Below are 53,988 nucleotides of genomic sequence, written 5' to 3'. Positions count from 1 at the left end.
ACTGTATATTTTAGAGGCTGAAACCCCTTACTGGCTTGGATCGTCTCGAAAATTTAGATAATTAACAGCTTATCAGCAAGCCGTTGATTCAAATAATTTTCTACGGCGTTTACATCGTTCACACAACCCTTTAGACGCTCGTGTTCTTTAGGATAATCATTAATACCGACAAGAAGTGCATAGAGATTACGATTCATGTAGATTGCTCCTTTCTGATTCTGAAATTTTATGAAGTTGTTGTCTTGAGAATTGTTGACAGGAATTATTTCTGTTGTTGAGGTTTGTGGGTTAGAAATTTAAGATTCATTAACTTTGCCTTTCCAAACTTCACAAATGGTTTCCGCAGTAGCAGAGGAAATGGTTTTAATAATCAGGGCAGCTAAAATTGCGGCAATGGGATAAGCTAAGTGTAAGTTTGTGGCGAGAATAGGAGTTAAGGCTCCGGCTAACTTTCCTAAATTAGCTTTAAATCCTCCAGCAACTTTTCCTAAATTTTCTTGCAATAAAGATTGAAATTGTGTTTGAATTTCTTGATCGTCAAAGATGTCAGTACACATTAACTGATACGCTTTGACATTTAATTTTTGGAAAAGGCGATCACCTGCATTAATAATCTCTTCATCAAACCCGCCTCTAGGCGTTGCAATTAACGCCTCTTCTAAACTTTCTAAAGATGAAGCGGAACGAGAAGTTGATTCGTTGGCAAGTTCTTGCTCCTGAATGGCAAGTTGTGCCTTGAGGGTATCTTCATCGAGTTCTATTATTTTTTGGGCGAATTCATCACTAATCATTTAGTTTTCCTTTTATTTTCAAGAGGAAGTTCAAATTTGCTAAGGTGAAATTAAATTGACATTCAACCCTAGAAAATTAATGAGCAAAATTAATAAAACATAGATGGCATTAATGCTATCTAACGAGAAATGAAATGTACGAAAAACTGTCCATCTGGGATGCAGTTGTCTTTAATCATGCCGTAGGAATAATGTATAAATTTCCCCTTTTCATCGTTACCGTCGGGCTCATTGCGATCATAACCGTCCGCGAACCATTCCCCATAAGGATCGTGAACAATAAACCCTTGACTGTCATATCCAACTAATGCAATAATGTGTCCTCTTTTAGTAAAGTAGCCATGTACAACGGCTGGATTTCCATTGGCTAACCAGTCTTTTACCTGCTCAATTGTCGCTGTTGTTGTGAAGTGATCTTTGGCTCCATAGTCTCGAACAATTTTAGCCAGAGCATCGCCTGCCTGCCAATCTAATCCTTGATTTAAAGCGTAGTTATACAGTTCATCTTCAAACTGTCCTTCACTGTGTTTACGGGGTATTTTGAGATACTCTAAACACATTGCAATCGAGGTAACATTGCAGGAACCATCGGGGTCAATGGTGTTATCTTGCTGAGATTTGTAGGGAACAGGCAATTTAATATCGTCGCGTTTTGGATAAACTTTGGTATTGCCTTCTGAAACCTCGGCGTGTTCTCCAAAAACATACCAAGTCCAACCCTTTTCAATAGGAGTATCAGCTAAAGTGAATTTTAAATGACCGCGTTCCACCTCAAATGATGTAACTTTAAGAGTTGTACCAGTTTTTACCTCGTGTTTTTCTGTCGATAATAGCGTATCGGATTGTAAGGGTTTTGTTTTCAGGAGAGTATCTTTGATGACTCGAACTTGAATGAATGGAACACCTTCTCCACCTCTCGTTGCAAATTGATCAGATTCAAGCAATTCTTGAGCAGTTCGAGTTCCTAAAAATCCGGGTTCATAGCAGCGATTGAGCTTTTGAAAACGTTCCAATGCTGCAATAGACACATTACCAAAGACATCTTCTACTCGGGAGTGAAGAAATCCTTGATTAATCAAAATTTCCTGAATTTGTGAGCTTAATTCTTGATCTTGTTTAAGACGATAGAAGTCATATTTTAGCTCAGTTTCTATGAAATCCTTTAGATACATTTTTTGCCCTCAACTAAATGTTGTATAAAATTAGCCCGGTTAGATTTTGCTCTTAAAATCGTTAACTGTAAGTTGATTGAGAGTCAAAATCCTTCCCTAAATACAGCAGAAGGTCTGTTGGCCGCAAAGCATCTGCGAACACAAGACCTATTAATAGAATTAGGACAACAGGACTAGAAAAAGGATTAAGTACAGGAAGAATAGGAGCAGGCTATTTCAGCTTCGCTCCCTTCTATCTATCAATGGGTAAGGCTCAGGTTGAGTTATGCAGTTCAACCAAAAATTGTCTAAAAATTTTGAGAATGAAGCCTGTAAGCCAGCAAACAGCCACTTGTCACCACCAAAGCCAAAGCGAACGGAACTAGAGGAACCCAACCCCCCACAATTAATAAACCCAGAAATCACACGGGGTTTAAATTGTTCTAATTGGGTAATGAGTTGCTCTAAAGCGCGATCCGATAAAGAGGCTCCTCCTCTTTCTTGGGATGGTTGTGATCGCACATCGGCTTCTGTTACAATAACAATTAAAAGACGTGGATCGGGTTGTTCTTGGGGTCGCGATCGCATTAATAAATCAAAGACTTGTAATTCCCAAGACTGAAAAATCCCAAGCGATCACATACCTATAATTCCTGTTGTCATGGTGATCGCCGTTATAAACATTGCCCGCCAATTGCGCCAACTTGGAAAAATGGAATTAGAAATCGAACTAGAATTTTTAGCAGTTTTAAGCGAAACCAACGAGGATTCAGCCGGATTTTGAGAGACAACAGGCAACCAACTCGCACAGGGAAATTCACTTTCTAATCCTTGTAATCTTTCTCTAGCTTCTCGCACTGCAAAATCAAAAGATTCGCCCCTTTTGAATATTAATTCCTTGACTATTTCCCAGAATTGCTAAAACTTTTGTCTGTTTTTTTGAACCCTTCGTTAACTGTTTTACAGGCTCATATTCGGTAGCACTTAAACAGGCTACCCCATGAGGATAATCCTCAAATTTTGTCAGATGCAACAGCTTGATAAAAGATAAAATCTTCTTTAATGGTGGCATCCCTGAACGAGATTTGGATCGAGAAACCTTTACCCGTTGGCAATCTAAATCGTTTTAATTGGATGTAGTTATCATGGTTTCTAGATTGAACTTCTTGTCGCATTACTCCCCCATCCGTGAGCCAACTCAATTTAAGATTTGGGGGTAAATAAGTTTCTCCATCCGTTGGATGCAATTGCACTCGAATTCCAACTTTTTGTTCCGTTTCCAAGGCAAGACCCACTAATAGGATAACCGAAATTCCTTTCAGTTCCATTCCCAAGTCTATCAACTTCGCAGTTTTAACACGAAATTCATTCAATATCGAATCGGTTCTAAATTGATAAGCTAAAGTTTTGGGTTCTGATCCGAACAAAGCATCAAGGGATTGCCAACCCAATTCAAAAACGTTTTGTAGCCATAAACTTAAGTCATTCACTTTGATTGGGGTGAAAGAGTTTGAAACAACTGGATTGCTCGTTTCGCTGCACTTGCTCGATTCAGTTAAGAGCCTTTTTTGATAGAGTTGCTGCCGAATTGAATCATTCGTAATCAGTGCAGCCCAGTCTTCAAATTTGAGAACTAGTCTGGGAGAACAATTAGTGAATTGAGCCAATTGATCGAGGAATTTTTCGGTTTGTGCAGCTGACAGCTTGGGTAAGGGTTTAACTTGTAATTTTTGAGCCGAAAACAGTTCTCTAGCGACCCACATAATATTAAGATCTTCTACTAAATCCGCTTGCTCTAAAGCGTAGGTTCGATTTAAAAGATCATATTTTCCTTGGATCTTAAGTTTTTGATAGGTTGTGTATCCGTATACCCGCATCCAGTTATTTTCAAAACCAATCTGAATTGCCACATAATAGTCGGCTATCCAGTTGGGAATATCCACCCATTCTTGGGGAACCTGAAACTCTGAAACGTTGATTTTATCGCTAGGAATTAAAACGAATTGAGTGTCACCCAACGTTAACTTTGTGCCATTGACAATTTCCCAAAATGTGGGGAGATACTCTTGTGATGGCCAAACTTTGAGAGGGTCTTGAATATCAGGATCTGCTTTAACCCAAGCTGCAAAATTCTGGAGAGCGATAGAATTCATATAGGCATTCCAAAAAGATGCTGAATTAGAATAATTCTGGGTTTGCTGCCTAGCTTTTTCCTGTTCTTCAGGGGGTAACTCGATCCAGATTTGCTCAGGATAAATTGCGGTTAAATCATCAAAATTAAGCGTCATTTTTCCTCTGTTAGTGATCACTTCAAGGTACTTTCTCAAATTCGGTTGTCATTTGTTGACTCATTGGGGAATTGAGGCACACCTCTTCTCTAGTATTTATGGGTTTGAAACAAGGGAGATTATGCAGGTTTTATGGATAGGTTTTGGCAACCGAATTTTTACGCATTTATCCAGAATGGGAGCCAAAAAATCTCAAGCTAAGGATAGGTATAACCGCGTATTTATAATGAAATAATAGTACAATAGAATCACAATGATAAACCCACTAAAGATATAGATGAACCCAAAACCATTCTATCTGATTAAACTTGTTTTTACGGGGACTTTAGCGTTACTCAGTGTACTGAATTTTACCATCGGAGGACTCGCAGAACTCACTTCATCAAGCAGTAACAGTTCAGATCAGATACGAACGCGCTTTTAAGAACAAGACTCCGATGGTTCAAGCCGAGGAAGGCCAGAAAACCGAGAAAGAACGGGAAGTTGAGGCAATTTAAAGCTGTTTAGCATCTAAATTCTCTATTTAGAGATCGTGGAATTTTTGTAGTGCGAGCGTCCTCACTTGCTAGGCTATAGGGTTTAAATTCGTAATACCTTATAGCAGTCGAATCGGATTAAATTTACTCCGGCAAACTAGCAATGCCACGTTTCAAAGCAGTGATCGCAGCTTGAGTTCGATCATTGACTCCTAACTTACACAAAATATTATTAACATGAAATTTAACGGTACTTTCACGAATATGTAAAATCCCACTAATTTCGGCGTTACTTTTACCCGCAACAATCAAGCGAATCACGTCCAACTCCCGCTCGCTTAATTGGGGATTTACCATGCGTTCTGCTAGCTTTGCACCCACATCAGAGGGAATATATTTTTCCCCGGCAAAAACCGTGCGAATGGCGGCAAAAACCTGCTCCGGATCAGCATCTTTGAGCAAATAACCCCCGGCACCTGCCCGTAGTCCCCGATAGATGTCTTCCTCACTGTCATAGGTCGTCAGCACCACAATTCGAGCCATTGCAAACTCCGCCCGAATTGCCATAATCGCCGCCACTCCATCCAGGTGTGGCATCCGTAAATCCATCAGCGTCACGTCCGGTTGATACTGACGAAACAGTTGAACTGCTTCAAACCCATCACCCGCTTGTGCCACAACAGACAAATCCGCTTCCTGTTCCAAGAGTGCCACTAAACCCTGCCGCACGATCACATGATCATCTGCAATTAAAATGCGAATCGGATTGGACTTATTGCTCATTCCTCAAACCCAGATTCAAAAACAGCCGATTTGCCTCTATTTTGCCATCAAAACGGTTGAATCCAGACTGTAATTTCTGTCCCTTGTCCAATTGCACTCTCAATCGTCAGTTTTGCACCCATGCGATTAGCACGTTCTCTCATCCCCAGAAAACCAAAACCGTTACTCAAACAAAGACTCTGCGGATCAAATCCCTGTCCGTTATCTTTGACCTTAAGAATAAGTTGGGTCGCTTCATAAATTAACTCAATGTTAATTAGATTAGCATTGGCATATTTAAACGCATTCGTGAGTGCTTCTTGGGCAATTCGCAGGACGTTATTTTCGACTTCTGAAGCTAAAGGATAAGCTGCCCCGAAGACTTCAAATCGAATCTGTGTTTCAGTCTGGGATGACATCTGTTTTACGATTCGATTTAAAGCACTCGATAAATCACCCTCTTCTAACAATTTCGGACGCAAAGCTTCAACGGATCTTCGCGCTTCAGCCAGTCCATCTTTAGCGAGTTCGCGCACAGTTTTGATATGGAAAACTGCCTGTTCAGCATCTGTTGTTATCATTCGTTCGGCTGCTCCTAAATGTATGATAATTCCTGTAAAAGCTTGCGCCAAAGTATCATGAATTTCTCGCGCCATGCGGTTACGTTCTTGGAGAATATTTTGGTTGATGAGTTGTTTTGACAGCCTTTTCAGATGTAATTGATTTTCAACACGAACTAAAACTTCTTGAGCTTCAAACGGTTTGGTAATATAGTCTACGCCTCCCACTGAAAAAGCTTTCACTTTATCCAATATTTCGTCTAAGGCACTCATAAAAATTACAGGAATGTCCTGGGTTTTCTTAGAATTTTTTAACTGCTCACAAACGGCATAACCATCCATCTGCGGCATCATAATGTCGAGTAAAATTAAATCGGGCAGATTTGACTCGATAAATTTGAGAGCTAATTTTCCACTCGGTGCCAGATGAACTTTATATTGGGCATTGGATAACATTCCACTTAAAAGGTTGAGGTTATCGGGAGTATCGTCAATAATTAAAATTGTCTCTGGTTTGTTGACATTAAGATTAGTGTTCATGATTCATTCCTTAAGGAAGAGATTAAATTAAGCAAGTCTTCGTATTGAAAGTTTTTTATAGTCCCTTGGATTGCTTTTGCTAATAAGGGGTCAATATCCTGTATTTGGCTGATGACGCTTTGAATTTGTTCTAAATCCAAATTACTAATTGCTTTTTCGAGGGCGACTAATACCTCTGAAGGTAATGCAGCTAAGGCAGATTTTGTCAAGTAATCAACCTCATTTTTAGAGGAAATCGGTAGGATATTAACGTCTTCAAAAATGAATTGTACACCCAGATGTTTTTGCAGCATCTCTAAAATATTTTCTTCTCGAAAGGGTTTACGAACAAAGTCATCGCAACCACAGGAAAAGACAATGGCTTTCTCTTCTTCAAAGCTACTCGCTGTGATAACAATAATAGCTGTCGCTTGACCCTTTATTGTACTTTTAATGTGTTGAGTGGCTTCATATCCATCCATCACAGGCATTCGCATATCCATAAAGATTAAGTGGGGTGAAAGTTGCTCCCAAATGCTGATGGCTTCTTGTCCATTAATCGCTTCTAACAGTTCAAACCCAAAGGGAGAAAGCAGCTTAACTAACAGTTGACGATTGTCCCAGCGATCATCTACAATTAAAAGACGATACCGAGGTTGATGGAGTGCAAGAGCGATCGCACGTTTGCACGCTTGTTGGGGTTGAATCTTAAGGGTTTCTACAGCTTGCGCTTTAATATTAAACTTGAATAAAGTCCCTCGTCCCACCTGTGAAGTAACGGTAATTTCACCTCCCATCAATCGAATGAAAGAACGAGAAATTGCTAACCCTAACCCGGTTCCTTCTTTGGATTGTTGACCTGTTTGAGTTTGCACAAATGCTTCAAATAAAGTTTCTAATTCACGTGGGGAAATTCCCGCTCCTGTATCTTCCATTTCAAACTCGATTTGTGAAGAAAAAAGTTGAGCTTTGATCCGAAGGGAAACCCCACCAACTGAGGTAAATTTAATGGCATTAGAAATCAGATTAATTAAGGTTTGACGTAATTTAGTTTCATCGGTTCTGAGATACTGGGGAACTTCTGGACTGTGTTCGATGATGAACTGTAATCCTTTTGTTTCAATTTGACAGTGAAACATATTTTTCAGGTCATTTAACAAGCGATAAAAGTCAAAATTTGTCTCATTTAGAATAGTTCGTCCTGCCTCAAGTTTAGATAAATCTAAAACTTGGTTAATGAGGGTTAATAAGTGTTCTCCATTGCGGGAGATAATTCCTAAGTGTTCTTGAAGTTCTGAGGAGGGGGATAAAGAACGATTCATTAATTGAGAAAAACCCAGAATTGCATTGAGGGGAGTTCGCAATTCATGACTCATATTAGCGAGGAAAATACTTTTCGCTTGGTTGGCAGCTTGGGCAGCAGCTTCAGCACGTTTTCGTTCGATGATTTCCTTCTGTAATTCTTGGGTACGTTCAGCGACTTGTTGTTCTAACGTTCGGTTATAATCCGCTAACAGTTTTTCCGCTTGTTTGCGTTCGCTGATGTCTTGAAAGGTGGCGATCGCATAATTAATTTTACCCGTTTCATCAACAATTGGAGTGCTAGAAACTTCCAAGGAAATCACTTGATTATCTTGACGAAGCTCTAGGTCGTCAACTTGAACCCTTTCACCCGCTAAAGAACGCACAATTGGCATTTCATCTGTGGGGTATAACTGGTTTTTTCCAGCTTGATAAAGTTGATAAACTTCTGCTAATTTTTGACGATTTGCTTCAGGGATAATCTGGGTTCTACTGAGTCCCTGTGCGGTTTGATTTGCATAAGTAATTTGTCCAGTGGCGTCATGAACTGTAACTCCTATTGGCATCGCATCAATAAATTGAGTGAGTCGGTTTTCCCGTTCTTTGACTTTCGCATAAAGTTTAGCATTCGTAATAGCGATCGCTGCTTGTCCTGATAATAATTGCAAAATTTCTAACCGTTCAGGGGTAAATACTTGTGCAGTTAAACGATTTTCTAAATAAACAATAGCACTCAGTTGTCCTTGATTCATCAAAGGCGCACATAAAATAGATTTAGGTTGATGGGTTTGAATATAAGGATCATTTGTAAATTGTCCTGCACAAGTAGCATCATGAAGAACCACTTTTTCTTGAGTTCTGGCAACATAATCAACAATCGACTCAGCCAGTTTTTGACACCCTTGAACTGGAAGAGATTGTAAAACTTGCACGCCTTCAGAATTTAAAGCACATTCAGCTTCTATTAAAAGCTCTTCTTTATTTTTAAAAAGTAAATAGCCGTTTTGAGCACCAAGATTTTCTATTAAAAAATTCATTAATTTAGACAGTAACTTCTCAATAATAATTTCCCCAGAAATTACTTCGGAAGCTTTGATGATAGTGGTTATATCTAAAGAAGAAGTCGAATGCTTGCCAGTTGTTGAGACAGACGTTGAGATGTCTTGTTCACGTTCTTTATGAATTGTAAAGAACTGAGGGTATTGTGTCTCTAAATGCTGGGCTTTAGCGGTTGCGCCCCAAAGTTGATACAAGTAATGGGCTTCCTGCATATAGGATTTAGCAACAAGCTCTCTATTTTTCGATAAATAAAACTTAGCAGCCAGTTCACAAGCGATCGCCGCTTCATGAATATATTCGTTTTGTTTTGCACTAGAAATGGCACGATCATAATAATCCATCGCCAGTGTCTCTTTTCCTAAGACTCGACACCGTTCAGCTTCCACTAATAAATACTTTTGCAAGTTATTCACCCGAGCATGATGTGCCCATTTTTTCATCTTCTTCTGATTGCGAAGCACTTTCTGGAGCAAACGCTGACGCTCCAATTTCTTTGCATCCATCACCAATGCAAGGCGAACCAGGGAATCATAAAAATAAAAATGGGGAACCGTTAGAACAGCAGTGCCCCCATCGAAATACCCTTCAGTAAGTTCAGCATGAGCAGCGGCTTGCGAAGCTTGACCAAATAAAAAGCAAAGCATCATTTTGCTAAAGTACAGGTGAGCCAGTGCTTCGCAATCACATCGCTCCAGTAGCACAGGCAGCACCACCCGTTCGTCAAAAACCTGACCCACTAAAGAACAAGGATTTTCTCCTTGACCCCGCAAATTCAAAACCATCTGATGCCATCGCTCTTGGACTTCAACAACGAAGGTCTGCCCCATTTCACACATGGCTTGAGTATAGTTGCCCATCTCAGAGTCAAGTTGCGTCAATTCCAAGCCACTAAGAAAGGCGTAGCCACAGTAGTAGTAGGCGCAATTAGCCGCATATTCCCAATCTCCGGTTTCCAGTGCAACTGCATAGGCATCCAACAGAGGCTTTAAGATTTCCTTAACCGGTTCTACCCAATGGCGGATAAAAACCAGAACCACCATCTCTGTTCTCACTTGAACTGCCCTGTCATTGAAGTGGGAGCTTACCTCCAGGGCAAGCTGACCAAATTGATAGCCCAACTCAACGTCTCGCAACAAGCCACAGAGCATTCCACCGTAGCTACCATAAGCGCAAAAAGCAGATTCAGGAAGGTTACCCCACTTCAGGGATAGGCTCAGGTAATGAAAGATGATCAACAATAGTAATCTAGGTGTTGTGATATAGGCAGCTGTGCTAATTGCATAGAGGAGACGCATGACTGCTTTTGGGTAAGGATCGCTAGTTAAGGGCAGGTCAACAAACCTGGAAATCGGTCGTAATCCAATGGCTAATTTCGTCCGTAGTAATCCCCACCAAACATCACGCTGACTCGGCTTTTTGGGTAACCTAACTTTTAGCAATTTCAGCACACCTAATCCTGTATTAATCGCTTTAGTAAACTCGCCCTGAAAGATGTAAGTATTAATTTTTAATTGATACACTTTGACTTGATCGAGTACCGTTTTAGTATTTGATAAAACTTCTTGAATATATTGTTCTAATAAAGCCATATCTGTATTAACATAGGCAACTTCGGCAGCTTCTTCATAAAGTGAGAGGGTTAGAGAATATTGATGCTGCCAACTATTCGGGGCTAAGAGTTCGATTCCGGTTTGCAAATAATTGAGAGCGGGTTGATAGGCAGCCGAGAGTTTGGCTTTTTGACCCGCTTTGAGATTTAATTGAGCCAATTCATCTTTTTCAGACTGACTAGAAATCAGTGGCAGGCTGAAATTGAGTTGATTAACAACATCAAAGATTTTCTCCTCTTGTTGATCTAAAGTGGTTGTTTGTAATAGGAGTCTGCCAAGTTGCTGATGAATGATCGGTTTATCCGGTTCGGGGATAAGGCAATAGGCAGCTTGTTGAATTCGATCATGGGCAAATTTGTATTCGAGGGATTGAAATGGGAGAGTCGATAAAGGACGAGTCGTAAATTCTTGAGTTGCAATTGCTAATTCTATATCCACCATATTATTGATGGGAATCACTAAACCTTCGGCAACGGCTGGACGAAGTACATTAACCGTTTCTTTTAAAGGGTTTTGATTGATTAAATTCAGGAGGTTAACTTCAAACTGATTTCCAATACAGGCAGCAATTTTTAAGATTTCCTGGGTATCTTTGGGGAGCTTTTCAATTTTGTTAATCATTAGTTCGACGACGTTATCCGTGAAGCCTCGCTTTTGAATTTTTTCTAAATTCCACTGCCAACTTAAGGTTTGATAGTTAAAATCTAAGAGTTTCTCTGTATAAAGGGATTTGAGAAATTCATTCATAAAAAAGGGATTACCACCCGTTTTTATTTGTAATAATTGAGCTAAGGGTGTTGCTTGTTCCGCTTCACAATTGAGGGCTTCTGAAATGAGTTGAATCAAAGTTGGTAAGGTTAAGGGCGAAAGAAAAAGTTGCTTGACAATTGTTCCATTTTTTGTAATTTCATCTAATGTCGCTCTTAAGGGATGGGCAGTAGAAACTTCATTTGCTGATTTGCCAATTCCTGAATATCCGGCAATTAAAAACAGTTCGCTTTGCTCATTAACTCGTTCAAAAGCTGTTAAAAATGTTTCTATTTCTCGTTCTCTTCCATAGAGTTTTTGGGGAATTTTAAAGCGTTCACAAATATCTTGATGAGCTAAAGGAAATCTTGAGATAGTTTGCGTATTTTGGAGTTGATTTAAGCAGTTTTCTAAGTCCGCCTTGATTCCCCAAGAACTTTGATAGCGATCTTCAGCGTTTTTCGACATTAACTTTAGGATTAATTCTGACAAGATTTGAGGAATACCAGAATTAATTTCCGAAGGGCATAACGGCTGTTTAGCAATATGGCAATGAACTAATTCTAGGGGATCTGTACTACTAAAAGGGAGTTGATGGGTGAGAAGTTCATAAAAGGTGATTCCTAGAGAATAAAAATCGGTACGGTAATCTAAACTCCGATTCATTCTTCCCGTTTGTTCGGGGGACATATAGGGGAGAGTCCCTTCTAAAACATTAGGGTTTTTGAGGGTCGGGTTTTCCCGTGTTAATTTCGTAGAAATGCCAAAATCAATAATTCTTAACTGTCCGGTGGTGGGATTAAAAACAATATTAGAGGGATTAATATCTTTATGAATAATATTTTGATGATGAATTTGGGCTAAACTTTCAGTCGTTGCGATCGCAATTCTTAAAAACTCTTCTAAACTTAACGGTTTCTGCTTCATCAGAACTTTCAAAGATTCTCCTCCGAAATCTTCGATAAACATCACCAGAGTATTTTGATAAGGCTGTAAATGGTATGCTTTAATACATCCACTTAAATTTAAAGATTGAGTAATTTGATATTCGGTACGATAACGAGCAAGTTCTTGGGGCGTGGGATAATTTTCTTTAAGAATTTTAAGGATAATCGGTTCGTTATTGGACTGTTGGATAGCCCGATAAACGAGGGAATTGGCACTTTCGTAAATGCAAGTTTTGACTTCAACCCCAGCAATGGTAAGCATATTGAGACGGTTTCCCCGAAAAAGCACAGAACACTAAATCCGTCTTTAGGTAGATGCTTGTTTAACTCTGAAAGTTTACCTGTTTGTCACCAGGAATGACAAGCATTTGACCCATTCAAACGAACGTAGTATTAGTGTACTGATTCAGGTCAAGGTATGTCAGCAGTCGCAATTCGGAAGTCTTTATAAAACAATTATTGTTGAACAAGCACGGGTTCCCCTGTTGAGATCACCTGTTCAATAATCTCAGCAGCGCGGCGAGTTCCTCCACTGCGTTGAATGGCTTGTTGGAGTGCGATCGCTCTGGCTTTATAGGAGGGTTCTGTTAATACTTTCTGAATCGCACTTCGCAGTTTAGGGACACTCACTTGTTTTAAGGGAACCACTTCCCCAACGCCCGTCCACGCAATACGTGCAGCAACTCCTGGCTGATCATTTGCCACTGGAATTGCCACCATTGGCACGCCTTGACTCAAAGATTCTAACGTCGTATTCATTCCCGCATGAGTGATCGTTAAAGTCGCTTTTTGTAGGAGTTCTAATTGCGGCGCATAGCTAACAACAATTGGATTTCCAAGGAATTTGGGTAACGATTCAGGTGTCGTCGAACCGCCGAGAGAAATCACTAATTGAGCCTCTAATCCTTCACAAGCAGCAGCAATATTTTGAAAAACATCTAATAAACGATTTTGAATAAGTAGGTAGGCAGGAAGAAACCAAAGTATGTAAAGATAAATGAAGATGGAGAAGAAATCTACCGAGGTCATGAAAATATGGGTGCTCGTTTAAGGGTATTTCTGACTCGTGAGCAAGACAAAACCCTGTTCAACCTGAGAACAGCAGATGTACCACAGAAAGTTAAAGACCGAGCCGAAGTGATTCGCTTAAATTCACAGGGTTGGTACGTCGAAAAAATAGCAACTTATTTCAATTGGACGGCACAGACTGTCAGAGAAGTGTTGCACAAATGGGAAAAGTTGGGGCTAGAAGGGTTATGGGAAAAACCCGGTCGCGGGGGGAAAGCCAAGTGGAAAGAAGATGACTTAGTATTTTTAGAAGAATGTCTCAGAAAAGAGCCCCGGACATACAACTCTCAGCAATTAGCCCAAAAATTAGAACAAGAACGGTCGATTAAATTGAGTCCCGATAGATTAAGACGGGTGCTCAAAAAAAGGGGGTGAATTGGAAGCGAGCCAGAAAGAGCCACAAAGGAAAACAAGATCCGATAGTCCGTGCTCAGAAACAGGCAGATTTAGAGATGTTGGAATTATCGGCTGCGGCTGGAGAAATTGACTTAAAGTATTTAGATGAATCGGGTTTTTGTCTGTGGAGTGAACCGGGTTACACCTATTATTTTAGGGGGGAACAAAAACGTTTAGAACAAACACATCGTCGGGGTCGCAGATTAAGTATTATTGGGTTTTGGCAACAGCAAATCAGTTTTGTTTATGGCTTGGTGATTGGAGGTGTGAATCGCAAGTGTTATATCCAAATGATGGAACAAGAAGCAACAGAGGCTGAAAAAGCCGGACGGATGAGAGTTATTGTCCAAGATAATAGCCCGATACATCAATGCCATGAGGTGAAAAAACTCTGGCCAAAATGGGAAAGTATGGGTTTGTATATTTTCTGTTTACCTAAATATTGTTCCGAAATGAATCCGATTGAATTAGAGTGGCAACATCTCAAAAAAGATGAACTATCAGGACAAACATTTGAGGATGAATTAGACCTGGCTTATGCGGTAATTAATGGTATTCAAGCTAGAGCAGAAAGAGGAAACTACAGCACACAACGGATGAAATTTCACTCGGAGCAACAACAAAGTTAACTTTTCGTTACATACTTGTTGATTTTCTCGCCCACCTACTTAGTTCCCATTGAGGCATAAATTAAGGGTTTCCCATTCAACAGTTCAAAGGGAAAAGGGACAGGTTTACGACTAGCAGGATTATGAAAAGGGCCAGTGAAATGAAAATAGGGAGGTAAATTTGTTCTGGGAAACTCGAATTCCGCAGGTTGTTGACTAAGTTGAGCCAGTTTAGAGTAAGCATCATTGGGGTGAGAATACAAAGGCAAATTCCACTTTTGGCGATATTTAGCCATGACTTCTCGAATCGGTTTACCAACCACAGTGAGCAACCGATAACCGAGTTGATTGCGTAAACGTCCCTTCCAAGTTGGATTATATGGCCAGAACGTACAAAAGGGAGGGACATAAATATCTCTATTTAGTACCAACGCATTGCACAAGGTGATAAAAGGAATGTCCAAAAATTCTGCAACAGTTCCTCCTTCGGGTGAAGCTTGGTCTACTAGCAAAGCCTCTACACCTGAATTTTTGATCGCAGTTGGAGCCTCTTTTAGAATCATGTCAGCACCCTGAGCAATTGCGTTAATCGTATATCGAAAAGCCGCCAGTCCGCTCATTTTGCCTAATTGGGCTAAACCTTCTGCGATTGAGCCTAGAGGAATTTCATCTTTAGCTAATGGATGAAATTCTAAGCCACTTGCTAAAGTTTTAACTTGAGCATCAAGGAAACCAAAGACTGTCACTCGATGACCTCGACGAAGGAGTTCATAACCTAAAGTGGTCATAGGGTAAAGATGCCCGTCGGATGTGAAACAGATAATACCGAAGTGTGTCATGAGTTAAGCCTTTGAGTAACGTCTTGTATACAATATTTTGGGATAGGAGGAAGCAGGGATTATAGGAATAACGCTAACAACAATATTTTCTATTAAACTTGATAACTGCAATAGGTGAGATAGGCTTGGAGCTTAGAACATATTTGAGCACGGCTCCTTTGCACTTCTGGCAATAGTTTTAAGGAACGGGGAGTAATCAATTTCCTGTAATCTAAAGTTGCTTTTGCTTCTATTTTAAGAAAATTCAAAATCTTCAGTATAGTTAGCTCTGGAGTTTGACATAAATCCTCATACCGAATAGAAATGTAATCATCTATAGGTAATAATTTAATATGTTCTAAAAAATAACTTGTTGATAGAAGAGATTGTTGAGTCACTCGACGTAGCCCTAAATTGAACAAACCAGAATACAAAACTTGAAAAATAAAACGACGAATGGGCTGATCAAATATCTGCTTATACTCTTTATTAATTAACTGTATATAGGAACTTTTAACGGAAAGCATCAAGCGTACAGCTTTTAACTTAGAATTCATCACATAGAGAGGATGTCGGTGAATAAAAACAAATTTGGCTTTAGGAATAACACTTTTAATATATATAAAATTAGGAAAACACCAAGGATTTTTGAGTAATAGCGGTTTTTCCAAAGAGGAAATAAACTTAATTTTTTTACAGAGTTGTGTAAATAACTTAAGGTTTTCTGGGCTTAAGTAAGACTCATAGCCAGAATTTTTGAGAATAAATCCATACTCTTCAGGTAAATCGGGAGTCGCCTTGACTTCATCAAGAAGGCGATCACTGATTTGCAAAGAATTAAATAATTGTTCTAACTCTTGACGAGTTTGCTCCTGAGTCCCATTAATATAACCATCCAATAATTCATCATATTTGATAATTTGATAAGCATTGAGGTAATTAAAGCACTCAGTCGCTACTAAAATTTGATAGAGTGCTGTCGTTCCAGAGCGATGATCTCCCATAATAAAGATGGGGTTAAAATCGACTTTATCGAGCAAGTCAAGGTAAGGTTCATCTGGCATATTATTGATAGGTTTGGATTGCATATTTTTTGGCATTACATTTTTTAGGCTAGTTAAGACGAGCTAAGATGGCTGCTCGACTGAAACAGCTTATTTGGTAATATTCGCAATACGAGTCATATCACCAAAGTGAGCTATTATCCTTGAGCCGATCTTGTGACTTATTATTTTATCGGTAAGTCAGCCAGAAAGGACTCATTGATAGTTGAGTTTTAAGCTGACCGAAGGGTGGGCATCAAACCTGAACTTTTGGCTAGGTACACAACTGAACTCTTATCTAGTTACGAAAAGAAGAGTTGAGCGAATACAATAAGTTTCTTATAAAAGTTGAAACGGACAATGATCGAGCAATATTGATTAATGACCGAGGGATACGACTCTGGAAAAACAAAAAGCGAACAAGAGATGATTTCATTAAAGAACTTGGGATGGAGCAACTTTCAAGGCTATATTAGCTAAAATAAGGGAATTTTATGAATAAACGAGAAAATATCGTGCAAAAATTCTCAACTTTTCTCAGCTTTGGCGATATGCACTCCGGCACGCTACGCGATCGCCAATCCTTATGGCAAGCCGACGCACAATTAGAACGTCAGATGAAACGCCTCATGCAGTCAGATCCAGAGGCTAAAGCGGAATTTTGGGCGAGATCTTTTCTGAAAATCCTTAAGAATCTATCTCAAGATGGATGTCAAGAATTTAATAATTTTTCTAAAGAGAAACTCTGCGCTCACGGTAACTCTATCCCCGTCACCTGTTCCACAACTTTAGAAATCTCTCCTGCAATAACAGCCAGACATTTATCAGCTTACTTACAAGAAGCGTGTCTATGGGCCGCCCAAAAGAGTTATCGTAAATATAAGTTTCTCCGCTATAAATACCCCCTAGAAGAATATTTTCAGATCGCTTCTTCTTTTGCCCATCAGCCCGTCAAGCTCCTCAAAAGCTTTAACCTTGACCACCCTCGATCTAACATTGAAGGTTATGCTAAAACCGTCTTATTTCGCCTGATTCGAGATCAAATTTATCAACAGGATTTAGAAGCAAAAAGAGAAAAGTTTAGCGATTATGGTTTGTTAAGGCATTTGAGCAACAAGGAATTGACTGAAGCTTTATTAGATCACGGAATTCATCCATCTAAAATTGATTTATATCGTCTAGCTTGGCAATGTTTTAATGAAATCGTGTTACCTCAAATAAGTTTTAAAAATCTTAACGTAGAGGTTCCTAATTTAGAAAAATTCTGTCAAATCTCCGAGTTGTATAATCAACGATTAAATCAGCTAAATTTATTAGGAGAAGCAACGAACGAGGAGACGATTCAAGAGATGCTGAATCTGTGTATAAAAGTTGTTCGGAATTACCGCACAAAGCAGTTTATTCCCTTGGAAGAGTACGAGCATATCTCTGATCCAACTCCAGCACCTTTAGATATTGCGATTCAGCAGGAAGAAAGACGACAGGTGCAGTTAATAATTTCTAAGTTGTTTACGACTCTTCCCGCTCCCGGAAAAATTATGCTAATCCTTTGGCATGGTTTAGATTTAACTCAAAGCGAAATTGCGACAGTCATTAAGAGCCAGTATCCCGAATTACAAAAGCAGTATCAAGTAGCTCGGCATTTAGCCAGAGCTACTAAAAATATTTTAAAAGAGTTTGTAAATCACTGGAATCACGTTAATCCGACTTATCCGATTCAGGATGAACACGGTTTAGAAATCATCAAAGAAGCTTTAGATGAGTGTTTACAGGTGCATTGTCAACAGTTCGTCAATTCGATTCTACAAAAAGTTATTCATGAAATCAGTCTGACAGATCAATTACTACTGACTACACGAAAAACCAATAACAATCCATCAGTCAGGATTAATGAGCAGAAAATCTTAAGAAAAAAGGAGACTTTAATCAAGGCTTTTAATTCTAAATTAGAATCTGAGTTAAACTTAAGTCAAGATGCACTTCAACTCGTCAACAATAAAATATCTATAGCAATCCTAAATAGGTTGTAATATTGGAGCCTTGCTGTGCTTGTGTTTCAGGCTGATTGATCATCATGACTCATTGGAAATTAGGTAGTGATAAATATGTAGTGATAGCCAATATTAATGATTATAATTATCTTTTATTTTTGTGTCTATTCCCGAAGAATGGAGCGGGTGGAGAGGAGATCGCTTGATAGACGACGCGATCGCTAGTTGATGTCAACTAAAAAATCTTTTGGTCATAAAAACTCTGTCTTTTTCTAAAAAACTCGAAAATAATATCGGAGCTATGTGGAATTTTATTCACTGTTATAATTGAGATGCGATCGCATCTCAATTATAACATCACTACATATTTATCACTACCAAGCAATTTCATGAAATTGCTTGGTTAGGATCAGCTTTAAGGATTATTTTAGCTGAAAAAGAATAATTTTATGAACAAAAGTTTTTTGTAGCGTTTGAGAAAATTTTAGCGTCAATTCATCCAACTCCTGCATAAACGGTATTGAGTTCTACCCATTAGATCAACAGAAGGGTCACAACCTTTCTAGAAAAAACACTTGTCTATTCAAGGAAATCAATCATGAAAACGAATAATTCACTTGTTCAACCTGGATCAACACCGATCTCACAATTAACGATTAATGAGGCGGACAACGCAATAGATCAAGAATTAAACGATTCTGAACTAGATGAGATCGCAGGTGGTCTGTTTAATTTGCAAACTTACCTCAAGTTTCGGGGAATTGACCTAACCAGCACGCCAATTAAACTGATCCCGCTTAATTAAGCTATCGTTAAGCATTTCCCTAAATTCTGTCGTTTTATCCCCTTGGGAACCGCAGGATTTAGGGAAATATGAACTTCAGAAATAGGCTTTTTAGGAATCCCAGATTCTGATCACGTGATCCCACAAAAATTCATGAGGAGAAAATACAATGTCTAGTGCAACTCTCAATCAGTTTTATCAAGAATTTATGCCTGATCCGGCTTTGAAACAGCACTTTCAATCGGTCAAGAGCCGAGAAGAAATCGTCAATATGGGAGTTGATTTAAGCCAAGAAAAGGGCTACAATTTTATTTCGCAAAAAGTGGAAGGCTGCCTCAACGCCCATAGTTCTAACGGAGATAATGGTGAATTAAAAGATGAAGAATTAGAAGCCGTTTCAGGAGGTTTATTCTATTACGACTACAACGGTTCTTGGAGCCAAAGATGGCGATAGGAATACTAAGCACTTCTAGCCACTAGAGTGTTCTATAAATCGGGAAGACAAAGAGCATTTCTAACTGTTTCTTTGTCTCCCACCTGCTTAAAAAGGTAGGAATAGATAGCACACCTTAAATTTAAGGGTTTCATATTATAATTTCTATTCTAACTGTCGCGCTACTAATCGAGCAAATAGTCCGTTTTGATTCATCAATTCTTCAAACGTACCTACCTCTACTAATCGACCCGCTTCAATCACATAAATCCGATCCGCTTTACGAATGGTACTCAGACGGTGAGCAATTACAATTCTAGTCGCATTCAACTGATTTAAACTTTCAGAAACAATCGCTTGCGTGTGATGATCTAATGCACTTGTTGCTTCATCCAATAACACAATTTTAGGTTTCAAAACCAGCGCACGAGCAATTAATAAACGCTGTTTTTGTCCTCCCGAAAGATTCGTTCCACCCTCGCTAATAACCGTGTGCATTCCCATCGGCATTTGTTCAATATCAGCTGCTAACCCTGCCATTCGTGCAGATTCCCAAGCTTCATCTAAGGTAACTAATGCCCCACAGGTAATATTATCAAAGATTGAACCAGAGCTAATTCGACCGTTTTGTAAGACCACTCCTAACTGTCGTCGAACCGCTTGAACATTTAATTTCGCTAAATCTTGATTATTATAATAAATCATACCCCTTTCAGAAGTTTCAAAGCCTAATAATAGACGAAATAATGTTGATTTCCCACTTCCTGATGGGCCAACAATGGCAATAAATTCCCCTGGTTCCACCTGAATACTAACATCGTTGAGAATTAAAGGCTGATCTTCTCGATAACGAAAACTAACCTGATCTAAAACAATTTTACCCGTTAATTGACCGGGATCTAATTTTGTTAAATCAATTTCCGATTTCCCTTGTAAAATCGGTTTAGCACGTTCCCATAACGGCACAATCCCTAACACATCAGTTAGAGTATTACTTAAGTCAGTGACACCTGAAATAAAAATCCCAAATGCAGCATTAAATGCTAAAAATATACCCAGATTTAAACGACTATTGCCTATTAATAGAATTGCAAACCCAAAAATTAACATTGAACTGAGTAAAGGGAAGATTTCATTAAAAACGGAAATTCGATCATTAATGCGTTTAATATTGGCAGTGAATTGAATACGCTGACTATATTTTTTTGCCCAAACTGCAAACGCACGTTCTTCTGCTGCGGCAACTCGTAGTTTTGAGACTCCATTAATCAGTTCTACGGTCAGTCCGTTAATTGCTCCATCGGCAGTTTCTTGTCGTCGCTCTTGACGAATTAAAAGTGCGCTGGATACTCCTGTAATTATCACATTGATTAGGGTTAAACCGATTCCTAGTAAAGCCATTTGCCAACTATAAAACCACATTAATCCTAAATTTAACAGGGAAAATACTGCATTTAAAAGGGTACGTTGGGTTGCACCACTGATTAACTGACGAATTTGACTCACTGCCATTAATCGTGTTAATAGATCCCCTGATGAATAGTTGCGAAAAAAGGCGGGTTTTAACTTCAGTAACCGATCCCAAACCGCAGGTTGTAACGCGCTATCAGCCCCATTCTCGACTCGTAATGATAGAATAGCTTGGGCAAGACTAAAAGCCGATCTGCCAATTGTCGCGGCTACTAAAATCAATCCAATTTGTCCTAATAAAAGGCGATCGCTATCAGGAATGGCAGAATTAACTAAAATCGCTGTTGCTTGAGGTGTTACCATCCCTAATAGGGTGGCAAAAATTCCTAACATAATAATTGTAATTAGATTTTTTTCATAACCTTTGATGCCAAATTGAAATAATTCAACCCCATGATGAATAATCGGGGGTAACGGTCGATAAAATACAAAAAATTCTGGTGAAAGGGTTTGTGCAACGGCTTTTGTAACTCGTTTTTTAGTTCGTTTAATTGGATCAAATAAAATATAATAATTTCCAGGATTCGGTAATAATGCAACTGGCGTTTTATCGGAGGAAGTATATGCTAATAAAGGCCCATATTCCTGTTTCCACCAATCTCCGGTCAGTACAACTCGACGTGTCCGAAATTGAGAAGAATTTGCGATTGCATCTAACGGATCTTGAACCCGATTTAGGATTTCAGATTGAGCAGGAGGATGGATAGTAATTCCCATCGCTCGACCCACTGCACCAGAAGCAATGAGCAAGGGTGTTCCTTCTGCAAAACATTCAGTTTTGTGCGGCTCTAATACTCCTGTTAACGCTTCTAAAGCCGCTTCTCTGACTTGTCGATTTAGATGTTCGCGTTCCTGAAATCGTTGAAATTTTTCTTGTTTTTTCTGAATTTCTGCTAAGATTAAATAATCTAATAAAATATCATGAAATTGAGTCATTTTTGATAAGGAAATTTTGAAATTCTGGCAATCTAGAAAAAAATCCTGAATTCCTAACTCTTGCCAATGCTTTATCCAATTAGATAAAAGAGTAAAATTAGAGTGATCGCCTGCTTGAATTCGGGTGATAAAATCATTAATATTGAGAGAAGTTACTTCGGTTTCTTCCACTGAAATCGCCAGAAGTCCCCGTCTCTCTTTTGGAGTTGCACCGAATAAGGCTTCCCCAGCATGAACGCTAAACAAATATCGACGACTTCCCAAAGGTTCATTTCCTTCAAAAAGAGTTGTAAACACCGCTAAAGAACCGGATTTAACGAGCCATATTGTTTGCGGATTATCCAATAATAGGGGTTGATTCCCTTGAATTTTATTCAAATTAACCATTGCTTTTTCTCATCCTTCCATTGTGCGAATTAAACGAGCATAAGTGCCATCTTGCTGACATAATTGTTGATGAGTTCCCTGTTGCACAACCTTCCCGGCTTCGAGGACAATAATTTCATCACAATCCCGAATTGTACTTAAGCGATGAGCGATAATAATACAAGAACAACCCCGTCGTCGGAGGTTATGATCAATAATTAATTCTGTTTCTGCATCTAAGGCACTGGTGGCTTCATCTAACACTAAAATAGCCGGATTTCTGACTAACGCTCTGGCGATTTCTAAACGTTGTCGCTGTCCGCCACTGAGGTTTATTCCCCCTTCTTTTAAAACAGCATCATATCCCCCTGGAAGACTTAAGATCAGGTCGTGAATGGCTGCATCTATACAAGATTGGATTAAATCAATTTCCGGTACCGTTGCATCCCATAATGTTAGATTTTCCCGCACAGTTCCCGCAAACAAAAAGATATCTTGCTCTATCATTGCGAGGGAATTAGCAAGAATAGAACGGGGATAATGCGATCGCAAAACACCATCCAATAAAATTTGTCCTTCCCAATGGGTATAAAGTCCTGTTACTAGCTTCGCAAGGGTTGATTTTCCAGAACCACTCGCACCCACTAAGGCGACTTTTTGACCGGGTTTTAAACTGAAATTCAAATTTTCAATTAAAGGCAAATCTAAGTGATTATAACCAAAGCTAACATTACGAAATTCTACATATCCTTCAAGTTGAAATGAATCTTGATTAAGTCTAAAAAATTGAGAATTGTTTTCCCTTTCAACTTCTGAATCAACCGGATTTTGCAACACATCATCTAGTCGGTTTAAATCCGCTTCTAACTCCTGTAGGGTACTACCAAAGTTAACTAGATTATTAACAGGCATTAAAAATTGCTGGGTTAGATTTTGATAAGCAACTAACATCCCAATACTTAAGCTTCCATTCATGACTCGTAAACCCCCTACGATTAAAATACAGGTTGTGGCTAAAGCCGTTAAAAATGTAGGTAATATCGATAGAATTTGGGTGGGTAATACTAAGGCTTGTTGAGCATTAAGCATTTTTGCATAGTATCCAGCAAATTTAGAAAATAAATCGAATTCTAAACCACTCGCTTTAACAGTTTCAATGGCTTGAATTCCACCGACTGCAACACCAACGACTTTTCCCGTTTCTTGTGTCAGTCTAGTATTAATATCAACGCGACTACGGGATAAAAACTGCAAAGCGAAGAAGTTCAATGCTGCAAAAACAATCGCTATACTGGTCAATAATCTATCATAAAAAAACATAATAATAATATAGAATATCATCATAAAACTATCAATTACGGTTGTTGCAAGTTTTCCAGATAAAACATCTGCAACTTTATCGTTTAATTGAGTCCGGTTACTAATTTCTCCGGCAAACCTTTGGGCATAAAAGTCTACAGGTAAGCAGAGAATATGCCATAGAAACTGTCCTGACATAAAAACCGAAAGTTTCAGTAAAATTCGTTGCAGATAAAAGAGTTGAAATTGAGCAAGTAAACCTTGTGTAATGGCAGTTAATAACATTCCGAAAATCAAAGGGCGTAACCAATCAATGCGATTTTCAACCAGGATTTCATCCACAAAAATTTGGCTAAATGCAGGAATCGCTAAACGGGGGATTGTCAGGAATAATCCAGCTAATAAACTATATAAAACAGCCCCAATAGAAGATTTTAACCGAGAGCTTAAAGCCGTGAATATGCTTTGTTTTTTGCCAATTTTTTTAAATTCAGATCCAGGCTCAAGTCTTAAAACGACACCTGTGTAAGCTTGTCTAAATTCTTCTAGGGAAACGGTTCTTCTTCCTGAAGCAGGATCATTAAGAAAAACGCGATTTTTTCCAAATCCTTCTACAACCAAAAAATGATTAAAATTCCAAAATATTATATAGGGAGGAGGAACATCTTTTAGAAATTCAACATTTTTTTTGAAGCCTTTAGCATTTAATCCATATAATCGCGCTGCTTTTAAAATATTAGAAGCTTTACTGCCATCCCGTGAAATCCCACACTCGCGTCGCAGTTCAATTAAAGGGACAATACACCCATAATAACTCAGAATAATTCCTAAAGCCGCTGCACCACATTCCACCGCTTCCATTTGCAAAAGAATGGGAGTGCGAACTGGACGAAGTTGATGTTTTTGCAATAATTTAGAAATAAAAGCAATAGTCATTGATAATAATTTTTGATAGTTGGTTGTTGACTGATTACTGATAAATTCCTGTCCAGGATCTAAACATTGGGATCATATAAGAAATGGGTGCAGCTTGTCCAATTTTGACTCGAACTTGGGCGGTTGTTCCGGCAGAAATTTTTAAAGATGGCCCTTTTGAAGACGACCATTTATAACCACTAACATTACTTTGATCGGCTTCTAATTCAACAAAAACCTGTACAAGAGCAGCATGATTAGCAACACGTTCAGCAAGATTATTTGCCAAATTTTCGTTACCAATTAATACAGACATTTCTTGTTTAGTGACGGGGAAAGGTGAAACTTGCGTAACTTTCCCAATCATTCCACCGTAGCGCTCGCGCTTAACAACACTGGGGGTGACTTGTACGGTCATCCCAGGCTGAATTTGTTTACCATCTTTATCTGAAAAATAAACAACAGCAACCATTTTTTTATTTGGGTTTTCGGCTTCCAATGACCCTAACGGATTTCCTACATTAACAAATTGACCGGAAACTGAACTCAGTTCTAATACTCGACCTTCATATTGACTCATCACTTTGCTATCTTTTGCTAATTGCAGTTCTAGCTGGGCAACTTTCCGTTTAACCTCATCAATTTGATTGGTTTTATCAATCTCATTATCTAAATTTTCTTGAGCAAGTTTAGCTTTTCGAGTCTCAATCTCTTTAATTTTTGTTTTGATTTTGTCAATATTATTCAAGCTTTGCAGATATTCTCGTTCAGCATTCATTTTTTCAACTTGAACCTGTTGAATACTATTTTTGATTTCATTCACCTGATTAAGATTTTGTAATAATTCCCGTTCAGTATTCGTTTTTTGAACGTCGATTTCCTTCAATTGTGTTTCAATATCGGACACTTGGGTTTCAGCATCCAACAGTTCTCGCCTTGCTTGTAATAACACATCTTCACTAATTGCTTTATCGACTTCAAACAGATGACGACGGTTTTCATAGCGTTGTAGAAGTGCTTCTAACATCGAACTAATTTTTTCTTTTCGCTGGACTAAATTTTGACGTTTTTGCTCCAGTGCAGCGAGGGTTTGTTGGTGTAGCAAGGGTGCAATTTTTTCTCGTTCTAAGCTTTCTTCAAAACTGTGGCGTTTTTGCTCCAGTGCGACGAGAGTTTGCTGATGAAGGGTTGGCATAACGGATTCTCTGCGGAGACTTGCTTTCAGGTCTACCTGCTGCTGCTCAAGGGTTTTTAATTCGAGTTCGATTTGTTGTTTTCGTAGGCGATCGCTATTTTGATTTTGCCATTGAAGTTGTGCTAATTTAGCTTTTTCTTGCTCTAATTCTTGCTTGAGATTGGATTGGTCAATCGTGGCAATTTCCTGCCCTTTTTTAATCACATCTCCCGGCTCAACTTTAAGATGTAAAAGTTGACCTGCGCTGGGTGCTTGAAACTGCACAATATGGCGGGGTCGAATCAATACCCCTTGACCTGTAACATTCAGAGGAATCCGCCCAACTACGCTCCAAGTCCCCGCAACAATCAACAAAAAACCAATAGCACCCAGAGGCAACCAAGCTCTGGGGTTAACCACCTGCATCATTTGGTCGAGTCGCTCCGGTGAAGATAAGCGCTCAAGTACTTCTTGAGTGAACAGTTTATTTTCTTTGGTCTGCATCCGCTCGTCCTTTTAAATTGAAGAAAAATTGGTTCCTGAGTCTGTCCCTTCTATGTAATGGGTAAGGGGTTGGTGGATTTATGCAGTTCGTGAGCAAATTAATTCGTTAATAGGGCAGGTAAAGCGCTTGAACTCACAGAATTGCTATTCAGCCCGGTTAAGTTTCTTAGCTGGCAACAAAAGTTCTGTTCCAAACAAATCGTTTCTAAAGTTCCAAGCTTCTGTAAAGTTTTTTCCGGTTTTTAGGACATAACCTAACCCAATACTATTTGCAGAAATACCGTTATTTATGAGGTATTTAACAAAGTTAAAGGAACCTCTCCTTTCCAATCCCGTTAGGCACTGAGCCGAGATTTGTGTAAAAAAGTGCAAGATAAACCTCTAAAGCCTTATCCGGTCTAGGTTTCGAGTAAAGAAAGTGGTAGAGGAATAGCCTGTTCACAGGGTTGAGGAATATTCTTCCAATCCACCACATAATCCCCGTAGCACTTGATATGTCGGGTCAAGTAGGGACTCAGAGTTGCTGATAGTTCACGGCTAACGTGGACACCTTCAGCACTCAACTGCTACACAACCAAATAAATATCCACCGCATTCTGGAGAATCACCGCACTGGCTACCAAGTCGAGATACTTCACTCGCTTTTCTTGTTCGCTAGGGTCATTTTCCGTAATCACCCCATCCTTATGCTCTCAGTAAGGGAATACCAGTTGTTGCTACAACGTCCTTGAAGTTTTGTCCCTTGTGTTGGACTCCTGGGACTACACCTGATCCCCTGTGGACTAATTCTCGCGCTCAATTCTGCTGCTTGTGCGGCACTCAACTGGTTAGTCGGTGTCCGAGTTGCTCCGAACCCATATCTTCAATGAAGTTTCGCTTCTGCCCTTTTTGTGGCTGTTGTTATAAACCCCAAGCCAAGGCTATATAAGGCTTTCGCGATTTATCTTGCACTTTTTTACACGAATCTCGGCTCAATGCCTTTAGATAATTAACTCAAAAATTTACTCAATCTCAGATCTAACTTTCAAAATCTGAAAGGCAAATTTTTATTCGATGGAAATTTACAATAGAGATAACATAAGAGTCCGAAATTAAGCCGGATTTTTGTTAAGCGAATTGAACTTATATTTGTTATTAATCATCGACAATACAGCCTCGTACCCAGCCAAAAGTATAGGTTGTTTCCAAAACTAAAAGACAGTTTAAAACTCAACTTCAGAACAGGAATATTTTAGAATTCTACTCTTACGATTGAACCAGTTTGCATAAAAATGATTGCCACCTATCAAAGTTTTGAGTTTGAATAGCTCTTTTAAATTGCTTAGGCTGTAAAGCAATTGAATTTAGTTACCTAAAGTTTCTCACCTCACTTTTTGGGAATAAAGGTTAATTGTCATTCCTTAACACCGTTTACCTTTACCTGAGTAAGTTATGATTAGAGCTTCTTTGTACATTCCTCAAAAATTTAAGGCTCAAGTTCGATTTTTTGCTAATAAGAGCTTTAATATGCACCACTTTTGGTGGATTGTTATTTCGAGCGTTAACATTTTAGTTTTGTGTAGTGTCCATAATAAAATTCTGAATGCAACCCTAACAATGGGTAATCTTTGCCTTGCTGTTTTAGTTAGAAATGAAGTCATTTTACATTTCCTCTATAATTTTGCCGTTGAGTCATCTAAAGTTTTTGAGAAAACGAAATATTATATAAATACGAGCGTTCATTATATTGGTGGGGTTCATGCTTCAGCCGCAACTTGGAGTTTTATTTGGCTTTGTCTTGACTATGATCAGCAGTTTAAGAGTTCTAATAAAGGGATACTTTTAACAACGGCTTCTGTGTTAATAATCTTAATGCTAGTGATGATTTTAACAGCAATACCATTGTTTCGAGAATATTTTCACAATAGCTTTGAGAAAATTCACCGTTATGTAGGATGGAGTTGCCTTGCTATTCTAAATTTTTATCTGGTGCTGTCTTGGTTTATCTCTAATAACCAACGAATTTCTGTTAGTGACTTTTTTACTGATCCCATTTTTTTGATGCTTTGGTTAATAACAGGAAGTATCATATTACCTTGGGTGACTGTACAGCGCTTTGATAATTTTATAATCTGTTGTTCTTCTCCCAAGGTAGCTATCTTAACAATTCCAGGTGAAGCTAATCTTGGCACATTTGCACGCATTAGTACAGACTTTATTGAATGGCATTCATTTTCAGTAGCAGGAACAAGTTTTAACCCCCAAACGGGTCAATCCCAAATTCAGCTAATTATTGGCTCTGCTGGTGATTGGACTCGAAATTTAATTGAAAAAGTTCAGGCTGGCTCATTTCCTAAATATCTTTGGGTGCGGAGAGTTAAGCCACCGGGTTTCATGTTTTCAATTAATGCTTATTCACGAGTCGTCGTTGTGGCAACTGGAGCCGGAATTGCACCTGTTTTACTTTATCTTGAAAAAACAGATAAAGTCTACATTCTATGGATTGGAAACAATCATCAAACAACTTATGGTAAAAAAATTTGGTCATTAATTTCAAAACATCCTCATCTAAAAATATATGATACAGGAGTATTGGGCAGACCCAATGTAAGTGACTTAACGATTCAAGCTGCCAAAGAGTTTCGCGCTCAAGCTGTATTTTGTGTCTCTAATCGGGCGATTACTAAATCTGTTGTCAGTGCGTGTTTAGACAAAAAAATTCATGCCTATGGCGCAAGTTGGGATTCTTAGATGGGCTTACATATTTTATTTAACGAAGATTGCTCTGTGTTCTAGGGGAAAGTACAAATCTTTTAATACTGATTTTCCAACACTTTCTCATCAGGAACCAGTTGATATCCCTCTTCTGTCAGTCTCGGCGTAAATAGAAGGTTCGTGTCACCAGGTGCAGCCTTGTAAAGTTTTGTAAAAATGACCCATTTTGGGGGCGAAATTGATAAGAAATACAAATGATAACTTTGCCTAGTTTGTCTCCTTCTAGGCAAAGTACAATGAAAATATAAACCCCAGCATGAGGACTTGACCCATGCTATCTATCACTATCCAACATCCATTTTCGGCAAAGATATTTTCTCGAAATACTCCCCCATCAAAAAAATCATCTCAGAGGGAAAGAGAATATCTGCGGCCATCAGAAGTCAACGCCATGATTAGTGCCGCTCAAAAAGTAGGTCGTCATGGTGTTAGAGATGGAGCCATCATTTTATTGATGTTTCGTCACGGATTAAGAACTGCCGAATTAGTGGCTTTGAAATGGTCGCAAATAGATTTAGGAGGAGGTTATATAGAGATACATCGTGTCAAAAATGGTCATGACAGCATACATCCTCTGCGTTCTCCCGAATTAAGAGCTTTGCGTCAAATTCAAAGAGATTACCCCGATTCGAGTTACGTTTTCGTATCCGAACGCAAAGCACCTTTATCAACCCGTTCAATCCGTAATATCATAGCGAGATCTGGAGAAATTGCTCAAATCGCTTTTCCGGTTCATCCTCATCAACTACGTCATGCTTGTGGCTACTATTTAGCTGCCCAAGGTCATGATACCAGAGCAATTCAAGACTATTTAGGACATAAGAATATACACCACACAGTTCGTTATACTCAAATGTCACCGCAAAGATTTGAAAAGTTCTGGAGAGATTAAGCAACCAGTTGTTGTGTCAAACCAGCAATTCTCTCGTTGAGATCAATCTTAAATGTACCATAAGGATTTACATGACTGAAAATCAAAGGAGTAATTGCTCTTTTATCGACTTCAGTTAACTTATGCTGCCAATGCTCCTGCTCCAGTACACTCTGAATCATCAAAGTATTCACATAGACCAAACATATCTGCAAAAGATGCAAAGATAAAACCGATAACTCCTGACTTTCCAAGCGATTAGAAGCAAATTCTCCACCCTTGCCGTAGAAGATAAAATCATTAACCCCATTCCATCTTTCCACTACATTTAATCCTTCATTAACTTCTCGCCGTACCTCTGCTGAGTCAAGGTACTGACACAAGAAAATCGTTTTTATCACTCGACCCAATTCCAATAATGCCAGATAAGTAGGATGCTTAAAGGGATTTTTACTAAAACGTTTGAGAATTGACTCTGTTTCAGCCGTTCCCAACTTTAAAGCAGTAGTAAACTTCACCATTTGGTCATACTGTTGACGAATCAAATCCCAGTTAATAGGACGAGTTAGAATCGGTTGTAGATTAGGGTAAGCATCACTTTGTCCAACGTGAGGACGATATAACTTTTGTACTTTAATTCGTTTCAATCTGGGCATTAACTGAAATCCCAATAAGTGAGTAAAGGCAAACGCCACTTCACTTTGACCATGACTATCAACATAATTTTTCTGCACATTCATATTAGTACAGTGGCGTAAAACCCCTTCAATCATCGCCGCCACCTCACTACTAGAACAAGTTTTGAGTTGGGAATAAATACAGGTAGATTTCTTCTCGACGTGCCAATAAATCATGACTCCTCGACCCCCATAACGAAGATGATACTGGGTTAGAAGATTCTGATCCCATGCGCCAAAATGTTTGCTATCACTGGCACAGGTAGTAGTTCCTTCTCCCCAAATCTGAGGTAAGCGAATAGAGAAGATAGCATTAATAACATCACCAATTGCACTGCGTAACTGGTCTTTGTGAATATACCGACGCCGTACATAAAGTAAATCTTGATAGTTTTCGCCATTAATACCTGTATTAATTCTCTTTAATCCTGTATTAGTTCCCATGCCATAAAGACACAGTAATAATCGCTTTTGTAGTGTTTCTCGGTCTATAATCTCTCTCGTACCCATACTTGTGAAGTTATGGGTAAAATCTACTCTTAAATCCGTTTCCTTGAGAATGTCTAAAAGACTGGTATGCTCCCAAATTTTGTTAATTTCTCCCTTGAGTTGTTTCAGATTAATGGGTTCAGGTGCAGGGTCTATAGGGCTAAGTCTAATAAAACTTTGACCTTTCTTCCCGATAATAGTAACATCTGGGTTATTGGGCATTCCTTTATCTAATTTTTCTAGCCCCTGTACCATTTGTTCTTGTAAGTTTGAGATAAAGGTTTCTACATTTAATGGAAGGCTTAAAGCCTGATAGTAGACTTGACGGTGTTGTTCAAAATCCGTAGGTAAATCATGATCTGGATTACCATAACGAAATGCTCCTACTACCCAAATTTCTTTACAACTGAGTCTTTCTCTCAAAGCTTGTAAAACGCTAATTTCGTAGTTAATTCGATTAATTCTATCTTTGCCATCAGAATCTTTTTCTAAGAGAATTTCTTTCCAACCACTTTTGAGGACTCCATCAATTGGTATAGTTTCTCCATTGTCATAATATCGGGATTTACTTTGAGCATATTTTTTGAGTAGCTCTAATGCTTGAATTACAGGGCGATGAATGTCATTATTAGAACAAAATTCTAAGACTTCTAATAGTTGAGGAATTAGCCGTCGATAGTGACTCGCAAAAGAAGAACGCATTACGGTATGTACTCTTTGACGATAAGCTGTACCAGTTGCTTTATATTCAGCTACTAAATCTCTAAGAGTTTTTTGAGAAACTACAGGATATATAACTTTTTCAATAACTCCCGCAGGTTCAGCTACAGCTACTTCAGCAATGCGAAATAAAATATTAGTTTTTCCGGTTACTTCTTTAAAATCTGAGACTAATTCTTTGTTGATTCGCCTTTCGGCTCTTGTCCCAATTCGTTGAATAATTGATATTAGTAATTCGATGAGATTATCAGTAATTTCTTGAGCGCGTTGAACACAAAATGCTGCCATGAGAGTATAGCGAATTGCTGGGGGATGTTGTCGTAAAAGGTAAGGAGTTTCTGTAGCTGCCCGATAACGGTAGGTTTTAATTAGTTTGGGTGATATTCTTTCAAATAAGTCAAGGGATAAACCAATACTGCGAATCCGTTTGAGCTTTTCGATTTCAGTTAAGAAACTTTCTAAGCCCACTGGCCCTGGATCTGTTTTGAGAAAGGCAAACTCGGAAGTTCTTAGCTTCAGAGAATCCTGTTTGTCTTCTGTATTCTCCGAATGTTCTGTGGTTAAGAGAATATCAATTTCAGCCAGATTTTCCTCTGATAGTTTAGAAAATGTTTGATAGCAGAAGTCACTTTCATACTGACTGATAGCACTACGAATCAAGCGCTCAATTCTTCCTGATGTGGGCGGTTCGATTTGTAATTCTCTCCATCTTTGATAGACACTTTCAACGAGTGATTCCAACTTTTGGTCATGAGGTAATACTTCTTTAATGAGCCAGTCGCTCATTTCTACTGAATCTTGGACGGTAGCTACTCTAAAATTAAATAAACGACGAATTTCAACACGATAAACTTTTGCGGTTCGTCCTTGCCAATCATAATCTGAGTATAAGCTTTCAGGAATTTTGAGTTGATTTGCTATGTAAGAGATAATAATTTGGGGAATAGACGATTTTTCGTCAGGAAAGCAGGTAAAAATCTGGAAATGTTTTAAGAACAAAGCAAACCCAATCTGATTCCCGCCGACTTTGTTTCTGACTAATTCTAATTCTGTTGGCAGAAGTGTCCAGTTTTCAATTAGTTCTTCTGTATCCCAATTTGGCTTGACCATTCATCTTCTTCCCATCGTTTGAAAGCCTGAGTATTTCTCAAGCGAGTGTATGAGCCAAGATTGTTGCACTATGAGAAATTAATCAACCATGTATAGTTCAGGCTATTTGTCAAATGTTTAAAAAAAGGTATATTTGAAAAACTTATAGATTAGGGACAAAAAGGAAGCTAAGAGAGAAAAGTTATTCAGAGGCTGGAATCCTTATATATCAAGTATTATAGCCACAGGCTGCACCTGGTGACACGAACCTTCTATTTACGCCGTCTCCTAGAAGTAAAATTAGAAAATAAACCACATGGGTAGCTAGAAGGGGGATAGGGTAATGGATGTAGAATTACAGATTATCAAACATTTAGCCAGAGATGCACAACCAACAGTTTCAGTGATTGATGAATATTGTCAAGGTTATAAAGACCTATTCCCTGAAGTTAGAAGTTACGAATGTTTTAAATACTTACATCTAGGAATCATCTCACCAATTCCGAGAAAATCTTTACCGGAAATTGCTAAAATAGTAGGAATTAGGTCGCCGCAATCACTCCATCATTTTTTAGCCAATTCGCCTTGGTCAGCAAGGGAATTAAAGGAAAGAAGATTAGCTCGAACTCTAAAAGCATTGAAAGAAGAGAAGATTATAGTAATAATTGATGAAACAGGAGATAGGAGAAAGGGTAAAAAAACCGACTATGTAGCCCGACAATACTTGGGAAGTGTGGGCAAAATAGATCGGGGAATAGTATCAGTTAATGCTTACGGTGTTTATAAAAATATAACTTTTCCTTTAGTGTTTAGAGTATTTAAACCCAAAGGAACATTAAAAGAAGGAGATGTCTACAAAACTAAGATTGAAATCGCATCAGAAATCCTAACAGAGTTGGTTGAACTGGGATTTCAAATTGAATTGGTATTAGCAGATAGCCTTTATGGTGAAAGTAGTTCGTTTATCAGTACATTAGATAAATTTGGATTACCTTGGGTGCTGGCAATAAGAAGTAATCATGGAGTCTGGATGTCAAGCGAGGAGAAAGTTAGAGCAAACAAATGGTGTAAATTTGAGAGAGTTTTTAGCAATGGAGAATCAGAAACCCGATATATTAGAGAAATTATATTTGGAAAAAGAAGTCCGAGAACCTATTGGGAAATCACCACAGATCCAGAAACAATGCCAGAAGCCTCAACTTCATTTGTCATGACAAATTTAACAGAAAATAGGAACCAGATAAAAAAGACATTAGGTAATTTATACGGGTTAAGAACATGGGTGGAATATGGATTTCGACAATGTAAACAAGAACTGGGTTGGACTGACTATCGGTTGACGGATTTTCAAGATATAGAAAAATGGTGGGAAATCATTTTCTGTGTGTATTTAATGATTAGTTTCAACTCCGAAGTTTTCCGGTCTTTAAGTCAAGGAAGTCCCAGAGAATCGGAGAGCAAAAAAAACACCACAGATTGCTCGAATCACCAACAATGGAATCATAAAGAGGGATGGAAAAATGTTTTAAATAATTTGCGTTTAATAATTCAGCCTACTATTATATTGTGGTTGATTGCCCCGTGGTTAGATGTTTTTCCTGATCGTTATTTATTGCTTGGGTTTCATAAATTAATTCAGAATATTAATCAATTTCAATCTTATTTTCCCAATGGATAACTCTACTTTTTATTACTTGTTGGTTTCGGAGACTGACAGAAGAGGGATATAATCTCAGACTGGGATGTTGCTCTAACTGCCATTTAACTCCGGCTTGAGTTTTTGGGGGAGTTACCCCCAATCTGTAAAGAAACATGGGTTCTTCCTGCAGCACTGCCATTATTTCCGTAGTAATGGCACGAAAATGTACGCGCCCGACTAAAACCCATATAGAGTAATAGATTAAGACTCATTTTGCACCATTTTACACATATCTCGGTGCGATCGCCGTTAAAGTTGCAGTTCGAGTGGCATCACTGTCTTTGGGACTGCTATTGCAACCCACTCCATAATAAGGATCAGGATTACCGGGAGAAGTTAAACTAATTTCTGTATGACCAAAGCTGAGTAAGCTTGGAGCAAGATTTACAAAAAATGAATTAAACAGTGAAAAATGTTACAATTTTAGCTATTAATGTTAGGATGAAGAAGTTTCTTCATATATTATTTAAACTTCAGTTGTTTTTTACCTCTGGTTCTGATTTGCAGTAATAAGAAGATATACAGAGGAATAAACGCACTAAAGATGAAACGATTACCTAACATTTCCATCATTAAAGAAGACAGGATTGGGCCTGCTGCATTTCCTAAAGAGTAGGTTGTGGTAAACAAAGCTATTCCCGCACTTAAATCTTTGGAAATAACCTGTTCTCCAATTAATGCTAAACAGATAGGATAAACGGGGCCGATACTGGCACCTGCTAACATTGAAAACATCAAGATTAACCCATAGTTATCAATTAAATTTAAGCCTAAACTGGTAAGAATACTGACGAAAATACAAGCAGATAACACTTTAATTTTCCCCAGGCTATCAGCCAAGTTGGTTACGGGGACAGTACTTAAAAGACTACCCAGTCCAAAGATAGACAGGGTGAAACCCATTTGTTCTACACTATAGTTTTGATCGAGTAGAAAAACTGGATATAAGGTAATTAAAGTTGCTTCTGCCATTCCATAGCCAAATGCACAATGAATAGGAAATTTAAGCTGTTTGAGCAAGGGTAATAACAGGGTGCTTGATGAGGTTTCCAGAGTTAATTTCTCTTGAAAATAACACCAAACAATTGCAAAAGAAGTCAGGACAATAATTCCACCTATTAGAAAAGCTAATTGAGGTGAAATTTTGTAAAAATGTAATCCTAAATTTGTCCCAATAATGCACCCTAAACCCAAGGCCATAAAGTAAATGCCACTAACTCTTACTCGGTTAGTTTTATGGGAAAAATGATTTAATGCTGTTTGTCCTCCTATTAAAAAAAAACACACTCCAAACCCCATCAAAACTCGAATAATGTGCCATAAGAATAGTTCAGAAGTGAAAGGGAATGAAGATGAACTCAACCCCATTAACCACAACCCTAATAATAAAACGGGGCGAATTCCTCGTAGGCGTAAAAGCTGATTAGCCAAGGGGGTAGCAAGGGCGATCGCCAAAAAATAAACAGTAGAATTAATTCCAATCCAAATTTGGTTAACCTGTTGTTGTTTCATAAAGGTTGACATCAGGGGATGGAATAAACCGAGAGCAATACCGAATAACAAAGAGAGTAGATACAGTGTCAATAGTCGGGTTGAAAAGAGAACTATTGATTTTGGGCTAGAAACGTGTTGCATGATTATTTCCAGTAATATACATCAAAAGAGGGAAGAGACAATTAATGTCAATATTCTAGTTGTAATCCTTCCTGTTTTTAGCTATTTTTTGGTTAAAAAGCTTGAGAATTAGAGAAGTGTTTATCTGTGCTTGACAGGCTAAATCTTGATTTTTTTATCAACATTTGTCTTCTTCCCCTTCTTCCAGAGTAGTATTAATACTCTTGATTTTAAGGTAAATTAACAGCTTTTTAGCTCAATTAGTCCAGCAATTTGTCTAAGGCTGTTTGAGCAATTAGTTCCGCTTTCTCTGATGTCACTTTTTGATACTGTAAGGTCGTCTGAATACTACTATGTCCCATCAACGCCCGTAATTCTTCTAAGCCCATTAACCCGACTCGCTCGGTGGCAAAAGTATGTCTTAAGTCATGCAATCTAGCGTCTTGAAGTGTAGGGACTATGGCGATCGCGTCTTTCCAGTCTTGATAGGCTTGGCTGTAGCTGAGGCGACTGATCTGGAGGGTTTTGGGGTGCTGGGCGACAAATAAGGCGGTGGCCTGGGGAGGACGAGTTCCCTGAATATAGCGTTCTAAGGCTTGGGCTGCATCGGCACTGTAGAAGCACCAGCGTCGTTTATTGCCTTTGCCGATGACTTGAAATTTGCGGTCGGAGAATTTGATTTGGTCGATATCTAAGGCGAGGACTTCACTAACTCTGGCCCCACTGCGGTGTAGTAAACGGACTAATGCCATGAGTCGCCAGTTGGAGAGGTGGCGGATGGCTTGATACAGGGCGTTGAGTTGATGGGGTTTGAGGTAGCGGATCGTGCTGTCTTCGTGGTGTTCTCCTTGTTCGGCATCGGGTTTTCTGGGTTTGAGGCGGGCGATGGGGTTGAGGGGGATGTAGCCTTCATCTACGGCAAAGTTCATGAGGGCGATGAGGATACGTTGATGGCGACGGTGGGTGGTGTAACTCAGGTGGGTTAAGGAGTCGAGGTAGTCACGTACTTGTTGGCGATCTAGTGTTTTGAGATCCCAAAAGCCATACTGTTGTAGGAAGGGAATCAGGGTGAGTTCATAAGACTTTCGGGTGGCTGGGGAAAGTTCAGGACGCTGTAAAAATTGGGTGGCAATTGTAGCAATTGTGGTTGTCATAAAACAGGAATTATGCTGAAATAAGAAGAGGTTAATAACTACTGTTTTTAGCATATTTTAATGCACACTTTAACATCGGAATTTTTGCCCCAACCCGAGGAAACGCTGGGGGAATACGTGCGACGGCTGCGAGGACTGAAGCGTCTGAGTCAAGAGCAGTTGGCGCAAGGGTGTGGGTTGCATCTGCAAAGTATTGGCAAGATTGAGCGGGGGTTAACGACTCGTTTGAGTCAGAAGGCGAAACGGGGTCTGGCTCAGGTGTTGGGGGTTCCGGTGGCGTATTTGGAGGCGGCGGTGCGGGGAACGGGGGTGGAGGTGTCTCAGGCGCTGAAACTGTGTCTGTGTTGTTGGACACCGGGGACAGTGCCGGAGTTGGGGTGGCTTGACCCCAGGGCTAAGTTTTGTTTTTTGTGTGGGGGGGTTTTGTGCGATCGCTGTCCTGGATGTTCTCATCCCATCACGTCTGAGCAATATCGGTTTTGTCCGATGTGTGGTCAGTCTTATCGGGATGGAAAGCACAAAGCTTGAGTAAGGGTTGGTGATTCGCGGTTGTTGAGGTTAGGGAGTTAATTCAAAAAAATCCCGTCAAAAACAGACCGAGACACCCGAAAATTAATGTCCCTGAGTTTTTGATATAATTCATTTTTATCCGTAATATGAATCTTACCCGTTTGGGTTAACTTTTTGATAATTCCTAAAGTTCCTTTAACATTTAATCCTAAATTAATCGCTTGTTTTCGAGCCGCTAAGTCATCTAATATGATATAATCTGCTTGCAGTTCTGTTGCTAAAGAGATCGCTTCCGACTCCCCTTGTCCTAAACTTTGATTAATGCGGTTTAATAAAGACAGTAAAGTTGTACGTCTCACCTGAAGTTTTCCCGTTTCAATTAACGGATTAATCACTGAAATAATCAAATCATCCTTCGCTTGAATTTCTTCAATAACAGCCGTCGGGACATAAAATTCATCCTCCGTTTCCAGAAATAATTCTAAAAACTCTAATTTACCGAGAAAAATTAACGGGGATGAGTTAATCACAATTTTCACAACGTTTACCAGTCCTTTTCCCGTTGAATATCTTCATCCTCTAAATAGGAAAATTCGATTCCTAATAAATCTAAAATTTGCAATAATCCCGCTTCATCTAAATTCATCACTTCCGCAGCTTTCCTCAAACTTATCACTCTAACGGTTAACGCACCCAAAACAAATAAAAATCGTTCTTTCTGTTCCACGTCCGTAAAAACAGGTAAAGAAACTGCGATATTTTGTAAAGCTATTGTAGAAGTCATCATTTACTCCTAAAATTGAACAAATTTATAATTCTCCAAACCGTTCTCGATACAACCCTAACTGTTCTTCTGGCGTTAAATAGCGAACGCCTTGTTGATTATACCAAGATAAAACCTCTAATGGCTCAAGAAGCTCACAAACCGATGTTTCATCTTAAACCCGCAGATGGAGCGATTGGTGCTCATCTTCAAGCTGTACAAAGTGCTTACCGAGACTTTAATCAACTAGCTCAAAAAATTGCTGGATTAGTACAAACTCCAATAGCACTGCCGAGGTTGTAATCATTTACAACTGACATGAAACAGCCAGAAGTATTATCCCTGTTCCCAGTTAAGGTGCAACCGCCCCTTCCGGCTCAAGTTAAATAGCAGTTAGAAAGAAATAAGCCTAAAAACAATACTCGATTAGCTTGTCAAGAAGTTGTATAATTTAGGGCATCAACAATCTGTTAGGAGAGTGTCAAATTCGAGGGCTTTTAAATTGATAAATAAATTGCGTAAACCTTTATGCCTTATAGTAAATTTACACTGAGTAAAGCGGTAGATGATTTTCAACTCACCATCGTTGAAGGCGATCGCTTTCTCCCAGAGATTTCCCCAGTTAATCCAACTGCTTTGCTCAAAGATACGTTGAAAGAATCGTTACCTTGGGCGATCGCAGTCAGTAGTGAAAAAGCTCGTTCTGAAGCTATTATCAATCCCGTTTTGTTAGAAGTTAAACGTCAGCTTAAGGGACAAGTTAGTGTTTTTTCCGGTGAAGAATTCAACGTGCAGCCAGAGGTTGATTTAACAGGTTATGTCGATTTTCTGATAAGTCGTTCTCCAGAGCAGTTGTTTATTAAAGCCCCGGCGGTGGTTTTGGTGGAAGCGAAGAAGGAAGATTTGAAACCTGGGTTGGGACAATGTTTAGCAGAGATGGTAGCTGCACAACGCTTTAATCAACAGAAGCAGCAGCCGATTTCAACGATTTATGGAACAGTGACGAGCGGTACAGTTTGGCGGTTTCTCAAACTGGAAGGACAAACTGTGACGATTGATTTGACTGATTATCCGCTCCCTCCGGTTGAGCAAATTTTGGGCTTTTTGGTTTGGATGGTGCAGAATGGCTGAGGATTGGGATTTGGTATACTAGGTTGGAACTACACCTCTAGCTCAGAGCAAGGAGAGGAGAAAATTGCGGTGGAAGTTAAAAGTTTTTTGGCGCTTTACATCGGCAATTTCTGAGTTTCATACAGCGTTGGGTACATCATTAATATCACCTCATAAGAATCAAGAGATATCGCCAATAAGTTACAATATTCTAATCAGGTAATTTGCGAATTACAAGTATCACTCGCAAAATATCAAAGCCAGAAGCGGGGGCTTATGCAAGACCTCCTCACTGGCAAAGTCCGAGTTACCCCCATACTACAAACTGGAGGCGATCGCCACCCATGACTCCAGCCTTACCACCCCAGGAAACCCTGACCATTGAGTTCAAAAGCGACAGAAACAAACTTTCAGATCGCGACCTGATCGAGGCAATTACCTGCCTTGCCAACACCGACGGCGGCGAACTGTGGTTAGGCGTTGAAGATGATGGCACTCCCACCGGGTTACATCCCGACCATCAAATGGTTGAAGGTGTTATCGGACTGGTCGCAGCACGAACCTCCCCCGCTCTCACCGTACAAGTTGATCGCCTCACCATTCAGGGTGTCCAGGTGGCTCGGATTTTAGTCCCCCAAGCCAAGGGTGAGGTAGCCACCAGCAACGGGGTGTATGTGCGTCGTCGTTTGCGTCCTGACGGGACTCCCGAATGTGTTCCCATGTTGCCCCATGAGCGCACCAGCCGCGCCACGACCTTCGGACTCCTTGATGCCTCTGCCCAACCCGTTTCAGGCAGTACCCTCCAAGATTTTGATCCCATCGAACGCGATCGCCTGCGCCAAGCCATTCAAATCTATGGGGGCGATCGCATCCTGCTCGACCTGGATGACGAAGCCCTGGATGGTGCTTTGGGCTTAACCGCTCGACAGCCCGATGGGAGTCGCATCCCCACCCTAACCGGACTATTACTGATCGGACGGGAGCCTACCCTGCGGGAGCTTGTCCCCACCCATGAATTCGCCTTTCAGGTCTTAGCCCAGGAAGCCGTGCGGTTTAACGAATTTCGGCGCTTCCCCCTCCTCAAAGCCCTAGACTGGCTCCAAACAAACTTTCGCCCCTATAACCCAGAAGAAGAGCTACAAATTGGACTGTTTCGGGTGCCTGTACCTAAAGTTGATATGGGCGCTTTTCGTGAGGCGATCGCCAACGCCCTCGTTCATCGGGATTACCATCAACGGGGAGCCATCCACGTTCGCCTGGAAGACGAAGCCCTGGTAATCAGTAACCCCGGTGGTCTAGTCGATGGTGTCACCCTTGCTAACCTCCTGACGACTGAACCTCGTCCCCGCAATCCCCGCCTTGCCGATGTCATGAAACGAGTAGGGATTGTAGAGCGCTCAGGTCGTGGTATTGATAACATCTATCGCGGGTTACTTCGGTACGGCCGCACCGCTCCAGACTACAGCCGTACCGATAGCCATAACGTTGTCCTCAGCCTCTCCACTGCTGAAGCGGATCTTGAATTTCTCCGGTTAGTCGTTGAAGAGGAAAACAAGCAAACCAGACCCTTACCCATTGATAGCCTAATAGCCCTTTCAGCGTTACGAGAGAGCAAGCGGCTGAGTGCTGATGAATTAGCAACCCGAATCCAGCGAGACACTCATCAAGCTCGAAAAACCCTTGAAATTTTGAATGAAGCTGGGCTAGTTCAAGCGCATGGGATAACGCGCAGCCGTACCTATACCCTTGCTCCCAATCTTTACCAAGCAGCAGGCAACAAAGCAGAGTATACCCGACAAGTTGGTTTTTCAGATCTGCAAAACGAGCAACTGGTGATGAACTATGTAAAACAGTATGGTCAAATTAAACGAGCAGATGTAATGCAGCTTTGTCGATTAACTAAAGATCCAGCAGCCCGCCTTCTGCAAAAACTCTACAACGATGGGCGACTCGTTCGGCAAGGTAAAAGCCGAGCAACTTTTTATGTCTTAGCACCACCCCATACATGAAGTTATGAGCGGTTATGAGCAGTTATGAGCGGTTAATCAGACAACATTTCTAAAATTGAACAAGGAGTAGACCATCCCATTGAAGCCACAGCTTTGACTAAATCTTTAGCATACTAGATACTGAAGAACCAAAGTTTTTTAGCTAATACATCAGCGATTTCCGAGTTTCATACAGCGCTGGGGCAGTATATTAATTATCGGGCTGCATTGCGGCAGATTTAGTTTTTGGGCGTACCAAAACAAAATATTGTGTTAGGTTTTTATCCTCCTTTCATGCGGGAAATGAGCGACTATGCTGTCGGCTAAAAGTTTTTCATTTCTAAGCTAAATCAAGTTCTTATTTTTAGTTTTGACTCGTTCATAAAACTCCTCCATAACTTGAATAAAAGAATGCTCTTTTTTCCAAAAAGCCGGAAAATCTCCTTGTTTTTTAATCAAAATTGCAGGTAAACTCACAGAAGAGGATTCTTCAACAACTTGAGGAAGTCGATGTGTTCCTAGCCAAAACTCCCGCGCACTCATTTTCTCTGGAACCCCTTCTGTTTCAACAGTCGTATAGAAAGAGGTTGAGGGTTGTACAGAAATTTCCTGGGTTGTCAATTCTTGAGATAAAATCTGTCCTAATGGAGATTGAGATAACTCAGCTTTGAGAACATCTTTCGATAAACCCCTTAATTCAAACAGCAAAAAAGGATCATCATCTAATTGGGATGCTACTAAATAATAAACCCCCGCAATATGTTTACAAGGATTTGACCAATCTGGACAAGAACAACTCGTTTTAAAATCCTTTTGACTCTGGGGAAGTAAATGTAAACCTAAATCTGAAAACACATCCTCAATATTATCAGGAACTTCATTCATTAATAATTTAGACACAAAACTCGCTTTTGAAGACAAATGTTGAATCGCTTTCGACCAATCACTAGAACTAATCGGTGTAATTTCAATATTAATCTTATATCGGGGTTCTTTATAAACTCCAAAGTAGGGATTAATTGAACCTTTAACGGTTGCCGTAATTCGATTTTGATCAATACTCGACTTGAGAATCTTACCATTCCTTGCATAAGAACGTCCTCGACCCAAACGTGCAGGGTCACTAAAAGCTTCTAACGCTTCAATAAATTGTTTTCCCCACCAAGTCCGACTAAATTGAGCCATAATAAATCATACTCCTTTTAAACACGACAAAATTAACTACTCTAATAAAGCAACCTTATTCAATTGAATAAGCTGTTTAAAGGCTTCATTATCCAGTTCTGTTAACCAAGATTCATCACTACCAATGACCTGAGAAGAAAGTTTTTTCTTATCTTCTATCATCAAGTCAATTTTTTCTTCTAAAGTTCCCAAAGCCACAAATTTATGAACAAATACATTTTTAGTTTGACCAATCCGAAAAGCTCGATCCGTTGCTTGATCCTCCACCGCCGGATTCCACCAGCGATCAAAGTGAAATACATGATTTGCTTTGGTTAAAGTAATTCCCACACCTCCGGCTTTCAAAGAGAGAATAAAGACAGAAGGTTCGGTTTCAGGATTTTGGAATTGAGTAATCATTTGTTCGCGTTTCGTGCGATTTGTACCCCCATGAATATAATAGGTATTATAATGATAATGATGTTTAAAATGTCGTTCTAAACCATCACAAACTTCTTTAAACTGGCTAAAAACTAATAAACTTTCTCCTTCAGAAATAGCTTCTTCTGCCATATCTGCTAATCGTTGTAATTTCTGCGATCGCGCCGCCGAAAATTCACTTCCATCCTGTAAAAACTGAGCCGGATGGTTACAAATTTGTTTTAACTTCATCAGCGTCGATAAAATTAATCCTTTTCGTTTAATCCCTTCAACTTCATTAATTTTTTCAGCCACATCTTTCACTAACGCTTCATACAGAGATGCTTGCTCTTTGGTTAAGTTACAATACACTTTTTGCTCCACTTTATCAGGTAAATCATTAATAATTAAAGGGTCAGTCTTCACTCGTCTCAAAATTAACGGCTCTACCAATTTCTTTAAAGTTGCAGATTTCATCCGGTCATTATCTTTTTGAATAGGAATTTCAAAGGATTTGCGAAATTGAGCTTCTTTTCCCAAATAACCGGGATTCAAAAAATTAAAGATTGACCATAGATCTAGGAGACGATTTTCAACGGGAGTTCCCGTTAAAGCTAATCGATATTGCGCCGAAAGTTTTAAGATTGCACGAGTTTGAGCGGTTTTAGGATTTTTAATATTTTGAGCTTCATCAACAACAATTCGTCGCCATTCAAAATGATTGAATAATTTTTCATCTTGACGAACTAAGGTAAAAGACGTGATCACAACATCACAGTTAAGACAAGTCGATTTAAAGGCTTCTAGCTCTTGAATTCGACCGCTACCATGATGTATAATAGCTTGCAAATGGGGTGCAAACTTTTCAATCTCTTTTTGCCAATTCCCAATGACTGAAGTGGGTGCTATTAATAACGTGGGTAAAGTAGAATCTGTTGTTTCTTTTTCCTGAACTAATCGAGCAATCACCTGAACGGATTTTCCTAATCCCATATCATCCGCTAAACAGCCATTCAACCCTAAATTTTCTAAGTATTGTAACCAGGATACTCCCCGTTTTTGATAATCCCTTAACGTTCCTTGCAATAGGGGAATATCACCCACCATCGTAAGTTGACTTTTATCTTGCAATTTCCCCATCAAATCAGATATCATTGAGTCATGTTCGATTTCTAATTCATCTTCTAAGGAAGCCGACATTTTGACGAAATCTAACAGCTTGATTTCCGGTTGTTCTTCGGTGTGTTTTTGCCAAAATTCCAGCATCTGCTGCATTTTCTGTGTTCCTAATTCCATCCACTGACCCCGAAATTGAATCAGAGGTGTTTTAGCATTAACAAGTTGTTCCCATTCTTTGGGTGTAACAACTTCACCGCCAATGGATAGGGAATATTGATATTGAATTAACGTATCTAAATTAAAAAATCCTTTGCTGGCAGATGCTTTTCCTGAAGAACGAGAAGACGTTTTTAAACGAATTTTAGCGCGCTGACGACCTTGGGGTGTCCACCAAGCGGGAATGATGACTTTATATCCTGAATCTTCGAGTATCCAGGCACTTTCTTTGAGAAATTCAAAGGCTTCAATCAGATTTAATTCTAATCCAACGGGTTGATCTGTTTCTAATCCCTGCCAAAGTTTAGGATACATTCTGGCGGCATATCCTAAATTAAGTAACAGGTATTTCTCAAAATCTTTTCCTACATAATTGTACAGTTCTTTTTTCTTTTTTTGAGTTTGTTTCCAGTAATCTTTTAACAACAGCTTAAAGGAGGGGTCTTGTTTCGAGGAAACTGAAAAATGAATCAGCCAATTATCTTGTTCGTGAGTGGCTTCTTGGAGTTGAAAGCACAGGTCAAAGGCGGCTGCGGTTTGGCTGTGGGTGAGTTTTTCTTTCCACACTAACCACTGTTGATATTCTTCCAAATCTGCTGAACTGGTTCTGGGATTCTGGGAATTTGGATGAATACAATAATGCACTAATGTATCAGCAATTTGTTGATTAAACTTAGCTGTTAAGGGAGTTTGGGTAACAATTTGATGCAGTAAAGATTCAGAAAAATGGCGTAGTAATGTTTCTTTGCTATAAAATTTAATTGGATTTTGAGAAGCGAGAGAACCTGATACACAGGCTAAAGGCATTGAGTTGATAGATTGAGTAATTAAAGATTGATATTGTTCTGATATGATTTCCCAGCCGGAATAAATTTCAAATAATGGAGTTTGTGTTGCACGTTTGCCTTTGGCTTTAGGAGAAGCAAGCTGACGATATTTAAGCGCGGGGATATATTGATCTTTGTAAAGAATTTGTTTAAATAATTGGGTATAGTGATACCAAAAGAAGAGGTCAGAACCGAGGCTCATTTCTGAGGGTTTTTGTTGAGCGAAGAAGTGAATCTCTTTAAGAAGTTTTATAATTGTGTTGAGGGAATTAAATTTATTCCGACTAGATACCAATTGATAAGTTGTAATTTCCCATGTAGCAAATTCTTCAAATTCTAAGTTTAGGTCAGTTTCTAAGTATTTTGCTAATTCCGGTGAAGGAAGCGGTTGCTGATTAAGGGTTGGCAGGGCAAAGTATTTAAGGGAAATCCGATTCGAGATTAAACGCGAATAATCTTCAGAAATCCCGATTTCATTTTGCACAAATGCTTCTAAACTCGATGCTTTCAGATGTTGGGGATGGAGTGTGTCCGGGTTTGACTTTGTTTTGCGGGTCGAAGTTTCAACCCAAAGGTAAAATGCACCTTGTTCGATGAAATCACCTGTTGTTTCAGGAATCCAGGTTCCGTGCAGGATTTTCATGGTGAGATGTTATTTTAATTTGTTTATATTTTATATCGGGTTCTAACAATCATACTCGATCAGCTTGCCAAAAGGCATTAAATTTCTAAAATTGAATGTGCAGTCAAATTAATCACGATTGTCAATTAAAGTTTTAGGTACCTGCAAACCCAAGGTAATTGTTCTGGCTGCCATAAATGAAGATAACCCAAGCCATAACATCTGATTACTACGGAATTGCCAAGCTGCAATAACCCAAGGCGCAAATCCAAATATCGCTGACAGGAGCATTGATGTTCGCAAGATTCGACCTTTTGTTAACCCTAAAAAATATCCATCTAAAATATAAGCAATTGAACCAAATCCCAACACAGGGATTAACCAAACAACATCCGCCTGAATTGTTTCAATCACATCCGAGTGATTCGTTAACAGTCGAAAAATAGAACTGGGAAATACTATAAATACCGTTGCGAAAATTAAACCCAAACCCAAACTAACACCACAAGACATTCGCAAAAGATTCGCCTGTTTATTTTTAGCACCTTGACCTTGAAAAATTCCAGCAAAACTTTCAGTTGCAAATGCTAATCCATCAATAAAGTGTGCAGCTAAACTGACAACCTTTAATAATAATGTATTCGTTGCTAACACTAAAGTTCCTAAACCTGCACTTAAATTAGTAAAGACCGCAAAGGTAGAAATTAAAGCTAAGGTTCGCACCAAGATATCTTTGTTTAGTTTGAAATTGGCTAACATGGCATCCCGTTCAAAAATGCGAAAACCAACCCGTGATACTTTACTAAACCATCCCTCACTCCTAACTAAAATCATCCCAACTAACAACATTAAGTATTGACTCGCCGCCGTTGCAGCACCCGCCCCGGCACTTTCCCATCCCCACTGCATCATGAATAAGTAGTCTAGGACTACGTTTCCCCCGTTAGCAACGGCCGACAGCAGCCAAACTTTACCCCCTTGTTCACGACCGAGAAACCAACCCATCAAGACAAAATTAAGTAGTGTGGCAGGTGCGCCCCAAATCAGGGCATCATAATAAGCTTGACCTGACGCTTTCACTTCGGGTGTGGCATTTAATAAAGCAAATCCCAACTCTCGCAACGGATGCTGCAAAATTAAAATAGTTAATCCTAAGCCTAACGCGAGTAACCCATTGCGTAAGCCGGCGAGTAAGCTGCTACGCAGCTTGATTTAATAAATAGCATTTCCTTTGTTTTTAATTTTGCGAGACCAATTAATGATTAAATCTCCTTCGTTTAACAATTTATTCAATAATTCTTCTAACTGCTCTACTGATTCAAATAGCCGATGAGCAATATATTCTTTAGCTGAGTGCCAAACCAATTCAATTAAATTAAAGTCAGGGCTGTAAGGGGGCAAAAACTCTAACCTAATATTCGGCATTTCTGCTTCTATTCTCTCTAAAATCTCTTTCTTTTTATGAAAACTAGCATTGTCTAAAATTATTACTAATTTAGGCCCAGTTTCTAAAAATTCTTCGGCTAATTTTCCCGACTCTATCCATTCTTCAACAATCCAATTATGTAAAGCTTTGATTTGTTGATAAAAGGTCTCCGATTCTCCTTTCTTAATCACAAAATTTATTCTTTTTTTATCGCTATACCTTAACCCTCCCATTAGATTTACTCTTCCTTTCCTTCTTTGTCCTGTTACTTTTTTTCGGCTTCCCTTTTTCCCCCAGGTTTTTCTTCTTATTACTCTCAAACTAAATCCTACTTCATCCCAAAACCATACTTGCAAGCGTTCAGGTGATTCTTTTTCTATTTTTAAATACTCTAACAATTTCTCTTTAAATGCTTTCCTGTGTACCGGATTTTGTTTGTCCTCTAAGCTGTACTTTGCCCAAAGGTAAACGTACTTTTTTCTTTGTAATATTCTCCTGACTTGAGAGCCACTCAACTTAATTCCTGTTGCTTGCTCTAAATATGTTGCTAATCTATTTCCTGTCCATCTCCCAAATTCATATCCGTATTCTGATGGTTCTTTTTCTACTACTTTTAGTAACATTTCTTCATATTCAGCCGTAGCTTTCCGAAAGTTTCCTTGGCTTCTTCCATCTATAAAACTCTCCATTTTATCGGGATCACCATGAACAGCCCAGTACGCTACTGTCGGATAGGAAATTTCTAAAAAATTGGCTATCTTTTGATAGGTTTTTCCCTCATTCATTAATAATAAAATTAAAATCCTTTCTCTAATTTGAGCATTTTGATTTTCTTTCATTTCTTTAAGTAATCTTTCTTTTTGCTCTTTAGACAGATGATTTTTGGCTGGCATTGGGGGTTATATCCCTAAAAATACTTAATCTTCTATTATACAATCAAGCTGCGTAGCAGCTTAGGACTGCATCAGAGTCAGAACGTCCCACAGCTTGGGCTGTTGTGCCTGTTGTCCCCATGCGGAGGAACCCAAATGTCCAGTAAATATAGCTAAATAAGACAGCAGCGAGCGCCACCCCAGCTAAATGACGAATTTCTGCTAAGTGTCCTAAAAAAGCAATATCCACTAAACCGGACAGGGGAACCATCAGATTAGATAAAATATTGACGACGGATAGTTGGAAGAAGCGATGCTTGAAATCGGGTTCATTAAGATTAGATGTTGGCTGAATTGACATAAAAAACTTGTTTTAATTTTTCTGTTTAAAATATTAGAGGAAAACTTGATTTACTCATGTTCTCTCAAAACCTTTTGTAAGGATAACATTAAATTTTATGACGGGATATTTTGAAAAGGTTTATGAAGAAGTTTACAAAGGCTATTTAATTGAAATTTATAAGCACTCCAGTTTTGCACCGGAGGGAGTGGGTTCGACTCACTTCACTGTCCGAGTTAATGGTGAGTATTTGGCGGGAAGTTTTGACGGATACTCTTATAATCATTTTCAGCAGTTGGAGAAGATAAACCCTCCGCCAAATCCAGAGGAATCATTCGCATTGATGGAGGCAAAAAAGTATTGCGATGCTGCTGTTGAAGCCTTAGAGCAACGCGAAAATGAACGAAGTTCTTTGAATTTAGCTGATTTATTCTCTCATGTATTTAGGAAAATAAGTCACTTGATTAGGATTAAGTTCCTCTAAGCATAAGTGCTTTCGTTGGTGTTGATAATTATAAAGGGCGATGCTGACAGGCGGCATCACTACCACTTCATATGCTTTTTNAGACGTTTTTAAACGAATTTTAGCGCGCTGACGACCTTGGGGTGTCCACCAAGCGGGAATGATGACTTTATATCCTGAATCTTCGAGTATCCAGGCACTTTCTTTGAGAAATTCAAAGGCTTCAATCAGATTTAATTCTAATCCAACGGGTTGATCTGTTTCTAATCCCTGCCAAAGTTTAGGATACATTCTGGCGGCATATCCTAAATTAAGTAACAGGTATTTCTCAAAATCTTTTCCTACATAATTGTACAGTTCTTTTTTCTTTTTTTGAGTTTGTTTCCAGTAATCTTTTAACAACAGCTTAAAGGAGNATTTTTTCAAAAGATGAAGAAGTAAGATTAAGTCAAGCACTCAAGCCAGTGCCAAGGAGACTTGGAGGTAAAAGCTTTACCTCACTACCCAAGAAAAAACAAGGCATTAGTTGTGAGTCGCATCTAAAACCCAAGCTGGAGATGCCAGTATGCTCACAAAAGAAGAGTTCGATAACTGGTGTAATCGGAACAACCTATCGGCACTGCAAAAAAAGACAATAGAAATCATCCGCAGCAGTGAACCAGCACGCCGTGTAGGTGGAGGTAGAAAAAATATTTCTGGATTTTATCCCAGTCAGAAAATGGGTAGAAGCATTCAGTTTGAATCCCACAAGCTAGAGTTAGCATTAATCTACCAACTAGAACACGATTGGAATATTTTAGAATTTTACGACCAACCACCATCAATCAAGCTGCAATATCAGTCACCAACTGGTCGAAACATCTGCTTTTTCTACACTCCCGACTTTTTTGTACTCAGAAGAACCAGTGCTGGATGGATAGAGTGTAAAACAGAAAAAGAACTGAAAAAGAAAGTAGAAAAACAACCAAAGCTTTACAGTTCTGGAGAAAATGGTCAGTGGGAAATGCCCTTGGCTACAGAATACGCAGCCCAAGTGGGAATGGAATTTTGTGTCTGGTCAGATGCTCAAATAAATTGGGTGTTACAACGCAACATCATCTTTTTAGAAGACTATTACCGAAGTGAATATCCTCCGATAGAAACAGCAACAACTCAACTGCTACTTAGCATAATCAATAGCCAACCAGGAATTGCACTCAATCAGTTATTGCATCAAAATTGGGGAATAAAACCCGATGAAATTTATTCCCTAATTGCCACCGAACAAATCTATGTAGACCTCAGTGCAGCCCCTCTAGTTGAACCCCAAAACTGTAAAGTTTTTCCAGACCGTACCACAGCACAAACCTATCAATCACTGAAGTCGTCATCTTCAATGGATACTATTAGTCTACCCATAGTAGACCTAGTACCCTCTACACCAATTTGTTGGGATGGCAGAAGCTATTTCATAGTTCAAAGTGGTGAAACAGAAATTACTTTGCGTAATCAGTTAGGGGAATTAGTTGAATTGGGAAACGCAGAGTTTAACCGCCTTCTTCAGTTAGGAAAAATCACAGCTTTAACTACTACTAACTCCAGCCCTTTGAGCGAACAAATCACAGATTTACTCAAGAAAGCCAACCCGGCTGATTTAGAAAAAGCCAATCGGCGCTACCGGATACTCCAAGCCCATTTTTCCGGTCAACCAACAGAAAATCAAACTATACCAGAACGCACCTTGCGAGACTGGCAGGCTAAATATCGCATCGCGCAGCAAAAGTACGGCTATGGCTACATCGGATTGCTAACAACCTCTCATGCCAAGGGCAACCGCTACCGCAAACTGCCCCAACAGATTTTAGAATTGATGACCAAGTTTATTACTCAAGATTACGAAACCCATAAACAAAAACGAAAATCAGAAGTTTATGGAGCTTTTGTCCACGCCTGCTCAACTGCCGGAATTCCAGAGAATCAAATTCCTAGCTACAAGACATTCATTCAAGAAATCAAACGACATTCAGGCTACACTCAAACCCTGAAGCGGCAAGGACAAAGAGCCGCTTACCCGCAGCAACCTTTTTACTGGGAGCTAGAACTGACCACACCCCGACATGGAGACCGCCCCTTCGAGATTGGTCATATTGACCATACCCAGCTTGATATAGAGCTACGGTGTTCAAAAACCGGACTGGTACTGGGTAGACCTTGGGCTACCTTTCTCGTCGATGCCTACAGCCGGAGAATTCTAGCCGTTTATATGACTTTTGACCCGCCTTCCTATCGCAGTTGTATGATGGTACTGCGAATTGGCGTCATGCGGCATTCTCGCCTACCGCAAATTATCATCACCGACAACGGCAAAGAGTTTCACAGTATCTACTTTGAAAGCTTATTAGCTTGGTTTGAATGCACGCTCAAACATCGACCACCAGCAGCATCACGATTTAGTGGAGTTTGTGAACGATTATTTGGCACTGCCAATACCCAGTTCCTCTACAATCTGACAGGGAATACCCAAATCACAAAAAACGTTAGGTTAGTCACCAAATCAGTTAATCCGAAGAATTTGGCAGTGTGGACTTTAGGTAGTTTGTACCAGTATTTATGCCAATGGGCTTACTCAGAGTACGATACCACCCCACATCCAGCTTTGGGAGTTTCCCCTCAGTCAGCTTTGACAACGGGGTTAGCAGAATACGGCAATCGTTCCCATCGGCAAATTTGTAATGACGAAAACTGGAAACTATTAACCTTACCAAGTACACCCAAAGGACAAGTCAAAGTTCATCCCAGCCAAGGAATACAAATTCGAGGTATTCGCTACTGGTCTAATACCTTTAAAGACCCAGAAATTCATCACACTTATGTCAATATTAGATACGACCCATTTGATGCGGGTACTGCCTATGCTTATGTCCGAGGTCAATGGGTTAAGTGTATTAGCGAATATTATTCCATCCTGAAAGGACGCTCAGAAAAAGAGATTTGGTTAGCCACCGCCGAGTTACAAAAACGACAACAAAATCATCAAAAGCAATTCTTAGTTAGAGCCAAAAAGTTAGCGGAATTTTTAACCAGTGCAGAGGCAGAGGAAGTTCTACTCTCACAACGACTGATGGATGCTCAGATGACCGAAGTTTTTCGAGTCATTGATTATGGAATTGTGACCAATCAAATTGATAGCCAATCGCCAGAATCAGAAATTATCTGTCCTGCAACTCAAGAGAGTTCTTCACCCTTCCAACCCAGTGCCAACAGTCTCTCGATTAATCCCCAGGAACTGCAACTTTTTGACTCTTATTAATTATGTCTTATCCCCAACAATTTCCTCCATCTCTACTGACCCAATCTCCAGAAGAGAGATTGGCTTACTTTGACAACTACACAATGGCGCATCCCCGCTTAGACGAAGCCGTCAATTTACTCAAATTGTTAGTTAATCAGTCGGGAGAATCGCGGGTGATTTTTATTTATGGGCCGACTGGAGTTGGAAAAACAACTTTGCGATTGTTGATTGAAAAATGGTTGATTGAGTCAACGTTAGAAGAACTAGAAACTAACCCAGGTTGCATACCAGTTGCTAGTGTTGAAGCCGTCATCCAAAAATCAGGGCTATTTAACTCCAAAGACCATATTAAACGTTGTTTATTTGCTCTCAACGAACCCTTGATTGACCAGAAGATAGACTATGGGACAAGAGGAATCTATCGAAATGACAAGGGCCAAGTTATCATTGAATCTAAAGTGATTGAAACAGATTTAGCTTGGGCCTTAGAACAAGCTTTAAAACATCGAAAACCGAAAATCTTTTTTATTGATGAAGCGCACCACCTACTGATGCTTGCCAGTGGACGCAAACTCACAGATTTACCAGAAGCAATTAAGTCATTAGCTAACCGTACTGAGGTAGTTCATGGGTTAGTTGGGACTTATGAATTACTCACTCTGCACGATGTCGGCGACCAGTTAAGCCGACGTAGTGTTTATGTACATTTTCCTCGATATCGTGCTGATATTAAAGAAGATAGAGAAATATTCCAAAGTGTGGTTTGGGGTTTTCAATTACATCTGCCATTACCAGAAGCACCCGATTTAGTATCAAATTGGGACTATTGTTATGAGCGGAGTTTAGGCTGTGTGGGTATTCTTAAGAATTGGTTGAGAAATGCCCTAGCAGATGCGATAGCAGAAGGTGCTGTGACTGTAGGAAAAAAACATTTAGAGCGACGAGCTTTAGGAGTGGCTCAATGCCGGAATATACTTAAGAAAATTAAGGAGGGTGAGTACAATCATGCTCAAATTGAAGCCGAAGTTGAACAACTACGTGCTGAACTAGGGTTGTCAGTAACACCCGGACAAAGTAACCTGAATTCGCAGCTATTTCCCTCATTCCCTTCGGGCAACAATTTAAACAGAAAAAGACCCAAACCAGTCGGTCAACCTAAACCCAAGCGATACCCTTGTAGGAGTTAAGTAATATGGAACAATTTCAACTTACTCTCTATCCATCTTGGGATGTGCAAAAACCTACAATTCCTCCTAGAAGTCGTTTTTATCATTTAGAACCAATTGGAGTTGGCACTCCATATACAGAAAGCTTAACGAGTTACTTAATTCGACTTGCTCAAGAACACTGTGTTAATGTCTCTCAAGTGCTTCTCACTGAAATTGCTCCCCTAATTAGGAGAGAAAAAGGGCTATCATTCGCTCAATTTGAGAGTATTAGTAAAGTATGTGGGATTGACAGAGATAGAACTGCAATTAATGGTATGGGGTTGACGGCGACGCATCTAGTAATGGCTTTAGAAGCTCTCACCTCACAGAAGGATTTGCGTTTTCTTACCTTACTCCCATTAGCAGAAATTGTTTCTAAAAGAAGCTTACTCCGTCCCATTCGTGCTTGGTGTCCTATTTGTTATCAAGAATGGCTAAATACTGAACAAACTATCTATGAACCCCTGCTGTGGTCAATTAAAATTATTGAGTTTTGTCCCTCCCACCATCATCCTCTACTCTCTAAGTGTCCTTATTGTCATCAGCAGCAGTTAGTTCTTTGTAGAAACTCGCGACCTGGATATT

Annotated in this window: 46 protein-coding genes and 1 pseudogene (1 of these 47 only partly in view); 19 read left to right on the top strand and 28 right to left on the bottom strand. The window is 39.4% G+C overall.

The annotated features are described in order from the left end of the window. Window positions 1-53 precede the first annotated feature (53 nt). From PL11201_RS27545 to PL11201_RS17070, 10 genes are all read right to left on the bottom strand, one after another. Window positions 54-197: a caspase family protein gene (locus PL11201_RS27545; RefSeq protein ID WP_079680105.1), complete on the bottom strand. Its 144-nt coding sequence runs from the start codon at window positions 195-197 to the stop codon at window positions 54-56. A 99-nt stretch (window positions 198-296) separates the two neighbouring features. Continuing rightward, entirely contained in the window at window positions 297-791 is a 495-nt protein-coding gene (locus tag PL11201_RS17105) for a hypothetical protein (protein ID WP_079680104.1), read from the bottom strand. 119 nt (window positions 792-910) lie between these two features. Next, window positions 911-1,963 (bottom strand): C39 family peptidase, encoded by a 1,053-nt coding sequence (locus PL11201_RS17100; protein WP_079680103.1) that lies wholly within the window; start codon window positions 1,961-1,963, stop codon window positions 911-913. 216 nt (window positions 1,964-2,179) lie between these two features. Then, window positions 2,180-2,569: a CHASE2 domain-containing protein gene (locus PL11201_RS17095; protein WP_255377705.1), complete on the bottom strand. Its 390-nt coding sequence runs from the start codon at window positions 2,567-2,569 to the stop codon at window positions 2,180-2,182. A 9-nt stretch (window positions 2,570-2,578) separates the two neighbouring features. Then, entirely contained in the window at window positions 2,579-2,800 is a 222-nt protein-coding gene (locus PL11201_RS26155) for a hypothetical protein (protein ID WP_144017797.1), read from the bottom strand. 155 nt (window positions 2,801-2,955) lie between these two features. Further along, a complete protein-coding gene (locus tag PL11201_RS17090) occupies window positions 2,956-4,230 on the bottom strand; it encodes a DUF1822 family protein (protein ID WP_079680101.1) in 1,275 nt (424 codons plus the stop codon). Window positions 4,231-4,850: 620 nt separating this feature from the next. Further along, on the bottom strand, window positions 4,851-5,489 hold the full coding sequence (locus PL11201_RS17085) for a response regulator (RefSeq protein WP_079680100.1): 639 nt from the start codon (window positions 5,487-5,489) through the stop codon (window positions 4,851-4,853). Window positions 5,490-5,536: 47 nt separating this feature from the next. Further along, window positions 5,537-6,568 (bottom strand): ATP-binding response regulator, encoded by a 1,032-nt coding sequence (locus PL11201_RS17080; protein WP_079680099.1) that lies wholly within the window; start codon window positions 6,566-6,568, stop codon window positions 5,537-5,539. Then, window positions 6,565-12,474, bottom strand: coding sequence for a protein kinase domain-containing protein (locus PL11201_RS17075; RefSeq protein WP_079680098.1), 5,910 nt, complete (start codon window positions 12,472-12,474; stop codon window positions 6,565-6,567). The genes PL11201_RS17080 and PL11201_RS17075 overlap by 4 nt, the downstream gene beginning before the upstream one ends. A gap of 194 nt (window positions 12,475-12,668) precedes the next feature. Further along, window positions 12,669-13,241 carry a glycosyltransferase gene (locus tag PL11201_RS17070; RefSeq protein ID WP_339394367.1) on the bottom strand — a complete coding sequence of 191 codons (573 nt, stop codon included), beginning with the start codon at window positions 13,239-13,241 and terminating at the stop codon, window positions 12,669-12,671. A 6-nt stretch (window positions 13,242-13,247) separates the two neighbouring features. Here PL11201_RS17070 and PL11201_RS17065 point away from each other — a divergent pair. Continuing rightward, window positions 13,248-14,305 (top strand): IS630 family transposase gene (locus PL11201_RS17065; protein ID WP_144017658.1). Its coding sequence is split into 2 segments (ribosomal slippage): window positions 13,248-13,640 and window positions 13,643-14,305, totalling 1,056 coding nucleotides; the frame shifts between segments, so codons are not numbered across the junction. A gap of 35 nt (window positions 14,306-14,340) precedes the next feature. Here PL11201_RS17065 and PL11201_RS17060 read toward each other — a convergent pair. Next, complete coding sequence (locus tag PL11201_RS17060) at window positions 14,341-15,072, bottom strand: glycosyltransferase family protein (protein WP_200816802.1); 732 nt, start codon at window positions 15,070-15,072, stop codon at window positions 14,341-14,343. 143 nt (window positions 15,073-15,215) lie between these two features. After that, a complete protein-coding gene (locus tag PL11201_RS17055; RefSeq protein WP_234996747.1) occupies window positions 15,216-16,190 on the bottom strand; it encodes a sulfotransferase in 975 nt (324 codons plus the stop codon). Window positions 16,191-16,639: 449 nt separating this feature from the next. Between PL11201_RS17055 and PL11201_RS17050 the strand changes: the two genes are divergently transcribed. From PL11201_RS17050 to PL11201_RS17040, 4 genes and pseudogenes are all read left to right on the top strand, one after another. Next, entirely contained in the window at window positions 16,640-18,175 is a 1,536-nt protein-coding gene (locus PL11201_RS17050; protein ID WP_079680096.1) for a sigma-70 RNA polymerase sigma factor region 4 domain-containing protein, read from the top strand. 208 nt (window positions 18,176-18,383) lie between these two features. After that, a pseudogene (locus tag PL11201_RS26150) lies at window positions 18,384-18,467 on the top strand (IS1 family transposase); the annotation flags it as partial. A gap of 267 nt (window positions 18,468-18,734) precedes the next feature. Next, on the top strand, window positions 18,735-18,941 hold the full coding sequence (locus tag PL11201_RS17045) for a hypothetical protein (protein WP_079680095.1): 207 nt from the start codon (window positions 18,735-18,737) through the stop codon (window positions 18,939-18,941). 148 nt (window positions 18,942-19,089) lie between these two features. Beyond that, window positions 19,090-19,374 (top strand): Nif11-like leader peptide family RiPP precursor, encoded by a 285-nt coding sequence (locus PL11201_RS17040; RefSeq protein WP_079680094.1) that lies wholly within the window; start codon window positions 19,090-19,092, stop codon window positions 19,372-19,374. Window positions 19,375-19,518: 144 nt separating this feature from the next. Here the strand turns inward: PL11201_RS17040 and PL11201_RS17035 are convergent, their stop codons facing one another. The 5 genes from PL11201_RS17035 to PL11201_RS26865 form a co-directional block, all read right to left on the bottom strand. After that, a complete protein-coding gene (locus PL11201_RS17035; RefSeq protein ID WP_200816801.1) occupies window positions 19,519-22,146 on the bottom strand; it encodes an NHLP bacteriocin export ABC transporter permease/ATPase subunit in 2,628 nt (875 codons plus the stop codon). A 9-nt stretch (window positions 22,147-22,155) separates the two neighbouring features. Further along, on the bottom strand, window positions 22,156-24,360 hold the full coding sequence (locus PL11201_RS17030) for an NHLP family bacteriocin export ABC transporter peptidase/permease/ATPase subunit (protein WP_079680093.1): 2,205 nt from the start codon (window positions 24,358-24,360) through the stop codon (window positions 22,156-22,158). Window positions 24,361-24,394: 34 nt separating this feature from the next. Further along, on the bottom strand, window positions 24,395-26,017 hold the full coding sequence (locus PL11201_RS17025; RefSeq protein WP_079680092.1) for an NHLP bacteriocin system secretion protein: 1,623 nt from the start codon (window positions 26,015-26,017) through the stop codon (window positions 24,395-24,397). A gap of 398 nt (window positions 26,018-26,415) precedes the next feature. Beyond that, window positions 26,416-26,580, bottom strand: coding sequence for a hypothetical protein (locus PL11201_RS26870; RefSeq protein ID WP_200816800.1), 165 nt, complete (start codon window positions 26,578-26,580; stop codon window positions 26,416-26,418). A gap of 3 nt (window positions 26,581-26,583) precedes the next feature. After that, window positions 26,584-26,694, bottom strand: coding sequence for a Tn3 family transposase (locus PL11201_RS26865; RefSeq protein WP_200816799.1), 111 nt, complete (start codon window positions 26,692-26,694; stop codon window positions 26,584-26,586). 50 nt (window positions 26,695-26,744) lie between these two features. Here PL11201_RS26865 and PL11201_RS17010 point away from each other — a divergent pair, with 50 nt between their 5' ends. The 3 genes from PL11201_RS17010 to PL11201_RS17000 all read left to right on the top strand — a co-directional run bounded on the left by PL11201_RS17010 (window position 26,745) and on the right by PL11201_RS17000 (window position 29,663). Next, on the top strand, window positions 26,745-26,945 hold the full coding sequence (locus PL11201_RS17010; RefSeq protein ID WP_339394366.1) for a double zinc ribbon domain-containing protein: 201 nt from the start codon (window positions 26,745-26,747) through the stop codon (window positions 26,943-26,945). A 503-nt stretch (window positions 26,946-27,448) separates the two neighbouring features. Continuing rightward, the gene (locus tag PL11201_RS17005; protein WP_079680089.1) at window positions 27,449-28,747 is read left to right on the top strand and encodes a ferredoxin reductase domain-containing protein; all 1,299 of its coding nucleotides are present in this window, start codon (window positions 27,449-27,451) and stop codon (window positions 28,745-28,747) included. A gap of 295 nt (window positions 28,748-29,042) precedes the next feature. Continuing rightward, window positions 29,043-29,663: a tyrosine-type recombinase/integrase gene (locus PL11201_RS17000; protein WP_079680088.1), complete on the top strand. Its 621-nt coding sequence runs from the start codon at window positions 29,043-29,045 to the stop codon at window positions 29,661-29,663. On the opposite strand, the gene PL11201_RS16995 is transcribed toward PL11201_RS17000, so the two are convergent. Further along, on the bottom strand, window positions 29,660-32,638 hold the full coding sequence (locus tag PL11201_RS16995; RefSeq protein WP_079680087.1) for a Tn3 family transposase: 2,979 nt from the start codon (window positions 32,636-32,638) through the stop codon (window positions 29,660-29,662). The genes PL11201_RS17000 and PL11201_RS16995 overlap by 4 nt on opposite strands. Window positions 32,639-32,960: 322 nt before the next feature. On the opposite strand from PL11201_RS16995, the gene PL11201_RS16990 reads away from it, so the two are divergent. Further along, complete coding sequence (locus PL11201_RS16990; RefSeq protein ID WP_079676739.1) at window positions 32,961-34,295, top strand: IS701 family transposase; 1,335 nt, start codon at window positions 32,961-32,963, stop codon at window positions 34,293-34,295. Between the two features lie 483 nt (window positions 34,296-34,778). Here the strand turns inward: PL11201_RS16990 and PL11201_RS16980 are convergent, their stop codons facing one another. Together PL11201_RS16980 and PL11201_RS16975 are read right to left on the bottom strand one after the other, a co-directional pair. After that, the gene (locus tag PL11201_RS16980) at window positions 34,779-35,951 is read right to left on the bottom strand and encodes an MFS transporter (RefSeq protein WP_079680085.1); all 1,173 of its coding nucleotides are present in this window, start codon (window positions 35,949-35,951) and stop codon (window positions 34,779-34,781) included. 239 nt (window positions 35,952-36,190) lie between these two features. Further along, window positions 36,191-37,084 carry a tyrosine-type recombinase/integrase gene (locus tag PL11201_RS16975; RefSeq protein WP_079680116.1) on the bottom strand — a complete coding sequence of 298 codons (894 nt, stop codon included), beginning with the start codon at window positions 37,082-37,084 and terminating at the stop codon, window positions 36,191-36,193. 60 nt (window positions 37,085-37,144) lie between these two features. Here PL11201_RS16975 and PL11201_RS16970 point away from each other — a divergent pair, with 60 nt between their 5' ends. Continuing rightward, entirely contained in the window at window positions 37,145-37,612 is a 468-nt protein-coding gene (locus PL11201_RS16970) for a helix-turn-helix domain-containing protein (protein WP_079680084.1), read from the top strand. Between the two features lie 38 nt (window positions 37,613-37,650). Here the strand turns inward: PL11201_RS16970 and PL11201_RS16965 are convergent, their stop codons facing one another. Together PL11201_RS16965 and PL11201_RS16960 are read right to left on the bottom strand one after the other, a co-directional pair. After that, entirely contained in the window at window positions 37,651-38,124 is a 474-nt protein-coding gene (locus PL11201_RS16965) for a PIN domain-containing protein (protein WP_234996745.1), read from the bottom strand. Between the two features lie 14 nt (window positions 38,125-38,138). Continuing rightward, window positions 38,139-38,381, bottom strand: coding sequence for a hypothetical protein (locus tag PL11201_RS16960; protein ID WP_231516620.1), 243 nt, complete (start codon window positions 38,379-38,381; stop codon window positions 38,139-38,141). Between the two features lie 12 nt (window positions 38,382-38,393). Between PL11201_RS16960 and PL11201_RS16955 the strand changes: the two genes are divergently transcribed. The 5 genes from PL11201_RS16955 (at window position 38,394) to PL11201_RS27540 (ending at window position 41,782) form a co-directional block, all read left to right on the top strand. After that, window positions 38,394-38,660, top strand: coding sequence for a hypothetical protein (locus PL11201_RS16955; protein WP_079680081.1), 267 nt, complete (start codon window positions 38,394-38,396; stop codon window positions 38,658-38,660). A gap of 225 nt (window positions 38,661-38,885) precedes the next feature. Beyond that, complete coding sequence (locus PL11201_RS16950) at window positions 38,886-39,488, top strand: hypothetical protein (RefSeq protein ID WP_079680080.1); 603 nt, start codon at window positions 38,886-38,888, stop codon at window positions 39,486-39,488. Window positions 39,489-39,691: 203 nt separating this feature from the next. Then, window positions 39,692-41,476 carry a DNA glycosylase AlkZ-like family protein gene (locus PL11201_RS16945; protein WP_234996744.1) on the top strand — a complete coding sequence of 595 codons (1,785 nt, stop codon included), beginning with the start codon at window positions 39,692-39,694 and terminating at the stop codon, window positions 41,474-41,476. A gap of 117 nt (window positions 41,477-41,593) precedes the next feature. Next, entirely contained in the window at window positions 41,594-41,698 is a 105-nt protein-coding gene (locus PL11201_RS27360; RefSeq protein ID WP_144017800.1) for an element excision factor XisH family protein, read from the top strand. A 27-nt stretch (window positions 41,699-41,725) separates the two neighbouring features. Then, window positions 41,726-41,782, top strand: coding sequence for a hypothetical protein (locus PL11201_RS27540; protein WP_231516628.1), 57 nt, complete (start codon window positions 41,726-41,728; stop codon window positions 41,780-41,782). A gap of 18 nt (window positions 41,783-41,800) precedes the next feature. On the opposite strand, the gene PL11201_RS16935 is transcribed toward PL11201_RS27540, so the two are convergent. The 5 genes from PL11201_RS16935 to PL11201_RS27135 all read right to left on the bottom strand — a co-directional run bounded on the left by PL11201_RS16935 (window position 41,801) and on the right by PL11201_RS27135 (window position 48,482). Next, complete coding sequence (locus tag PL11201_RS16935; RefSeq protein WP_079680077.1) at window positions 41,801-42,640, bottom strand: SWIM zinc finger family protein; 840 nt, start codon at window positions 42,638-42,640, stop codon at window positions 41,801-41,803. Window positions 42,641-42,676: 36 nt separating this feature from the next. Continuing rightward, window positions 42,677-45,844, bottom strand: coding sequence for a DEAD/DEAH box helicase (locus PL11201_RS16930; RefSeq protein ID WP_079680076.1), 3,168 nt, complete (start codon window positions 45,842-45,844; stop codon window positions 42,677-42,679). Window positions 45,845-45,952: 108 nt separating this feature from the next. Then, a complete protein-coding gene (locus PL11201_RS16925) occupies window positions 45,953-47,029 on the bottom strand; it encodes an MATE family efflux transporter (RefSeq protein WP_255377703.1) in 1,077 nt (358 codons plus the stop codon). 6 nt (window positions 47,030-47,035) lie between these two features. Beyond that, a complete protein-coding gene (locus PL11201_RS16920) occupies window positions 47,036-48,142 on the bottom strand; it encodes an IS630 family transposase (protein WP_079678947.1) in 1,107 nt (368 codons plus the stop codon). 43 nt (window positions 48,143-48,185) lie between these two features. After that, window positions 48,186-48,482, bottom strand: a complete 297-nt coding sequence (locus PL11201_RS27135; RefSeq protein ID WP_079680074.1) for an MATE family efflux transporter — start codon at window positions 48,480-48,482, stop codon at window positions 48,186-48,188. A gap of 97 nt (window positions 48,483-48,579) precedes the next feature. Here PL11201_RS27135 and PL11201_RS26140 point away from each other — a divergent pair, with 97 nt between their 5' ends. Continuing rightward, complete coding sequence (locus PL11201_RS26140) at window positions 48,580-48,945, top strand: hypothetical protein (protein ID WP_144017796.1); 366 nt, start codon at window positions 48,580-48,582, stop codon at window positions 48,943-48,945. Here the strand turns inward: PL11201_RS26140 and PL11201_RS16910 are convergent. Then, window positions 48,889-49,326, bottom strand: a complete 438-nt coding sequence (locus PL11201_RS16910; protein ID WP_234996742.1) for an SNF2 helicase-associated domain-containing protein — start codon at window positions 49,324-49,326, stop codon at window positions 48,889-48,891. The genes PL11201_RS26140 and PL11201_RS16910 overlap by 57 nt on opposite strands. A 163-nt stretch (window positions 49,327-49,489) precedes the next feature. On the opposite strand from PL11201_RS16910, the gene PL11201_RS16905 reads away from it, so the two are divergent. The 3 genes in view from PL11201_RS16905 to PL11201_RS16895 are tightly spaced (at most 5 nt apart) and all read left to right on the top strand, a layout consistent with a single transcriptional unit that may run on beyond the window. Next, on the top strand, window positions 49,490-52,213 hold the full coding sequence (locus tag PL11201_RS16905; RefSeq protein ID WP_079680072.1) for a TnsA endonuclease N-terminal domain-containing protein: 2,724 nt from the start codon (window positions 49,490-49,492) through the stop codon (window positions 52,211-52,213). 2 nt (window positions 52,214-52,215) lie between these two features. Further along, complete coding sequence (locus PL11201_RS16900) at window positions 52,216-53,382, top strand: AAA family ATPase (RefSeq protein ID WP_079680071.1); 1,167 nt, start codon at window positions 52,216-52,218, stop codon at window positions 53,380-53,382. A gap of 5 nt (window positions 53,383-53,387) precedes the next feature. Further along, window positions 53,388-53,988, top strand: partial view of a TniQ family protein gene (locus PL11201_RS16895; RefSeq protein ID WP_079680070.1) — the start only. The gene runs 974 nt beyond the window's last position; the window shows 601 of its 1,575 coding nt (coding positions 1-601); it begins with the start codon at window positions 53,388-53,390; its stop codon lies off the right edge, out of view.

This window comes from Planktothrix sp. PCC 11201, assembly GCF_900009135.1.
Lineage (GTDB): Bacteria > Cyanobacteriota > Cyanobacteriia > Cyanobacteriales > Microcoleaceae > Planktothrix.
This window is presented reverse-complemented; position numbering and strand designations above follow the sequence as displayed.

Coding starts and splice junctions, on each gene's coding strand:
- PL11201_RS27545 (WP_079680105.1), bottom strand. CDS start 197: ATGAATCGTAATCTCTATGCACTTCTTGTCGGTATTAATGATTATCCT.
- PL11201_RS17105 (WP_079680104.1), bottom strand. CDS start 791: ATGATTAGTGATGAATTCGCCCAAAAAATAATAGAACTCGATGAAGAT.
- PL11201_RS17100 (WP_079680103.1), bottom strand. CDS start 1,963: ATGTATCTAAAGGATTTCATAGAAACTGAGCTAAAATATGACTTCTAT.
- PL11201_RS17090 (WP_079680101.1), bottom strand. CDS start 4,230: ATGACGCTTAATTTTGATGATTTAACCGCAATTTATCCTGAGCAAATC.
- PL11201_RS17085 (WP_079680100.1), bottom strand. CDS start 5,489: ATGAGCAATAAGTCCAATCCGATTCGCATTTTAATTGCAGATGATCAT.
- PL11201_RS17080 (WP_079680099.1), bottom strand. CDS start 6,568: ATGAACACTAATCTTAATGTCAACAAACCAGAGACAATTTTAATTATT.
- PL11201_RS17075 (WP_079680098.1), bottom strand. CDS start 12,474: ATGCTTACCATTGCTGGGGTTGAAGTCAAAACTTGCATTTACGAAAGT.
- PL11201_RS17070 (WP_339394367.1), bottom strand. CDS start 13,241: ATGACCTCGGTAGATTTCTTCTCCATCTTCATTTATCTTTACATACTT.
- PL11201_RS17060 (WP_200816802.1), bottom strand. CDS start 15,072: ATGACCACTTTAGGTTATGAACTCCTTCGTCGAGGTCATCGAGTGACA.
- PL11201_RS17055 (WP_234996747.1), bottom strand. CDS start 16,190: ATGCAATCCAAACCTATCAATAATATGCCAGATGAACCTTACCTTGAC.
- PL11201_RS17050 (WP_079680096.1), top strand. CDS start 16,640: ATGAATAAACGAGAAAATATCGTGCAAAAATTCTCAACTTTTCTCAGC.
- PL11201_RS17045 (WP_079680095.1), top strand. CDS start 18,735: ATGAAAACGAATAATTCACTTGTTCAACCTGGATCAACACCGATCTCA.
- PL11201_RS17040 (WP_079680094.1), top strand. CDS start 19,090: ATGTCTAGTGCAACTCTCAATCAGTTTTATCAAGAATTTATGCCTGAT.
- PL11201_RS17035 (WP_200816801.1), bottom strand. CDS start 22,146: ATGGTTAATTTGAATAAAATTCAAGGGAATCAACCCCTATTATTGGAT.
- PL11201_RS17030 (WP_079680093.1), bottom strand. CDS start 24,360: ATGACTATTGCTTTTATTTCTAAATTATTGCAAAAACATCAACTTCGT.
- PL11201_RS17025 (WP_079680092.1), bottom strand. CDS start 26,017: ATGCAGACCAAAGAAAATAAACTGTTCACTCAAGAAGTACTTGAGCGC.
- PL11201_RS17005 (WP_079680089.1), top strand. CDS start 27,449: ATGATTAGAGCTTCTTTGTACATTCCTCAAAAATTTAAGGCTCAAGTT.
- PL11201_RS17000 (WP_079680088.1), top strand. CDS start 29,043: ATGCTATCTATCACTATCCAACATCCATTTTCGGCAAAGATATTTTCT.
- PL11201_RS16995 (WP_079680087.1), bottom strand. CDS start 32,638: ATGGTCAAGCCAAATTGGGATACAGAAGAACTAATTGAAAACTGGACA.
- PL11201_RS16990 (WP_079676739.1), top strand. CDS start 32,961: ATGGATGTAGAATTACAGATTATCAAACATTTAGCCAGAGATGCACAA.
- PL11201_RS16980 (WP_079680085.1), bottom strand. CDS start 35,951: ATGCAACACGTTTCTAGCCCAAAATCAATAGTTCTCTTTTCAACCCGA.
- PL11201_RS16975 (WP_079680116.1), bottom strand. CDS start 37,084: ATGACAACCACAATTGCTACAATTGCCACCCAATTTTTACAGCGTCCT.
- PL11201_RS16970 (WP_079680084.1), top strand. CDS start 37,145: ATGCACACTTTAACATCGGAATTTTTGCCCCAACCCGAGGAAACGCTG.
- PL11201_RS16960 (WP_231516620.1), bottom strand. CDS start 38,381: ATGATGACTTCTACAATAGCTTTACAAAATATCGCAGTTTCTTTACCT.
- PL11201_RS16950 (WP_079680080.1), top strand. CDS start 38,886: ATGCCTTATAGTAAATTTACACTGAGTAAAGCGGTAGATGATTTTCAA.
- PL11201_RS16935 (WP_079680077.1), bottom strand. CDS start 42,640: ATGGCTCAATTTAGTCGGACTTGGTGGGGAAAACAATTTATTGAAGCG.
- PL11201_RS16930 (WP_079680076.1), bottom strand. CDS start 45,844: ATGAAAATCCTGCACGGAACCTGGATTCCTGAAACAACAGGTGATTTC.
- PL11201_RS16920 (WP_079678947.1), bottom strand. CDS start 48,142: ATGCCAGCCAAAAATCATCTGTCTAAAGAGCAAAAAGAAAGATTACTT.
- PL11201_RS27135 (WP_079680074.1), bottom strand. CDS start 48,482: ATGTCAATTCAGCCAACATCTAATCTTAATGAACCCGATTTCAAGCAT.
- PL11201_RS26140 (WP_144017796.1), top strand. CDS start 48,580: ATGACGGGATATTTTGAAAAGGTTTATGAAGAAGTTTACAAAGGCTAT.
- PL11201_RS16905 (WP_079680072.1), top strand. CDS start 49,490: ATGCTCACAAAAGAAGAGTTCGATAACTGGTGTAATCGGAACAACCTA.
- PL11201_RS16900 (WP_079680071.1), top strand. CDS start 52,216: ATGTCTTATCCCCAACAATTTCCTCCATCTCTACTGACCCAATCTCCA.